Raw genomic sequence first — 41340 nt, forward strand, 5'->3', positions numbered from 1 at the left:
CCTTGCTGATGTAAGAGTTCTATATTAGTTCCTTTCTCTTCGAACTGAAGAAAATCATATTTTAATTCTGATTTAAAAATACCAACCGCATTTGTTTTTTCATTATCGATTGAAAGATTGTCTAAAAAGACCACATATACTTCACCACTTTTAATATGAGGGTGTTGTGATTGCTCATATAAAAGAGAGGCGATTCGTTTAGACTTCTCATGTACCGAAGACGGATTATTAAATATCTCCGTAACAATTTTATACAGCGGATTGAACTCTACATCAACTTCATTGGTAAATTGAAAGTAGTTTTCTTCTTTTTCTCTAAATGGCTTGAAAAAATACTCCTTTAATAAAGCTGTTAACTCGTCGTTAAGAGCATAAGGAGTATCGGAAAGAAAAATATTTTCATTTCTACTTTTGTTCCCAATTTTGTGAATCGATAGTGATTCAATTTGAGTGCTATATAAATTGATCATTTTTTTGTTTTAAAGTGACAAAGTTACTAAGAAGTACAGTGCCAAAGATTAAAAAGTCTTAAAGAGCAAGTTCCAAAATTATTTATGAATCTTTAATTTTTCTAATATAACTTGAAAGCATACGCTCTATTTCTCTAGTGTTTTCTTACAATAAATTAAAATCATTTTCTTTTAAGAAAGAAAGATTTTTTCCAATTTCTAATTGTGTCTGGACTTCAAATAATGAACTAATTGCAATGTTTAGAAATCGAATATATTCTTTTTTACTCTCTCTACCATAACCTTCGGCAATATTACTGGGTATTGAGATGGATGCTCTTCTTACTTGAGAAGTCAATCCATATAACTCTTCTATTGGAAATGATTTGGTTTTCTCATAAATATTAGTTACTAAAACTATTGATTTTTGCCAAATTTTTAGGTCTCTAAAAGTGCTCATTAAATGTTATAGTTAAATATTGGAGCTTTATAACTTTGTACCTTAGGATCTTTGAAACTTTAATACTTAAGATTTAATTCCAGTGCTCATCAAATCCTAATTCATCGTAATCATCAAGATCTAGAAAACTGTCGCCTTCATTTCCTTGGTCTAAATCGTCAGCTTTAAATTCTTTATCAGGAGCATTATCCGGGATCTGTCCGTGCACAAACATTACATTAGGATATTCTCTACCATTTTCATATTCCGCGATTTCAGCAAGTTCTACTAGAAATGTCCACATGCTTAAGAAATCATAGATGTAAATTAATCGAGGAGAAGCTTCATGAACAACATCGATTAATGTTGTTTCATTCATTAATCGTACAGGCTGATTACCATCACTCATATCAAAAAGAGAGATCTCTTCTCCTTGATTCCATTGCTCATCACTAACATAGAAAGATGCCATTTCCATACCATCAAAACCAAAAGATTGGTTGATTACATTATGAAATTGCTCTAAGGTAGCGTCTTGTTCGATTTCTATATCTCTAAATACATCTTCTTCGGTATCTAAGATAATTCTGAAACGGTAAACCATTCTTGCTTAATTTGGATTGGCAAAGATACAAACTTGTTTGCGACTATTTTAAATTTTCAGTGTTCAATCCCTTTTTTTTGAATACCTCTAATAGTATATAAAATTGAACACCAAATAGTAAAGACGATATTACTAAATGCAATGGTTGAGAAAGGAAAGGAAAATCAAAATAATACATCAAAATTCCAGTTAGAGCCTCTAAACCGATGAGCGCAATTACCCAATTTAATTTAGATATACCTAATTGCATTTTACGATTGTACCATAACAACCATAAATTAATTACTACAATTATTATAGAAAATGATCTATGGATATAAAAATTCACCGTTGGAGGGTTTAACCATTCGGATTTAGCCAGTTCACCAACAATTTTTACTTGCTCATCAACATACTGTCTTACTTGAGTTCCCAATGCAACTTGAACTAACGTGAGTATTGCTGAAAATAATAATATGTTTTTAAAAGCAGGACTAATTTTGAATACTTGATTTCGATCTTTAGTTAGGAATAATATATACAGTAATATGGCAAGAATTATAAAGGCAACAAGCATATGAACCGTAATTCTGAGTGGAAGAAGGTTAGAGTCTACTACTATTTTACCTAACCAAGCCTGAAATGCCATTGCTATAATGGTGAGCCCTGCATAGAGTGGTATTTTTCTTTTTTCTTTCCAAAACCAAAGAGATACAATAAACATTAGAAGAATGGGGATTCCTGAAACTACTGTGACCAATCTATTGATATACTCAATCCATGTGTGCCATACGTTAAATTTCGCATAATCATGTTTTGTATATGGTTTCCAATTAGTCGTTTCATAGTTAGTTGAGGAAGTGAAATCTTTTGTCGCTATTCTTAGTTCATCATTTATAATGACGATAAATCCTTTTTCATACTCATGATTTGGTTTCCATTGTATTTGACTTTCTTCGGTAGGAGGAATGTAATACCCAAAACACTTAGGCCAATCAGGACATCCCATTCCAGAACCAGTCATTCGTACTACTGCACCAGCAATAATTATTAAATATATAAGTATAACCGATGTAATAACAAGTGATCTAAAATATTTTTTCATATTAATATTGAGAATCTAAGTTTTAAAGGTTTTAAGTATCTAAGAACTTTTTAACCCTAATTCTTCTCCTTTTTTTATCATGAATTGATATGCTGCTTCATGTTCATTCGGAATATCTCCTTCTAAAATTGCTTCTTTGATTGCTTCTTTTATGATACCAATCTCTCGTGAAGGTTTGATATTAAAAGTTTCCATAATTTCTTCTCCACTTACTGGCGGCTGAAAGTTTCGAATATGATCTCTCTCTTCAACTTCTACCATTTTTTTGCGAACGATCTTAAAGTTATTATGATATTTTTTAAAGCGTTTTGGATTTTTAGTGGTAATGTCCGCTTCGCAAAGTGTCATTAATTCATCAATATAATCGCCAGCATCAAAAACCAACCTTCGTACTGCTGAATCTGTTACATCCGACGCTATCACAATCGGTCGAGAACTCATCAATACCATTTTCTGCACAAATTTCATTTTGTCATTCAATGGCATTTTTAGACGTTTAAATAATTTAAATACCATTTTAGAACCTACAAACTCATGACCGTGAAAAGTCCATCCTACTTTTTTGCTAAATCTTTTCGTGGGAGCTTTACCAATATCGTGTAATAAGGCTGCCCATCGCAACCATAGATCATCTGTGTTTTCTGCTATATTATCAACTACTTCCAGCGTATGATAAAAATTGTCCTTATGGCGTTGCCCTTCAACTTCATCAATACCTTTTAACGCCAATAATTCGGGAAGTATATAAGGTAATAATCCTGTTTTTTCTAAAAGTAAAAAACCGACAGATGGTTTTTCGCTAAGAAGAATTTTATGCAGTTCATCTACGATACGTTCCTTAGTAATTATCGTGATACGATCTTTGTTTTTGGTGATTGCTTTTAAAGAACGTTCTTCTATTTTAAAATTCAGTTGGGTAGCAAAACGAATAGCTCGCATCATCCTCAATGGATCATCAGAGTAAGTAATATCGGGATCTAGAGGTGTTCGTATTATCTTAGCTCTTAGATCTTCCAATCCATTAAAAGGATCCAGAATATTACCAAAATTATCTTTAGAAAGACTTAAAGCCAAAGCATTGATGGTAAAATCTCGCCTGTTTTGATCATCCTGCAAAGTTCCGTTTTCTACAATTGGATTTCGGCTATTTTCTTGATAAGATTCTTTTCTGGCTCCAACAAACTCAACCTCAATATCACCGGCTTTAAGCATAGCCGTTCCATAGGTTTTAAAAACTTGAATTTTTGGTTGATTAGGAAGTAGTTTTGAAACTTCTTTAGCTAGATTGATACCACTACCAACAGCAACAATATCAATATCTTTTGCAGAACCTCTTTGTAAAATATAATCTCTAACAAACCCTCCAATTACATAACTATCCAATTCAAGATTTGATGCAGCTTGGGTTATGGTATTAAAAACAGCATGTTGTAATGCTTCTTTATAATTATTCTCTTCCGACATGAATCAATGTACTCGATAATCGAGATTTTAAAGTTTCGAGGGTGATCTCGAAATCAAAAATTATTTTATAATCAATGCCTCATGCGCTTATGCTGAGGTAATTTATTTTCGTATAATCTTAACGGTGCTATTTCCTCCAATCTTAATTATTGATGAAGGTTTTGCATCTTTATTTTGCAAGGGCAAATTTACAACATAGTCAACGCCTTCCAAAATCTCTTTGCTCATTTCTTGTAAGTTTCGTGGAGTTGGTTTTCCACTAATATTTGCAGAAGTAGAAACAATAGGGCGTTTAAACTTTCGTATTAATTTTCCACAGAAGGGGTCTCTAGCAACTCTAATCCCCAAAGTATTATCTTCTGCTATTAAATTCTCAGCAACTCGTAATGGTCTGTCATAAATAATAGTAGTAGCTTTGGTAGCATATTTTAATATATCATAAGCTACCTCAGGAACTTCTTCAACATATTGTTGCAACATCTTAAAATCACTAACCAGGCATAACAATGCTTTACTATCAGCTCTTTTTTTGAGTGCGTAGATTTTATCTACAGCATCAGCATTTGTAGCATCACAACCAATTCCCCAAACAGTATCTGTAGGATATAAAATAAGCCCTCCTTTTTTGAGGATGTCTATGGTTTTTTCTATTTCTATTTTTTGATTTTCCATTAACTAAATTTTGGAATTATATTTTCCGATTCAATATACTTAGGAATTTCATCATTTATAGTTTCTCCTGCAATCACCTTTTCATATAGTTTTACATAAGAAGCTGTCATCACTTTAGAATTGAAGTGCTTTACTGCATATTCATGGCACTTTTTTGGATTATACTCAAATTCTTTAATCCCTTTAGCAATTTCTTGAGCGTTATTTCCCGTATACCCAACTTCTGGAGTTATTAATTCTGGTAAAGAACCATTTTTAGTTCCAAAGACTGCACAACCTGCATACATACTCTCTACAATGGCTAATCCAAATGGTTCATGCCATATTACAGGAAAAACTAATCCTTTTGAATATTGAATAATATCCATTTTAGTCTGATTGTTCACCATTCCTCTAAAGATTATTTTAGGGTTTAGTGTGTACTTTAAGCCTCTTTTAAAATTTCTAAAAGTCCATTTTTCTCCACCTAAAATATGTAAGCTATTCCCTGAATCTAGTGCTATTTTTGCTGCACCAAATACGTTTTTAATTTTCCATGCTGCTTTTCCTAAAAAATGTAAGTAGGTTCTTTTCTTATCTAAATCAGGATTTGGATAATCATCCCAATCCAAACCATTATACACATAGGTTGAAGATCCGAAACGTTTTGCATGATTTTTTGAAATAAAAACCGTGTTGATATCTAATACTTCGTCTGTTGGAGGATTTGTATGGATGGTAACAATAAAAGGTTTATTAACCGGATAGAGTGGAGTATGGCTGAAATGCGCAATGTCAATGTCATCTGGTATTTGAGAAATTAAATCTCTATTTGGATCTAGTGGTAATACTTTCGCAAAATCAGATGTAGATCCTGGTTTAACTAAATAAACAACTTCATGACCTAATTTAGATAATTCTTTGCCAAGTCCCCAAATAACTCGCTCAATACCACCATAGTTAGTTGCCGGAATAATTCCAGAATTGTCAACAATTAATACTTTCATACTATTGGTCTAATTTTTTGTTGATGTTTTAGGGATTTTGTTAACGGAGCTTGCAGCAATAATGTATAAAATAGCTTCCAGTATTTTGGTTTGATAATACTGCTAAAAAAATATCTAATCTGTAAATACGTTAATAAAACATAAAAAGGGATGATTCCATAATGTTTCTTAATTATATACAACAGAGAAATTTTTAATTCTGTTTTTATAGCTACAGATTTTTCAGTACTTGCGCCATGGTAATGCACAAAAGAAGCATCTGGGACTAAATAAGCTGACTTATTAATTTTGGAAAGCCTTTTACAAATATCCGTTTCTTCATAATACAAAAAGATATTCGTGTCAAAACCTCCAACAGTATTAAAATCTTCAGTTCTAAAGAACATAAAACTTCCCGCTACGAATTGTCCTTGTTGAGGTTCGTTGTACAATCTTTTTCGCTTAGGATATTTTTTTGGATTTATGGTTTCTAACATTTTTCTTCCAAAAATTTCTCTTCCCAAAGAAGCAAAATGATCTATCGTGGGTAGGATTTTTTTATCCTGCGTAAAAGCTTGTGGACCACATACACCTACATCAGGTCTTTTATCCATAAAGTTTTTTAATGATAAAAGACAGTCATTTTCTAGAATCGTGTCATTATTTACAAAAGCTAAATATTTTCCTTTAGCTTTTTGTACACCTATCATGTTCCCACTCCCAAAGCCTGTATTAATGTTACTTCTGATTAATTCAATTGTAATTTCGTTACTGATGGTTTCGATATAACTTTGAACTTTTTTATAACTCTCTTTTTCTGATCCATTATCTACTACAATATATTGACAGGTTAACTCTTTAGAAGTATGATTTAAAATTGATTGTAAACAATTGATGGTATAATCCTCAGAATTATAGTTGATCATAATGATCGAGATATCAAACATAATTAGCTTTTTAGGTATTGATCTACTCCTTTTTCAATATAGGTTATATTTTTTTCAGTAGTTTCTTTCTCGATTATTTCATTTAAGTGGATATGACTTTTATCTTGTTCATGATGATAGATATGATAGACAATTCCTTTGAATTTTAATCTTTTTCCTTTTATGCCAATATTAATCAACCGCTGAATCATTTCGCTATCATCAATACCCCAACCAGTAAGAGATTCATTGAATCCATTGACTTTTATAAAATCTTCTCTCCAAAAAGACATATTGCAACCTCTTAGTTTTGAGGAGCGTCTGTCTTCTTTTTTGTACCTGTTTGCTAGAAAAGGAATTCGTAAAGTACGTCCTCTTTTTTTGATTCCTTTTGAGAAAAAATTAAAATGAGTTTGTTTTTTAGTAAATAAAGTTTCTAAATAATCTTCTTGTATGTTTACACGGCTACCATATAAAAACACTCCTTTTTCGGCTAGTGATAAGTGATCTTTTACAAAATCTTTATGCATGATAATATCGCCATCAATTTCAATAATATAATCAAACTTAGCACTGGCAATTGCCTTGTTCATTATTGCTGGTTTTTGATTTTTATTGTCTTCATGCCAAATATGATGCAGTGGAACTGGAAAATCTTTTTGAATCTTCTCTATGAGTTCGGTGGTCTCTTTTCTGGATCCATCATCAGCAACAATTACTTCGTTGGGTAAGTAGGTCTGTTTTTTTATACTTAAGAGTAATAGTTCTAATGCTTCAGGCCAGTTATATGTGGGTGTAACTAAAGAACAAGTTGGATAGGTAATCATTTAAATTTTGTTTACGCTACAAAGTAACGGATTTTAATGTGAAATATTTATAATACAAAATGAATAAAGTGATAATCTTAGTATAAGGTCTTTCTTATTATAAATATCATTATTGATATATTTGTCTCCAGCTAATACTATATTTATGGATTACGATAATAAACCTGAAGGGTACTACGATAATGTTAGGCAAGAAATGATTGCATACCTTCCTGATAATGTAAATAAAATTATTGATATCGGTTGCGGAAATGGAGCTTTTGCGGAGATATTGAAACAAAAGACTGGAGGAGAAGTTTGGGGTATTGAATATATGGAAGAAGAAGCAAAAATTGCTGAAACGAAATTGGATAAGGTATTTGCAGGTAAATGTGAGGATTATCTTGATGAATTACCAGATAAGTATTTTGATGTTATCTATTTTAATGATGTGCTAGAACATTTAACGGATCCATATATGGTTTTAGGAAAGGTGAAACATAAATTAAATCCAAATGGAGTTGTGATTAGTTCTATCCCTAATGTTAGATACTATGATACTTTTTTGAAAGTTTTGTTTCAAAAAGATTGGAAATATGAAGGTCATGGAGTTATGGATAAAACACATTTTAGATTTTTTACTGGTAAGAGTATTCAAAGAATGTACGAGGAAGAAGGATATACTGTATTGAAGCATGAAGGAATTAATAAAAGTAGATCCATAAGACCGTTTTTATATAATATTCCGGTTTTATTTAGGCATATGGATATTAGGTATCCTCAATATGCAACGGTTGCCAAATTTATGTAGCGTATTATATGTCGAAAACATTGGTAGTACATCCTTCTAAAGCAAGTCTAAAATCAGTAGTAAAAGAAGCTATTGATAATTTTGACCAATACACGGAAATATTAGGCGATGCAGAACGTAATGTTATTAAGATTATAGATCTTAATAATGAAAAACAAACGATCAAATCTTTTAAAATACCAAATATTGTTAATCAGATCGCTTATCGGTTTTTTCGAAAATCCAAAGCTGAAAGATCATATATGTATGCTAATAAGTTATTGGAATTAGGAATAAAAACACCATTTCCTGTCGCTTATGAAATTAGAACTACTCCACTATTGTTCAAAAAGAGTTTTTATGTGAGTGAGCTTGTAAATTGCGATCTTACCTATCGAGAATTGACTACAGATTTTGAYATTTCTGATCATGAGAGTATTCTAAGAGCTTTTACTAGATTTACTCACAAGTTGCATATTAATGGTGTTAACTTTTTAGACCATTCACCGGGAAATACCTTAATTAAAAGAACATCGGAAGGATATGAATTTTATCTTGTAGATTTAAATAGAATGGAGTTTGGTGAAATGGATTTTGAAACCAGAATCAAGAATTTTGCACGTTTAACAATACACGAGTCGATGATACGAGTTATGAGTAATGAATATGCAAAATGCACAGGAGAAGCTGAATCGGATATATTCAGGTTAATGTGGCAGTATACTCAGGAATTTCAAAATCGATATCATGGAAAACGTAGGTTAAAACGAAAAATTTTCTTTTGGAAAAAGAAGTATAGAGATGAATAATCTTTTATCTCTACAATGAAAGCCATTTTTTAAATTTTCCTATTTTCTCTATCGCTACAAAAATATTAGCTTCAACTGCTTTTGGTTCTAACGAAACCTTTATTCTTGATTTAGATGTATAATACATGTCAATAATGGATTTGAGGTGCACAATATATTTACGATTGATTCTAAAATAGTCTGAAGGATTAAGTTCTTCTTCTAATTTTTTCAATGAAAAATCTACTGGTACTTTTTTTCCATTCCAGAGTGTTATAAATGTTACTTTTTCTTCGGTATAGAAATAAGCTATTTCATCAATTTCTATGGTTTTGAGACTATTATTAAGTTTTACTAAAAATCGTTTTTTATATTCTTGTCTATTATGAAGAAATAAGTTTTTGTATTCTGGTAATTGAGCTTTATTGAGGTCAAAAAATTTATCGATACTTCGTGTTAAAGCTTCTTCTGAAACTGGTTTTAATAAATAATCGATACTGTTTTGTTCAAAAGCTTTGATTGCAAATTCAGAATAAGCAGTTGTAAAGATAATCGGTGTTTTTATTTCTAAGATTTTAAATATTTCAAAGGAATATCCATCAGATAGATTAATATCCAAAAAAATTAAATCAGGACTTGTATTGGATAAATAATYAATAGATTCATTGATAGATGTAAGTACTTTGATGATTACAATTTGATCGCTTACTTCCTGAATTAGATTTTGCAGTCTAATTGCGGCAATGCTTTCATCTTCTATGATAATTGCTTTGATCATATTTCTGGTTCGATTAAAGGAATGGAAGCTATATAGTAGTTGTTGATTATCTTAAAAGTTGGAATAGAAGAATGTAATATACTATACTGATTAATAAGATTTTTCTGTMCAATACCGAATGATTTTTCATACTCATTATTTTTTGGTTGAAAATTGTTAATCACTTCTATTGCATTTTCTGCACTTTTAATACATATTTTCAAAGGTTTACTATTCTCAATAACATTGTGTTTGATAGCATTTTCAAATAATAGTTCTAATGTCATTGGAGGGATCAGCAGGTGAAGCTGAGATTCTTCAATGTTATTTTCGAAGATGATATTATCTCCAAATCGTATTTTTTGAAGTGCTATGTATGATTTGATCAATCCCAGTTCTTTACTCAATGAGACTACAACTTCTTCACTTTGTGTTAAGTTATATCGATATACTTTAGATAATTCTTGTAAGAAATACTCTGCTTTTTCTGTATCCGTTCTTATTAGACCAGATAAGCTATTAAAACTATTAAATAAAAAATGAGGGTTTAATTGCTTTTTTAAGGCAAGGTATTGGGCAACTGATTTTTCATTTTGATATTGGGTAAGCTTAATTTGAATATCTTGTTTTTCCTTCTGAGATTCAAGAAAGATCTCTACAAAATACACAAATACAATAACGGCAAAATTGATTAATAAAATTGACCAAAAACCTAAATCGAAAAAGGATTCATTGATGTCATCATCGTCATTAAATAAAGCCGAAGAAATTCCTTTTAACATAAATGTTAGAAAAACAGTTTTTATACAAATCACAGTAGTCCAAACAATTAGAAATTGAGATCGGTTCTCTATATCTATGAATTTAGGAATTACTTTTTCCTTTAAATACAGTCTAAACCAAAAAATTATTAAAGTAAAAATGAAACTAATGGGTAATAATATGATTGTTTCTTTTAAACCTTCTTTAATGTTTGCAGTATAAACTTCAGCAATAAGATGAAATGCATTGAATAAGAGTACAATGAATAAATAAAAATATATTCGGTTAGTGTTCAATGTTTTGGTTTTAGTTTTCGGTAATCGTTATGGTGTCTTCTTCAATATCTACAGCATAAAAATATCCAAGTGCTCTATTATTAGGATTGTTTAAATTTATTAAATTTCCTCGTATTGAAGCTGGAGGAGGGTTTCCGATAATAGGATTTCCAAGATTTCCAGTTTGTACAAATAGCTCGTTTAAGAAATCGAAGTAGTTTTCGGATATTGCTAATTGTTGTGCGGTAGCAATATCTCCAATTTGAAATGGGACTTCATCATTTGGATTTACCCCAATTCTTTGTCTTCCGTCAAAGAATTCATCAGAAACGATCAAAACTTGACTATTTCCTGGATCTGGAACAATAATAAAATCATTGTTCCTAAAAAGACGATAATGATAAAAGTTTTGGACACCAGCAGGATCTGTTGTGTCAAACTTTACAAAGTATCCTTCATCTGTAGCAATGGTTTCTTCTTCAAATTCGAAATAAAAATCATCAAATCTAGGCACTTCTGAAATAGTATCAGAACCTTCATAAGTTTCACCATTCCATACTATCGTAATAGTGTAGGTATTTCCAATTTCTGGTGTTATTTCATCATTTTCATAGAATCCATTTCCGTTGTACGAAAATATCCAGGAATTCGTTCCATCAGCAACTGTAACCGATGCATCTTCAACAACAGGAAGATCATCTGTAGATAAAAAAGAACCTGTTGTTGTTAATTGAATTCGTTGTGTGAGTAAAGGAGTTACAATATTTCGTTCTAATCCTCCATTGATTACCAGTTTGGGAGCAGCATCGTTTAGTGTAATGTCATTAGTTACATCAGTTTCACAGGAAGCTAGAAATATCGTTAGTATGATCATTGATAGTTTGCATATATTTTTCATAAGACTTAGATTTTAAAATTTGAATTGATAAGAGATACTAGGTACAATACCGAAGAAAGAAAGTTTAGTTGCTTGTGTCATTCCAGTTGCAATATCAGTTTCACCGATTTCTCCAACCTCATTGAAGTAAATGGAAGCAGCATTTTGTCTGTTGTAAACATTGATAAGACTGAAAGTCCAAGTACCATTTTTTTCTTTTTTAGGGTTTAAAGTAGCGGATAGATCAAGCCTATGATATGCTGGTAATCGATTTCCATTTCGATTATCGTAATCGGCAACTACCAATCCGTTTTGTTCATATCTACCTGTAGGATAGGTGACAGGCCGACCAGATCCAAAGACAAAGTTTGCTCCAAAATCCCATCTTTTATTGAGTTTGTAGAATCCTACTAAGTTTAGTTCGTGCAATTGATCACTATTGGAAGGATAATATTCATTGTTGTTAATTCCCAAAACTTTGGTTTCAGATCTTGCAAGTGTATAACTCAACCAACCTGTTAGTTTTCCTTCGTTTTTACTTAATTGCATTTCTAATCCATATGCTCTTCCTTCTCCTTGTGCAATCTGTGTTTCAATATCTTCTGTGAATAATAAATCTGCTCCATCAATAAAGTCCGTTACATCATTCAATTTTTTGTAATAGGTTTCAAGACTTAGATCGTATTTTCCATCTTTAAAAGATTTAAAATATCCCGCAGCAAATTGATCTGCGTATTGCGGTTCTATATAAGGACCGCTAGGAGACCAAACATCCAATGGAGTAGGAGAAGTGGTATTAGATATAAGATGCAAGTATTGGTACATCCTATTATAACTCAGTTTAAGGGAACTATTGTTATTTAGTAAATACCTTGCAGATATTCTAGGTTCAAAACCATTAAAAGATGCGATAGATTTTCCAGAACCAAATTGAGTAGTTCCTACGACTTCATTTTCTTCATATATATTTTGCTCAGCATTATATGTTAATGGAGTTCCGGTTTCATATTGAACTATTTCTTCACTTCCCAGTCTATTAAAATTGGACCATCGCAATCCGTATTGTAGACTCAGCTTATCAGATAATTTTTGCTTTAGATCTACATACACTCCATTTTCTAAACCGAACTTATCACTGAATTCTTCTTCGTTAATGCTGGAACCTCTTAAAGAAGAAATTTTTCCTGGTTTAAATTGGTAGTAAGTAATATCAATACCCGTATTTAGTGTGTTGTTATTATTAATATACCAGGATAGTTTTGGCTTTAAATTATAGTTAGTAATATTTGATTTCCATCTAAATTCAGACCCTGTTCTTAAATTATCCAAATTATATTCATAACTACTATAAATTGCCGAGGTTTGTAGAAACAATTTTTCATTTAAAACACTTGTCCATCTCAGAGTAGCTGATGAGTTTCCCCAAATAGTTCCTACTAATCCATCAAGTTCGAAGCTATCTCTACCAAAATATCCAGAAAGGAAAAGTCGATTGTTTTTGTTTACATCATAATTTGCTTTTAGGTTGAAATCATAGAAAAATAAAGAACTATCTTTAAAGTCTTCAAGCAGAAATGAGAATAGGTCAATGTATGATCTCCTTCCTGCAAGCATATAACTTCCCGAAGCTTCTTCTTTATCTTTTTTCAGAATAGGACCTTCTATTAAAGCTTTTGCCGAAAGCAATCCGATTCCAATATTACCTCCAAATTCTTTTGTATTTCCTTCTTTCTGTTTAATATCTAAAACAGAAGATAATCTTCCTCCGTAAACAGCAGGAATTCCACCTTTATATAATTTTGCATTCTTAATGGCATCAGAATTAAATACAGAGAAAAACCCAAATAAATGAGAGGCATTGTAAATGGTGGCTTCATCAAGTAGAATTAAATTTTGATCTACAGATCCTCCTCTAACATTAAAACCAGATGATGCTTCATTAACACTAGATACTCCTGGTAATAGTTGAAGTGATTTTAAAACATCTGGTTCGCCAAGAATGGCAGGCATTTTTTTGATAGTCTCTCCTTTTAATGAGATTACACTCATTTCTGTGGAAGCTATTTTTTTTCTTGTATTGTTAGAAGAAATTATAATTTCATCAAGCTCAGCTAATTCTTCTGATAAATTAAAATCTATTTTTTGACTTTGGGTAATGGTAATCTCTTGACGAATAGTTTTATATCCTAAATAACTAATTTCTATTTGATGAGCTCCTTTTTCGACAGCAATAGAAYAATAGCCGTAGTCATTTGTGGTTGTGCCAATGGCATTATCAATAATTATGTTTACACCTAACAATTTTTCTCCTGAACTATTGTCTTTTATATATCCACTAATCGTAAATTTTTCTTGTCCAAAAACACTTAGTGTGCAAAAAGAAAATAGGAATACCAATCTTTTGATCATACGAACTTTGTTTTAAAATTGTACTTAAAACTATGCGGTTCGTATGGTTGGATATTTTAAAAAATGATAAACCTTGAAAAAATCTGATAAACGGCTATCTATTCAAATAAATAGAATTGGAATTTAGGCGTTTTAGTAAATGAATGAATTGTTGATGTACTTTCCCAAAGAGTAGTTTAACTACTTTTTTTCTTTATTAACTCTCTTAATTTAGAGTACTTAAGAAATGTGATATTGGCAGTTTGAATTGAAATAACAAAACCATTAAATCCATCCAAAAAACCTAAGCGTAAGAAATAGGCTTTAAAGAACGCCCAACTTGGATTGATAATAATTTTCCACATAGGAGCTTTTTTTCCTAAGTCATAATAGGATTGTGCAGATATGGTAGAGAATTTATCTGTGCTAAGATTAAAATCCTGATATGTAGTATAATTCCAATGTAAGATATCTCCTTTCAATTTTGATGCTTTTTTAGGATCGTATAATTTAAAAGAATCATGTGGATTGATACCTTGCCATTCTCCTTTTCCTTTGACAAAAGCTCTTAATTTTCGATCAGGATACCAATCAGAAAACTTTATCCATTGTCCGCAAAAGTTATTATAGCGATTCGTGTAATAACCATCATGTACCCAATTAGATTTTAGTTGTATCAAGGAGTTCTGAAGTTCTGCAGATAAAGCTTCATCTCCATCTAAAGAAATGATATGATCATGGGAAGCTTTTGTTATAGCGAAGTTTTTTTGTTCGATATATCCTAAAAATTGTTGCTTAACGAACTTAACATTGAATTGTTGACAAATTTCTTCTGTTCTATCCGTTGAAAAAGAATCTACAACAACTATTTCATCAACTACTCCTACTAAAGAAGATAAACATCGTTCTATTTTTTTTTCTTCATTATAGGTGATTATAACAGCAGATAGTTTGATCATTAGGGTGTTTTAAAATTGATGAAGCTAAGTATAGCGTATCGTGCAAAAATAGTTATTTTTACGGCAATGCAATTACCAGAAATAACAGTCATCATAAGTACGTATAATCAACCTAAATGGTTGCAAAAAGTTTTATTAGGATATGAACATCAAAGTGTAAACAACTTTGAAGTCATTATTGCAGATGATGGTTCTACAGAAGAAACAGGAAAGCTGATTTCTGAATTTTCCAAAACATCTAAGTTTCCCATAGAGCATATTTGGCATGAGGATCTGGGATTTCGCAAAACCATGATTTTAAATAAAGCAATTCCTGTTGCAAAATCGGATTACCTATTGTTTACAGATGGAGATTGCATACCAAGAAATGATTTTTTGGAAACACATTTGAAGCTTAGAAAAGCAGGTTGGTTTTTATCAGGAGGATATTTTAAATTACCGAAGGGCACTTCTGAAGAAATTACTAAAGATGATATTAATAGTCAAAGATGCTTTGATGTTGGTTGGTTGAAATCGAAAGGAGTTCCATCTTCTTTTAAATTGAATAAACTTACTTCCAGAGGCTTTAAAGAACATTTTCTGAATTTTATAACACCAACGAAAGCTACTTGGGATGGAATGAATGTTTCTGGTTGGAAAAAAGATGTTTTGCTTGTAAATGGTTTTGATGAGCGTATGCAATATGGAGGAGAAGATAGGGAAATTGGTGAGCGTTTATTTAATTTAGGTATCAAGGCAAAACAAATACGATACAGTGCAATCTGTCTGCATTTATATCATGAAAGAGGATATGTAGCACCGGAAATGATTACTAGGAATAACGCAATACGGAAAGTTACAAAACGAGAAAAAGTCATCAGAACTCCATTCGGAATCGAAAAAGATTAGTTTTTTAGGTTCTCGAGATATGATCTCAATTTAGGAATGATTAATTCCGAAGAAAAATTTTGGTATAATTCCAGAGCTTTGTCTTTCATTTCTTTGGGAGATTTATTTCCATATAAATCTGGTTTAAAATCATAAAGATGTACAGAATCATGTTGATGTCCGTCTTCAAACATATTCCAGTCTTTTTTGATAATCCAAGGAGAAAAAATAGTAAAAGTAGGCTTATCTAACGCCTTTGCCATATTCACTGCGCCACCTTCATTACCAATCAAAGCATCACAGTGTGATAGTATTGCGATAAACTCTCGTAAGCTTTTTCCAAAAACATCGAAATGAATATGTTTTTTGGTAGTTCCATTAGTTACATCATAAATAGCTTTTGCATCTGCTTCTTGGCTAGGAATATAATTGAACAAAATATTAGCTTTTGTAACTGAGACGATTTCATCAATAACCTTTGCCATATATTCAAAAGGTAATGTTTTTCTCATTTCACTTCCTAATACGCTGATCATAATCAACTTTTTTTCAGAAGAGATTTTATTAGTTTCAAGATAAGATTTGGATGCTTTCTTTTCTTTTTCGGTAAGAAAGATTTTAGGCCGTATGATATTATTTGTCAATTCGTCTTCAATATAAACTAATCGTAAGCGGTTTTCTATCGCGATTGATGCATTTGTAATAGGTGCAGGCTTTCTATAAATTACTTTTGAATATACAAACCGTGTATACCATTTGTAAAAAGATATTTTCTCTGGTGCTTTTGAAAAATACGAAATTAGATTACTTTCTAATTTACCATATGCATCAATGACTACATCGTATTTAGATTTTTTGATGTCTTTTAAAAATGAATAAAATGCTTTTTTACTGTTCCGATACTCATTTTTGAATTCGATGATATTATGAAAATATGGATTCTCAAGAATTACTGGTTTCGTATTAGAGTTTACTAAATAGTCAATCGTAGCATCCGGATATTTTTTGGTAAGCGCTTCACAAATAATGGTGCTAGTAAGCACATCTCCGATCATTTTTTGCTGAATGACTAATATTTTCATCTATTCTTTTTTATTTTTTAATTGTCATATGTAATTCGTCACGAATTATTTAGATAAGCATCAACAGAGTTTTATGACTCATTTCATGTTTACGATTTAAAAAAAGAGCTTGCCCTAACAAAAGACAAGCTCACAAGTATACTGATTTATTTCTAATTATACCGCGACATCATGCTCTCTTAAAGCATCATTAAGTGAAGTTTTTTTATTGGTACTTTCTTTTCTCTTACCAATAATTAATGCACATGGTACATTATACTCTCCTGCTGCAAACTTCTTCGTGTAGCTTCCAGGAATAACGACGGATCTTGCAGGAACAACACCTTTCATTTCTACTGGAGTATCTCCAGTAACATCAATAATTTTAGTAGATGCAGTTAAAACTACATTAGCTCCMAATACAGCTTCAGTTTCAACACGGACTCCTTCTACTACAATACATCTTGATCCGATAAAAGCATTATCTTCAATAATTACCGGAGCTGCTTGTAATGGTTCTAATACACCACCGATTCCTACACCACCGCTTAAGTGTACGTTTTTTCCAATTTGTGCACAGCTACCTACAGTAGCCCAAGTATCTACCATGGTTCCTTCATCTACATAAGCCCCAATATTTACATAGCTTGGCATAAGAATAGTTCCAGCAGAAATATAAGCTCCATGACGAGCTACAGCATTTGGTACTACTCGAATTCCTTTAGCTTCGTATCCTCTTTTTAATGGAATTTTGTCGTGATATTCAAAAATACCTGCTTCCAGTGTTTCCATTTTTTGGATTGGGAAATAAAGTACTACTCCTTTTTTTACCCATTCATTTACTTGCCATCCACCTTCTACAGGCTCTGCAACACGAAGCTCACCAGCATCTAGTAAGTCTACAACTTGTCTTATCGCCTCTTGTGTTTCTGACTCTTTTAAAAGCTCTCTATTATCCCACGCTTTTTCTATGGTTTCTTTTAGTTGGTTCATGTATTAAAAAATTTTGGTAAAGATAATAGCTTCATTCGAAAATCATACGCTGATTAAATATTTTAGGATACTCTTAATAATTCGTACTATTTTATAATAATATTATACTTTTGCACAAAATAGTGTATGGCAAGAATTTTAGCAATAGATTATGGAGCAAAACGATGTGGTATTGCGGTAACGGATGAGTCTAAAATTATCGCTTCTGGATTAACAACAGTAGATACTAAGGATTTACTAAAGTGGTTACAGCAATATGTTGCTAATGAAGAAGTGGAATTATTTGTGGTAGGAGAACCTAAAAGATTACACGGAGAAGCTTCAGAAAGTGAGAAGTTAATTCAGCCTTTCTTGGAAAAGTTAGCAAAAGTATTACCCGATATTCCAGTGAAGAGAATAGATGAACGGTTTACTTCTAAAATTGCTTTTGATACCATGATTGCTAGTGGGATATCTAAAAAGAAAAGAAGGGATAAAAAGTTAGTAGATCAAATTAGTGCAACCATTATATTACAAGATTATCTTTATAATTTATAATGAATATTTTTTAATGAATATTGTGTTTTTACTATGGATTTGAAGATTAGATCGAAGAATTTTGCCCATCAATATGTTAAATTAGCGCTTGATCTTCCAACCAATAAATTAGGTAAACATGTAGAAGGTCAATTAATAAGATGTTCAACATCTGTAGCTGCAAATTATCGAGCAGCTTGTTTAGCACAAACTAAAAAAGGATTCGTTTCTAAATTAAGTATTGTAATAGAAGAATCAGATGAGTGTATATTTTGGATTGAATTTCTTAAAGATGAAGAATTAGTACGAGGTAGTGAATTAGATAAAGTATTAAATGAGGCTAGAGAGTTAACAGCTATTTTTATATCAAGCAGAATAACAGCTTCGAAAAACCTTTAAATTAATAAGTTTGGATTATTTATTATCCAATAAAAATTATAAATTCTAAATGATTTTACCAATTGTAGCATACGGTGATCCGGTTTTAAAGAAAAAGGCAAAGGAAATTAGTAAAGACTATCCTAAGTTGTCTGAATTATTGGAAAATATGTTCGAGACCATGTATAACGCTCATGGAGTTGGTCTGGCGGCTCCTCAAATCGGTCTTCCAATCCGTTTGTTTTTAGTGGATGCCGAACCTTTTGCAGACGATGATGAACTTTCCGATGAAGAAAAAGAAGTTTTAACTGGATTCAAAAAAGTTTTTATTAATGCTACGATTCTTGAGGAAAGTGGTGAAGAATGGGCTTTTACGGAAGGGTGTCTAAGTATCCCAGAAGTTCGTGAAGATGTTTTCAGAAAAGAAACAATCAAAGTGAATTATTTCGATGAGAATTTTGTAGAACACACAGAAACTTTTAGTGGACTGGCAGCAAGAGTTATACAACATGAATATGATCATATAGAAGGAATCTTGTTTACTGATAAACTATCCAGTTTAAAAAAGCGTTTAATAAAAGGAAAGCTAACGAATATCTCCAAAGGAAAGATCAATGCTGATTATAGAATGAAATTTCCGTTAGCCAAAAAAGGACGTTAAAAGTTGATTGTCATTTAACAAAGTATAAAGAATTACCATAATAATTTATGTTGGCTAAAGTTTGATTTTTAAAATTGAACTGTTGATATTTGCCAACTTCGAAAAAGAAATTTATGAGCTTAGACAAAATTTTATCAATTTCTGGAAAACCAGGTTTATATGAATTAAAAGCACAAACTCGTAGTGGGTTTGTAGCAGAGTCATTAGCAGATGGAAAAAAACTATCTGTGAGCATTCAGAACAATGTTAGCATTCTTAGTGAAATTGCCATTTATACATTTGCAGAAGAGGTTCCTTTAAGAGAGATTTTTAAAAGAATTCAAGAAAAAGAAAATGGAGAAAAAGCAATAAGTCATAAAGAGTCCAAGAATAAGTTAGAATCCTATTTTAGCGAAATATTACCTGATTATGATGAGGATAGAGTATATGTTAGTGATATGAAGAAAGTAATACAATGGTATAATATTTTGCAAGCTAAAGGGATTACAGATTTTGAAGACCCTGAAGCATCTAAATCTGATGAAGAAGAATAAATTGTTTTTCTAGTATAAATGAAAAATCCCATCTTAGGTAGATGGGATTTTTTGTTTTTTAACTTTAAATATTCATTTTCAGTTTTTTATGCTGTTGAAGAATTATGAAACGAACATTAAGAATTTTAAAAATTATTTCACAAAAAGAAGTATTTAAAATTTTTAATGAGAGAACGAAGTGGTAACACACATTCTCAATTTTATAATTAATTTATTATTAGATAATTACTAAAATTTAAGTGTGTGAATAAGTAATAGAAATATTGCCCGATTTTCAATGTCTTGTTTGGGTTCTTCTTTGTATTTTTGCGCAAAATTTAAACACAACCGTACATAATAAATAGTAAAGTTTACATGGCTAATACCAAATATGTTTTTGTAACCGGAGGCGTATCCTCTTCATTAGGAAAAGGAATTATAGCTGCGTCATTAGCAAAATTGCTTCAGGCTAGAGGATATAGAGTTACAATTCAAAAACTAGATCCATATATAAATGTTGATCCGGGAACATTGAACCCTTATGAGCACGGAGAATGTTATGTAACCGATGATGGTGCGGAAACTGATTTAGATTTAGGACATTATGAGCGTTTTCTTAATACTCCTACTTCTCAAGCTAATAATGTTACTACCGGAAGAATTTACCAAAGTGTTATAGAAAAAGAACGTAGAGGAGAATTCTTAGGTAAAACTGTACAAGTTGTTCCGCATATTACCAACGAGATAAAGGAAAGAATACAAATTCTTGGAAAAAGCGGCAACTATGATATCGTAATTACTGAGATAGGAGGAACTGTAGGAGATATAGAATCCTTGCCTTATATAGAAGCTGTTAGACAACTCAAATGGGAATTAGGAGATACTAATGCTCTTGTAATCCATTTAACGCTTATACCATATTTATCTGCAGCAGGAGAGTTGAAAACAAAACCTACCCAGCATAGTGTAAAAACTTTAATGGAAAGTGGTATTAAGGCAGATATTTTGGTTTGTAGAACAGAACATGAATTATCCGAGGATCTAAGGAGAAAATTAGCATTGTTCTGTAATGTAAAGAAGGAAGCAGTAATCCAATCAATCGATGCTTCAACTATCTATGATGTTCCTAATTTGATGTTAGAAGAAGGATTAGATGCGGTAGTTTTAAAACAACTTGTATTACGAGATGATAATGTTCCAAATTTAGATAAGTGGAATGATTTTTTAACAAGACATAAAAATCCGAAATGTGAAGTTACTATTGGTCTTATAGGAAAATATGTAGAATTACAAGATTCTTATAAATCAATTTTAGAAGCATTTATTCATGCTGGAGCTGAAAATGAAGTAAAAGTTAATGTAGAGAGTATCCACTCTGAATATATAGATGAAAAAACTATTGAAACTAAAATAGCGCATCTAGATGGTGTTTTAGTAGCACCAGGTTTTGGAGAAAGAGGAATTGAAGGCAAAATTAAAGCTGTTCAGTATGCCAGAGAAAAAGGATTGCCATTTTTTGGTATCTGTTTAGGAATGCAAATGGCAGTAATCGAATATTCGCGTAATGTTTTAGGATTAAAAGATGCATGTTCTGTAGAAGTTGATGAGAGTACCGATAATCCGGTTATTAGTTTAATGGAAGAACAAAAGAACATTACTGATATGGGAGGAACGATGCGATTAGGAGCTTGGGATTGTGAACTTGTAGAAAATAGTAAAGTTGCCGAAGCATACGGAACATCTCTAATTGCTGAGAGACACAGACATCGCTATGAATATAACGATCAATACAAAGAACAATTAGAAAAAGCTGGCCTTAGAACCACTGGAATTAATCCCAAAACTGGACTAGTAGAAATTATCGAAATACCAGAACATCCTTGGTTTGTTGGAGTACAATATCATCCAGAATATAAAAGTACGGTTGCAAATCCTCATCCTCTGTTTGTAGCATTTGTAAAAGCAGCAGTTGCTTATTCTAATTGCTCCGAAGATGTCAAAGTGGCACAAAAWTCTTAAGTGGCGAGATAATTGACAATAAAAAGTAACATAAATTTAGAAAACGTGTCTGATAAATTAATCATACACTAGTTTTTTTATATACAAATCAATGGAAGAAAAGAAATTTGACCTTAATACAGTAATTGGATTTATACTGATTTTTGGAATTTTTGCGTGGATGTTTTACGCAAATAAACCAACTCAAGAAGAAATAGAGGCCAAAAAAGCAGAACAAGAACAAGTTGAAGCACAACAAAAAACAGAAGATAATGCAAAGACTGATTTTGTTCCAGAAAGTAAAGCCGTGGCGGTAAACCCAAAGGATTCTTTAGCTATGGTCGCAGCAAAATCAGAATTAGGAGTTGTTGCATATTCGGCAAGCTTACCATCAGCAGTTGATAAACTTACTACCATAGAAAATGAGGTACTTAGTTTAAAAATTAATAATAAAGGAGGATATATTGAAGAGGCATTGCTTAAAAACTTCAAAACGTATGATTCTGTTCCTCTATATTTAATAAAAGATGGAAAGAATGCATCTTTTAATCTGAATTTTGGTACTACAGATAATAGAATTTTAAACACTAGAGACTTATTTTTCGAACCATCATTGACTAAAAATGGAGAGAATACTGTTTTGTCAATGAAATGGAAAGTTTCTGATTCTCAGTTTTTAGAGTATCGATATGAGATGAAACCTAATGACTATATGTTGGATTTCACGATTCGATCTCAGGGATTACAGCAAGTTTTTAATAGCAGTCAACCAGTAAACCTTGACTGGAAATTACAAGCGATAAGACAGGCGAAAAGTGCATCTTATGAAAATCGTTATACAGAAATTCTTTTTGAATATGATGGAGGAAAAGATGATTATACCGGACAAGGAGATTTTGCAGAAGAAAAAGAAGAAAATGTTACGTGGATAGGGTTTAAGCAACACTTTTTTACATCTGTTTTATTGACAGATACTCCGTTTAAAACTGGTACGTTTGCTTCGAAGAATATTGCAAATACCAGCGAACTTGATGATAAAGATATAAAGGTTACTAAGGAGTTTGCAGCTTCTGTGCCTTTAGAATTGAATGGAGGAGAATTAAGTTATAATATGGACTGGTATTATGGTCCTACAGATTATAAAATTTTAAGTTCTTATGATCGTAATCTAGATGAAATTGTACCTCTTGGATGGGGGATATTCGGAGTGATTAATAGATATTTGTTTATCCCATTTTTTAGTCTGCTAAGTGGTTTCTTGCCTTATGGAATTGCAATTATAGTAATGACTATTGTGGTTAGAATTGTACTATCTCCAGTAACTTACAAATCATATGTTTCTCAGGCTAAAATGAAAATTTTGCGCCCTGAAATTACGGAGATCAATGAGAAGTACAAGGATAATGCCATGAAAAAGCAACAGGAAACAATGGCGCTTTATAGCAAAGCAGGAGCAAGTCCGATGAGTGGTTGTTTACCAGCTTTGATGCAGATTCCTGTGTTTTATGCTTTATTTAACTTCTTCCCAAGTGCATTTGATTTAAGACAGAAAAGCTTTTTGTGGGCTGATGACTTATCTAGTTATGATACGATTGCGAAACTTCCATTTGAAATTCCGTTTTATGGAGATCATATCAGTTTATTCCCGATTTTGGCTTCCATTGCGATATTCATTTATATGATGATGACTACTGGTCAAACCATGCAACAACAGCAACCTGGAATGCCTAATATGAAGTTTATTATGTATTTATCACCTTTGATGATGTTAATATTCTTTAATAACTATGCAAGTGGATTATCACTGTATTATTTTATTTCTAACCTAATTACTATTGGTATCATGTTAGTAATTAAGAATGTAATCATTGATGAAGATAAGATTCATGCAAAAATTCAGGAAAATAAGAAAAAGCCTAAGAAACAAGGTAAGTTCCAGAAAAAGATGAAAGAATTGATGGAACAAGCAGAACAACAACAAAAAATGAAAAAGAAATAGGATTCGTATGTCATCCAAATAAAAAATCCCAGTTTTTGAAAACTGGGATTTTTTTATAGAAGATTTTTTTTTATTTAATTTCCACTTCTTGACATTAAGATTGGCATTAATAGAACCTTATCAATCAAATGGATCACACCATTTGTAGTCTGAATGTCAGTTGAAGTAATAGTACTCACATTTGCAGGATCCGCACCATCAGAAACTGTTTTTGCAGTAGCGTCAATACTAATTTGTCCTGCTATTGTAGCGACTTCCCCATCTGTAAGATCAGCTTCTCTAACATTAGCATTTGGAATTACATGCAAGTTTAAAGCAGTTTCAAGTGTAGTTTCATCAATATCCGCAGGCGCGTTCCAATCGGGATTTGTTGCTAATAGATCCTCAAAAGCTGCATTAGTTGGAGCGAAAACAGTAAACGGACCGTCACCTTGCAGCGTAGTAACATAGTCAAAACTGTAGGCAGTTAATCCTTCTAATAATCTCGATAAATTTGGATCCGCAGTAGCAAAGGTAGTAAGATCAGGAAATCCAATAACTGTATCTATTTTATGAATGATACCATTTGAAGCCGAAATATCAGCAGAACTTACGGTTGATGTACCATTAAAAACAACACCATTGGTTGCATTAAAATAGATGCTTAAGGACGTTCCGTCTGGTCCCATAGTTGAAGAAGTTTGCTCATATCCTGAACCATTGCTTATTAATGAAGCTGAGGTGATCTGACCTGGAATTACATGATTTAGTAATATCTGTTGTAATTCATCAGTAGGAATCTCATTGATATCTGCATAATTGTTAGCAGTTAGAAAAGCTTCCATTGCTGCATTTGTTGGTGCTAATACAGTAAATGGTCCAGTTCCGTTTAATACAGATACTAAGTCGCCATCAGCAGCTGCAAGAGCCGTTACCAAAAGTGATAAATCGGTATCTCCTGAAGCTATGGTTACAATGTTCTCAGTAGGAATAATAATATTTCCATCATCGTCACTACCACAAGAAAAAGTTGAAGAAATGAGCACTGTACAAATCAAAGCGCACATAATTTTTGAAATAATTTTCATGTTTTTGAGTTTTAAAAGTTAATTTGTTCATAGAATTCAACGAGGTATTAATTTTTTATATTTTTAATAATTAGTTAAACATAAGTTAACAAAGGTTGTTTTTAATATTTGAAGGTTGTTTTTTTGGAAATTTTAATGTTTTTTTTGTAAGTCATTTAGGATTGGAAAATATAATACCTAATCTTTAGACATGATTTTATATGATATTTGGTACACTTTTTGGATAAAAAGGTTTGTTAAAATTAGATAATACTATGCGAAATATATATATGTTGTTTCTGTGCTGTATTTACTTTATGAATACAGGATATGCTCAAGAATTTAATGCTTTTGATTCGGATGGTAAAAGACATGGGAAGTGGCAAAAAAAGTATGAAAATAGTAATCAAATTAGATATGAAGGTACTTTTGATCATGGTAAAGAAATAGGAGAATTTAAGTTTTACAAACCTAATAGTGGGAAAGTTCCTACTGCAATCAAAATATTTTCTAAAGAGAATGATAGTGTTCAAGTAAAGTACTTTACAGCAAGGGGAAAAGTGATTAGTGAAGGTAAGATGATAGGAAAAGATCGTGTAGGAATATGGAAATATTATCATAGAGGATCTACTAAAATTATGATGACCGAAGAATATGAACTTGGAAAACTTCATGGAGAACAGAAAACATATTTTGAAAATGGTCAACTTACTGAAAAGACTATTTATAATAATGGGGAAAGGCAAGGGAAGCGTATTGTATATTCAGAAAAAGGTATTTTGCTAAAGGAGTTTACTTATGTAAATGATCAATTACATGGAATTACAAAGTATTATGACCCTAATGGAAAAGTGAAAATTGAAGGGAATTATAAAAGAGATCGTAAAGATGGAATTTGGAAATATTATGAAGATGGAAAACTAATGGAACAGAAACAATTTCCAATAGGTAAAAATGGATCGTAGTATAAAGTTTTGAAATCGATACATAGAGAAAACCTTGAAGTAATGCATCTGCATTACTTTTTTTATTTGTTATTTTTGCAAACAATTTAAATGTAAACGAATTTCTAATATTTTATCAAAGAAGAATAAAAAAAAGAACTAATGAAAAGGGTTGTAGTTGGCTTGTCGGGAGGAGTAGATTCTAGTGTAGCAGCATATCTTTTAAAACAACAAGGATATGAGGTGATTGGCCTTTTTATGAAAAATTGGCATGACGATTCTGTAACTATCTCTGATGAGTGTCCATGGTTAGACGATAGTAACGATGCGTTACTAGTAGCCGAGAAATTAGGAATACCTTTCCAGACAGTAGATTTAAGCGAAGAGTATAAAGAACGTATTGTAGATTATATGTTCAATGAATATGAAAGAGGAAGAACACCTAACCCTGATGTTCTTTGTAATCGAGAAATTAAGTTTGATGTTTTTTTAAAAATCGCATTGTCATTAGGAGCTGATTATGTAGCTACAGGTCATTATTGTAGAAAAGATACTATTGTAAAAGATGATAAGGAAGTTCATCGTCTGCTTGCAGGAAAAGACCTTAATAAAGATCAATCTTACTTTTTATGTCAGTTATCTCAGGAGCAACTAGCAAAAACATTGTTTCCAGTTGGGGAATTATTAAAGCCAGAAGTAAGAGAAATTGCAAAAGAACAAAACTTAATTACTGCTGATAAAAAAGATTCTCAAGGGCTTTGCTTTATTGGAAAAGTAAGATTACCAGAATTTCTTCAACAAAAATTACAACCTAAACAAGGTGATATTGTCGAAATACCTTCTACTGAAGAAATGTATCATCAAGTGGAACCGGATTTCAACACTAAACAAGAAAAGTTAGAATTTTTGTCTTCAAAGTATACATATGATGTTAACGATGGAAAAGTAGTAGGTAAACATCAAGGGGCACATTATTATACCAAAGGTCAACGTAAAGGGTTGGCAGTAGGAGGTACTCCAGAGCCATTATTCGTTATTGAAACAGATGTGGAAACGAATATAATTTATACTGGGCAAGGAAAAGCTCATCCAGGATTATATAGGAGAGCACTTTTTATTAGTAATGAAGAGTTGCATTGGGTACGACCAGACCTTTCTTTATCAGTTGACCAAGAATTAGATGTCATGGCTAGAATACGCTATCGCCAACCTTTGGATAAAGCTACATTACATCAAGTGGATACTGGTATGTATATTGTTTTCGATAATCCTCAAAGTGCTATTACCGAAGGACAATTTGTTGCTTGGTACATAGAAGATGAATTAGTAGGATCGGGAGTAATTTCGTAACTTGAGGAGCTTTTAAAGTTACTCAACAAATGAAAAACATAATTACTCTAATCACCTTTTTGTGTGTTCAGGTATGTATTGCACAAACTGAAGATGCATGGATCTATTTTGCAGATAAAGAAAATGTGGCAAGTTCCATTGCAAATCCTATTTCTATATTAACTCAAAAATCAATCGATCGTAAAGCGCGTCATAATGTTGCTATTGACGAAAAGGACGTTCCAGTAAATGAAAATTATATTACGCAACTTAAAAATACGGCTGGAATAACAGTGTTAGCGAAGTCAAAATGGTTTAATTGTGTATATGTAAGAGGAAATAAGACAAATATTGATAATTTATTGAGCTTAAGTTTTGTTAGTAGCATAGACTTTGCAGATAATTCGTTGGATAACACTAAAATTAAACCTCGAAGAAAAGGTAGTTATACTTCGGTAAATAATAAATTTGAAGCGAAAACATCATTTGATTATGGAAGTGCAGCTCAACAAATCGAGCAGTTAAATGCTGAATACCTTCATGAGATTGATTATACAGGAACCGGAATGACGATCGCAGTAATGGATTCTGGTTTTCCTGGTGTGAATACTATAGATGGATTTAAACGTGCTAGAGATGATGGAAGAATATTAGATGGTTACGATTTTGTAAGACGAGATGATAATGAATTTGCCTTTTCAGGGAGTTCTCATGGAACACAAACCTTTAGTGATATTGCAGGCTTTATTGATGGACAATTTGTAGGAACAGCACCAGATGCAAACTATTATCTGTTTATAACAGAAGATGTAGCTACAGAAGGGCCAAAAGAAGAGTCTTTGTGGGTTGAAGCAGCAGAAAGAGCTGATAGCTTAGGTGTAGATGTTATTAATACATCACTTGGATATTCTAATGGTTTTGATAATGCGGCCTATGAGTATACTACTTCTGATATGGATGGACAAACCACTTTTATTTCTCGAGGAGCTAATATAGCTTTCGAAAAAGGAATGCTTTTAGTATCATCTGCAGGAAACTCTGGAAATAATAGTTGGGGTATTATTACATCTCCGGGAGATGCACCTGGAGTGCTAACAGTTGGAGCAGTTAATTCTTCTGGAAATTATGCTTCCTTTAGCTCTAGAGGACCTACAGCTGATAACCGAATCAAACCGGATGTAGTGGCTAGAGGGCAAAGTGCTGCAGTAATTAGACCTAATAATACGGTTTCAGTGAGTAATGGTACTTCCTTTAGTTCCCCAATCATGGCAGGAGCTGTAGCATGTTTATGGCAAGCATTTCCTTCTATGACGAATGCAGAAATTATGCAATTAATAAGAGAATCTTCATCCCTATACACTAATCCAACAGATCAACTAGGCTATGGAATACCAAATTTTAAAAACATAGTTCAAAGTTTATCTGTAAATGAAAATGAGTTGGAAGGTATAAGAGTCTATCCAAATCCAGTTAATGATAAATTATTTTTTGATGTTACAGCTACTAAATCACTTAAAATTCGGATTTTTACAGCTGAAGGAAAAATAGTGAAGTCTGAAACATTAAAAGACATAAATGCAATTTCGTTAGATAACCTATCAACTGGTTTATATGTAGTAGAAATGATTTCAGATACTTCACGTCATATATTGAAGATATCAAAAAACTAATGAATAGAGTTAAAGACCTTTTCAAAATTCAATATCCAATCATTCAAGGAGGAATGATTTGGGCAAGTGGCTGGAAACTTGCAAGTGCAGTTAGTAATTCAGGTGGTTTGGGACTTATAGGAGCAGGTTCAATGTATCCGAACGTTTTACGTGAACATATTCAAAAATGCAGGAAAGCGACTGATAAACCATTTGGAGTCAACGTTCCCATGTTGTACCCAAATCTTCAGGAAATTATTGAAATTATTATTGAAGAAGGAGTAAAAATTGTGTTTACTTCAGCAGGAAACCCTAAAACATATACTTCTTTTTTGAAGTCAAAAGGAATAACGGTAGTCCACGTAGTAAGTAGTTTGAAGTTTGCTTTAAAAGCTCAGGATGCAGGAGTTGATGCAGTAGTTGCCGAAGGTTTTGAAGCAGGAGGGCATAATGGAAGAGATGAAACAACTACTTTGGCTTTAATACCTATGGTTAAAGAGAAAATCAATATTCCATTGATTGCAGCAGGAGGAATTGCTACTGGAGCATCTATGTACGCTGTTATGGCGTTGGGAGCAGATGGAGTCCAGATTGGTAGTCGATTTGTAGCAAGTGAGGAAGCATCTTCTCATGAGGATTTTAAACAAATGATCGTAGATGCTAAGGAAGGAGATACACAACTTACTTTAAAGGAACTAGCACCTGTAAGATTATTAAAGAATAAATTTTATCAGGATGTTATGGAGCTATATGCTAAAGGACCATCCATAGAAGAATTAAAAGGTTTATTAGGACGAGCTAGAGCAAAAAGAGGAATGTTTGAGGGAGATCTGATAGAAGGAGAATTAGAAATAGGACAAGTATCTGGTTTGATTCATGAAATAAAGCCAGTAGCTAATATTATAAAGGATATAATTGCAGATTTTGACAGAGTAAAGCAGGATATGTCAGAAATTGTACTTTAGGTTTACTCAATTATCTCCAGTTTTGAAATACATAGAAAGTGATATTTAATAAGAAAGTGATTATAGTTTTGCCAGCATATAATGCTGAAAAAACACTACTTAAGACTTATAACGAAATACCATTAGATATCGTTGATGAAATTGTTTTGGTAGATGATAATAGTACCGATAAGACATACCAAATAGCTCAGGAAATTGGAATAAAACATATCATCAAACACGAAGAAAATCTTGGATATGGAGGAAATCAAAAAAGTTGCTATAACAAAGCACTTGAACTTGGAGCAGACATTGTGGTAATGTTACATCCGGATTATCAGTATACTCCAAAACTACTGCATTCCATGTGTTATTTAATCGCTAATGATGTATATCCCGTTGTTTTGGGGTCTAGAATATTAGGAAAAGGAGCATTGAATGGGGGAATGCCATTTTATAAATATGTTTCGAATCGAGTTTTAACTTTGACTCAGAATATTTTAATGAATCAAAAGTTATCAGAATATCATACGGGTTATCGTGCGTTCTCTTCATCTGTATTAATGGATATCGCTTTTCAAAAAAACTCTGATGATTTTGTTTTTGACAATCAAATGCTTGCACAGATTTTTTATGAAGGATATGAAATTGCAGAAATAACCTGTCCAACAAAATATTTTGAAGAAGCTTCTTCTATAAATTTTAAGCGCAGTGTCACTTATGGTCTTGGAGTTTTACGAACTTCCATTCAATATTTTTTAGCTAAAAATATTGGGGTAAAAAATGAAATATTTAAAAAATAATGTGAACCACATCTTTTCTTTTGAATAAGAACATAAAAACATATTGGCCAGTATTCTTAAGCAGTGTTATTTTTTTTGTTTCAGTAATATTCAATGCCAATAACGCCTTTTTTTGGGATACAGTCCAATTAGGTTCTAAGCATGCAAATCATTATTTCACAACAAATTTTTCGGTTCTATTACTTCCCGATTACATAGATAGTGGACATATTCCAGCTTTTGGAGCTTATATCGCAATGTTTTGGAAACTCTTTGGTAGGAGCCTGTGGGTAAGTCACATTGCAATGTTACCATTTGGCTTTGGTGTTATTTATCAATTATTCAAGTTACTCCATAAATTTATTTCTAGTAAATATATAGCAATTGCTTTTATTTTAGTGTTGATAGATCCTTCTATCATGAGCCAAATGTTATTGATATCGCCAGATATTGTGTTGTTGTTTTTCTTTTTATTAGCTGTAAACTCTGTTTTAGACAACAAGAAAATTATATTATCAATAGCTATAATTTTTCTCTTTTTAACAAGCATGAGAGGAATGATGTTATCCGTGTGTGTTTTGATTTTTGATTTATATAACAATATGCTATTTAGAAAATCATTTAAATCACTTTTTTACAATCTGCTAAGAAGAAGTGTGATCTATATACCAGCATTTTTAATTTTTATAACCTACAGTTGGATTCATTTTCGAGAGAAAGGATGGATTGGGTTTCATGAAGATTCTCCGTGGAGTGGTAGTTTTGCTAGTGTTGGATTACGAGGAGTACTTTTTAATATTGCTGTTTTAGGTTGGAGAATATTGGATTTTGGTCGAATAGGAATATGGCTAGTGTTTTTCATTCTATTTTTAAAATATAGAAAACAGATGTTTACATCTGACTATATCAAAAGGGTAGCATTCTTCTTTGGTTGTCTTGTTATAATTTTACCATTAAATATGTTGTGGGCTAAAGGACTTTTAGCAAATAGGTATTTAATTCCAATATATTTGATTTTTTCGATAATGTGTGCTACCATATTGTTTTCGGATTTTGTAAATCATAAATTGAGAATAATATTAATTACAATTTGGACAACTCTTATTATCTCTGGAAACTTTTGGATCTATCCGCCAAAAATTTCGCAAGGATGGGACGCTACATTAGCACATTTACCATATTATGACTTGAGGTTGAAGGGAAAAGAATTTTTAGATACCCAAGGAATACTAATTGAAGATGTAGCATCATTTTTTCCAAATGTTGCTAGTTTCGATGATGTAGATTTGAATGGCCAAAAGGAATCATTTGCTATTTTTGATGGAAGAAATAAATATGTTTTTTATTCTAATATTTATAATGTTAGTGATAAGGAATATGATGATATAATGGCAAATTATAAGGAAATCAAAAAGTTCGGTAAGAATGGGGTTTTTATATGGATTGGAAAAAGAAGAATGTCGGATAGAACCGATGATTTTTAAAAACTTGAGTTGTCAGTTATCAAATTATATATAATAACTAATCTAATCCAGGAGTTTTCAATACAATTTTTAGTGAGAATTACCTTTGTTTTGAAAAATCATAGAACCTCATATTATCATTACATTTAAAATAAAACAAAATAGATGAATTCCAGAGCAGATCAGTTAAAAGCTTTTGATAGATTACTAACCATAATGGATGAACTAAGAGATCAATGTCCATGGGATAGAAAACAAACTTTACAGTCTTTAAGGCACTTAACTATTGAAGAAACCTATGAGTTGGGAGATGCAATTTTAGACAATGATTTAGATGAGGTTAAAAAGGAATTAGGTGATTTGCTACTACATATTGTTTTTTATGCAAAAATTGGAAGTGAAACAAAAGACTTTGATATAGCAGATGTGGCAAATGAAATATGTGAGAAATTAATTAATCGGCATCCTCATATTTATGGTGATGTAGAGGTCACAGATGAAGATGATGTGAAAAGAAATTGGGAGAATCTTAAATTAAAGGAAGGAAAAAAAAGCGTTTTAGAAGGAGTTCCAAAATCGCTTCCAGCTTTAGTAAAGGCAAGTAGAATACAAGACAAAGTTGCAGGAGTTGGATTTGACTGGGAAAAACCAGAACAGGTTTTTGAAAAGTTGGAGGAAGAACTGGGAGAACTGCAGTATGAAGTGGAAAAACAGGATATGGATAAAATCGAATCAGAGTTTGGTGATGTAATGTTTTCTATGATCAATTATGCCAGATTTTTAAAGATAAACCCTGAAGATGCATTGGAAAGAACCAATAAGAAATTTATAAAACGATTTCAATTTTTGGAAAAAAAGGCAATGGAAAAAAATAAAAGCCTGAGGGATATGACTCTTGCCGAAATGAATGTGTTTTGGGAAGAGGCTAAAAAAATATAATGGTCTCTATTTATTAATAAAATTGTTCTTCAATTTGCCTTAATAGTTCAAAATTCCCCATAAAAAGACAATAGTTTTCTTTTCTTGTGTATAGTTATTGTTGTGAATGTGTCGTCATATTACGGTAATTCCATATTTGTTTTTAATTTTTTGTAACACCAAACCCCTTGATTTTACTGGTTTTTTGAGTAAGATATTATCGGGATATCCATTGTTATGAAAAAATTATGAAAAAGTTGTTGTAAATTAGGATGTATAATTATGTAAAAATAATTGTGTGGCTAACTCAAACCAAAATACCGTAATATCCCTATTTGGGATTCTAATATTCATGCTTACAACATGCACTGCATATTGTTGGAACGGGAATGCTACAGTTAGTTTTAATGAAAATAAAAAAACGTCATTTTTGTCTACTCAGGAAAAAAATGATGTTCATTATTATAGATCAGTAATTGATAAATATCTCCAGAGTCTTGAAGATAAAAAAGCAGATTCTTTATTAGTTTTCCAAAAATTGGCATTTACATATGCTGAAATGAATGAACCTGAACTTGCAGTAGGATATATAGACAGGTATATTAAATCGAGTTTGGATATTGGTTTTGTAGGGCATAGTTTTTTTGATAACATAAGCTACTCCGATTCTTATCAGAAATTGGCTGATAGGTATTTAAAGAAAATAAACTTATGGGCTATTTTCTGTTTGTACACTGGATTGATAGGATTCTTTGTTTCTATTGTTTTAAATCTTAGAAAAAAGTCTGATAAAGTAGCTAATCTATTAATGAGCTCTTTTGTGCTACTACATTCCTTTTTTATATTGCACGTATGTTCGTTACTAACGAATTATCATTATTACTATCCTCATATTTTATATATTTCTACACCATTCTCCTTTGTGTATGGTCCTTTAATTTATTTTTATTTTAAAAGAGTAATTCAGAAATATAGTTTTAAGATTTATGATCTCCTACATCTCGTTCCGACGATGTTGTTGATTCTATTTATTCTCTTGCCAGTTTATCTTCAATCTTCAGAGGAGAAACTAAGTATGTTACTCTATGGAGTGATTCCAAATGAAACCTTAATTATAGTAACGAAATTAGTTTCCTTAATTGTTTACGGTATATTGGTATTGAAGATATATCTAAATTCGATAACTAAAGATCATAAGGTATCTAGAACAAAGTTTGTATGGCAACGTAATATGGTAGTTTTTTGTTCTGCTTATATTTTGATTTATAGTGTTTATGGATTTTTGATTATATACGACATTAGATTTGGTTTTCTTTACAATATGCAAGTAGGTCTGATGGCATCACTCATATTATACGTTAGTTATACTGCTTTTGTACAACCTAGCATTTTTGGAAGTCTTAAAGTAATCAAATCACAGCCTCAAAGTAAAGTGCCAACGACTAAATATGTGAAATCAGGACTTACGGAAAGTTTATCAATAGAATTGAAGCAAAAGTTATTGTATCTGTTGAATGAAGAAAAGGTATACAAAAAAAATGATATTACCTTACAAGGACTTTCGGAATTGATGGATACCACAAGACATAATACTTCTCAAATTATTAATGAACAGTTTAATCTAAACTTTTTTGAGTTGATTAATAAGTATAGAATAGAGGAAGCTAAAGAGTTGTTGAAAGAAGAAAGACACAAAAACTTCAATATTATTGATATAGCTTATGAAGTAGGTTTTAATAATAAAGTTACCTTCAATAAATCTTTCAAAAAGTATAATCAAATCACTCCTTCTGAGTATATTAAATCATTAGTAGCTTAATTTTAATTGATTTACGGTAAATTTTCTTCGGAAAAAGTAAAATTAAATCGGTAAAGGTAAATTTTGATAAGGTTTATCCAGTGTTCTATTTATGATTACTTCTTTTACAATGTAATTGTAAATGTGAGGGTAATCACCATATAGACTTTGTTTAAGCTTTATTTTATGTAATATCTGAGTTAGCCACTAAGATATTATTACGCTCCATTTATAATTTCAATATCTAAGTAAATGTACTCTTAATTGTACAAACTGAAAGGTCATTGTGGATGATAAGTCTGCTTTGGCCTTTCTTATTTTACTGACTCTAGAAGATATTAGAATATGTTAACATACTATTAGCCATACATAAAATAAAATTAATGATTGAAGATATCTTTGAATTTATTGGGGAAATAGACTCTAGAATTTCATACTACGGGATATTCTATATTAAAATCAAAATCAACTTTTTAGGACATCTCTTCAAATTCTTTTTTAATGATTTAAAACTTTGTTGTTCAGTTAGTTATTTCTGATTTTGCTTATATTTTTTTATAGGTAAACAGGGAAAAATTTATCGGGTAAGTAAATGTTTATAGGCTTTACCCATCTTTTTACACTCTATAACTTCCTTTACATCGTAACCATATAGAAAAGGCAAGAGAATTATCAATAATGATCGTGTAGTTTCTTCTTATTGATAATATATTATTGAGTTAGCCTTCAATATACTCTTGCCTCCTTTTATATGTACACACTAACAATTGGAGTATAAATCTTGAAAAAATTTATGTATGAAAGTAAATCATTACAAACTGATGGTACTTGTTTTTTTCATATCAAGTATTGCATTAGCACAACAAAGATCAATTTCTGGATCTATTATGGACAGTAAAGGGATTCCTTTACCAGGTGTAAATATTCTTATTAAAGACACTAATAGAGGAACGCAGAGCGACTTTGATGGTCTATATACTATTGAGGCTGCTAGTGGCGAAACACTTATGTTTTCTTATTTAGGATATCTAACAAAGGAGATAGTAGTAACGAATCAAGACAAAATAGATGTTGTTTTAGAAGAAGATGTTAGCGCTTTAGAAGAAGTCGTAGTTGTTGGATTTGGAACACAATCTAAAAGAAAAATTACAGCAAATATTGCTTCTATCGCTTCTGACGAAATTAACGAAATTCCGACACCAAGTTTGCAAAGTACATTAACAGGTAAGGCAGCAGGTGTACAGGTAACACAGTTAAATGGAAAAGTAGAAGGAGGAGTAAAAGTAAGAGTTCGTGGAGTATCTACAATCTCTTCTTCTCAGGAGCCATTGTATGTAGTAGATGGAATTCCTATTACTAATGCCGACGAATCCATTAATAATTCACCTATTAACCCTCTTATTGCATTGAACCCTAATGATATTGAATCTATCGATATACTTAAGGATGCTTCTTCTGCCGCTATTTACGGAGCTAGAGGAACAAATGGTGTTATTATTATTACTACAAAACAAGGTAAAAAAGGGAAAACTAAAGTTTCTATTAACTCCTCTTATGGTTTAAGTACAGCAACCAATACAAGAGATTGGCTGAACGCAGAACAATATGTAGAATTAGTAACAGAATCTGCATTAAATGCTGGGTTTAGTCAAGCAGGAATAGAAGGACAATTTGATTTTTATGCCAATGGATTGGATTGGAGAAATGGAGAGGTAGATACAGACTGGCAAGAACTAGCTTTGGTAGATGGATCAGTTCAGGATTTTGGAGTTTCCGTATCGGGAGGTAGTGAAAAAACAAGGTTCTTTATGTCTACTGCATATAATAATACAGATGGTATAGTACGAGGAAATCAATTAGAAAGATATTCCTTCAGAACTAATATAGATCATAATCTTTCCGAAAGATTTAAAGTAGGGACAAATGCTAGTATTTCAAAGTCTATTATTGATAGGATTTCTAATGATAACGCATTTGCTACTCCTCTTCAAGCGATTGCGCAAACTCCCTTGTCTCCTGCATATCTGGCAGATGGTGTAACGCCTAATAATGATACTACTGAATATTATAATTTCTTAACAGAAGAATTTAATGGAAGTTTTAAGACCAATATTTGGAGAGTTCTGGCGAATGTATATGCAGAGTATAAAATATTACCAGATTTGAGTTTTAGATCTGAAATAGGATATGATTTTTTATCACAAGTTGCTGAACGTTTCTCTGGAAGTCTTACCCAATCTGCGTCAGTAGGTGGTTTTGGTACTGTAAATTCGGTACAGACAGAGAAGTATAATCTAAATAACTACTTTACATATACTAAAAGCTTTAATGATATATTTGATCTGGAAGGTACATTAGGAATGAGTTATGAAGATAGTCAAAGAAGAGTTCAATTTGCACAAGGACAAGGTTTCCCATCTGATGATTTACAAACACTAAATAGCGCCGCAGAGATTACAGCTGGAGGATCAAGTCGCACGAGGTTCAACTTTCTTTCTTACTTTGGTAGAGTAAATCTTTCTATAGCGAATAAATATTTAGTGAACGCAAGTTTGCGATATGATGGTTCTTCACGTTTTGGAGATGAAAATAGATTTGGTTGGTTCCCAGCTGCATCAGTTGGATGGATAGTTTCAGAAGAATCATTTCTTAATAGCTCAGAAATACTTTCATTATTGAAACTAAGAGGAAGTTGGGGGATTACAGGTAACGCAGGTATTGGAAACTTTGCTAGTTTAAGTTTATTCCAAGGTACTCCATATAATCAAAGAGCAGGGTTAGCACCTACTCAATTAGGAAACCCAGCCTTAAAATGGGAAAGAACAACACAGGTTGATTTTGGATTAGACTTTGGTTTTCTAAATAACAGAATATCAGGAGAAATAGATTATTATGAAAAAGCTACAGATGATTTATTATTAAATGAACCTGTGCCTGGTACTTCTGGATTTCCAAACATTACTAGGAATGTTGGGGAAATGAAAAATACAGGTTTCGAATTTATTATTAATACCAAAAATATAGTTTCTCCTAATGGAAGTTGGAGTACTTCCTTAAATCTATCAACAATAGATAATGAAGTAACCAAACTACCTGGAGGAGATATCATAGCGGGAAGAAACATTGTAAGAGAAGGAGAAACAGTATCATCATTTTATTTAGTAGAATTTGCAGGAGCAGATCCTGACAATGGTGATGCATTATTTATAAGAAATACTGTTAATGCTGATGGCAGTATCGACAGAAGTACAACTAACAATTTCAATGAGGCTGAAAGAGTAATTGCGGGTAGTCCGTATCCGGATTTTATTGCTGGTTTAACAAACAATATTACTTATAAGGGAATCGACTTTTCTTTTACCTTTCAAGGCGAATGGGGAGCTTCTATTTACAATAATGCAGGACGATTCCAATCAGGTAATGCTAGATTTTTTGATAATCAAACAACAGATCAATTAAGAAGATGGCAACAACCAGGTGATATCACAGATGTACCGCAAGCCAGGTTATTTAGTACTAATGGTCAGCAAGCATCTACTCGATATTTGCAGGAATCGGACTTTATTAGGTTAAGAAATTTAACCTTAGGATATACTATTCCTCAAGATGTTACTAGGAAATTTTATATGGATCGTGTGAGGGTTTATTTTACTGGATTTAATCTGTTAACATTTACCGATTATGATGGATATGATCCAGAATCGACTGCGGATTTTAACGGGAATAATAATATTCAAGTTGGAGAAACTTTTTATTCAGCACCTCCAGCTAAAACGTACACTTTAGGTATAAATATTGATTTTTAAAATAAAAAATTATGAAGATATTAAAATATAAAATATTAGTATTGCTTGCAGTGACAGTTTCCATTGTTGGATGTGAAGACAATCTAGAATTAGAACCAGAACAAAGTTTGTTGCCTGAAATTGTAATTTCTAACCCAGCAAATTTGCAAAATGTATTGACGGGAATTTATGACGAAGCAGGACAGGCTGTTTCTTATGGAGGACAAATAAACTTAGCTTCAGAATTATTGGGAAATGATACGGATCTTTCATGGAATGGGACTTTTGAACAACCAGCCCAATTAATAGAAAAACAATTAGTGCCAGATAATACATTCGTTAGAGATTATTGGTTAAATGCTTATGAAGTTAATAATCAAGCTAACATTGTTTTGGCAAATTTGAGTGTTTTTGAAGATGAATCAGAAAGAAATAGGGTAGAAGGAGAAGCAAGATTTTTACGAGCATTGGCATATTTTGATCTTGCAAGATTGTACGGGCAATCTTATGATGCAGGTGGTGGAAATACACAACTAGCAGCTCCTATATTGCTAGATGCCATTTTGAATCCTGCAGATATTACTTCTCCATCAAGAAATACGGTAGAAGAAGTTTATGATAGAGTAATTCAAGATTTACAAAGTGCCTATACTTTGTTACCAGATTCAAATGGAGTATTTGCAGATAGATATGCCGCTCAAGCGCTTTTAGCAAGAGTATATTTGCAGCAAGGTAATTATGAAGGAGCTAGAGATGCTGCGAATGATGTTTTACAGAATAGCGGACATTCTTTAACTACTAGTTATAGTGCTGCATTTAATAACGATGGGGATTCTAGCGAAGATATTTTTGCTTGGCAGGTTACCAGTCAGGACGGTGTTAACCAGATGAATACCTTTTGGGCAGGGCAAGCTTTTGGTGGAAGATCTGGGAATCCAGATGTATCCATTAATGCGTCATTTTTTGACATTTTTGACGATCCTAATGATGTAAGATCCCAGTTTTTTTACACTACATCAGGAGGAACAGCTACCACCAAATGGCAATCCCAATTTGCAAATATTCCATTTTTACGAATCGCAGAGATGCATTTAATACGTGCAGAATCTAATTTTAGATTAACCACTGCAATAGGGTTAGATCCTTTAGCTGAAATTAATGCATTGAGAGGAAGATCAAATGCAGTAGCACTTGGCGCCATTACATTACAAGATATTATAGATGAGCGTAAAAGAGAATTGGCTTTTGAAGGTTTTACACTGCATGACATTAAACGATTAGAGGGTAACGTTGGAACATTAAATTATGATGATAACTTTTTGGTAATGCCAATTCCACAAAGAGAAAGAGATGCTAATCCTAATTTGATGCAAAATCCCGGATATGGAAGTTAATTGTTGAGTTTTTTATACTTTTTTAAAACTGCCTAGGAATAGACATTGAAATTAATTTCGCTAGTAGAGTGGTACGAATTCATAAATTTCAAAATAATTTTCTAGGTAGTTTTTAATAAATGGTCAACAAGCTTAAATAAATAAAAACGCTCACTTTAGAAATGAAACTAAAGTGAGCGTTTATTATATGGAAAGCTTTCCAATTTTTATCTTTTTATTACTTTCTTAGTTAAAGATTTACCATCCACGGTAATCTTACAAAAATAAATTCCACTTGCTAAAGATCTCTTGCCAAGTTCATATACATGGATTCCTTCGCTTATTGTATTATTAATAATCGTTTGAGAGGCACCGTATACATTCACAAGCTCTATTTTTACATGACTTGTTGAATTTTTTACTTGTAACTGCAATATGGAGTTCTCTTTAAGAGGATTTGGGAATAGTTTAATGTTTTCACTAGATAATTTATCATCCTCTGAATTATTGTTTAATCTAGACGTATTAGGTTGTTCATCGTACCAAGTTCCATTATAGTACCATCCATTCTGACATCTATTTAGATCTGCCGTTTGTGAAGAACCATTATTACTGAAAATTAGATTTGTACAAGATGTATTTGATAATGTATAACTATACCAACCATCCGAGTTTACCGTCATAGATTCTCCTGGCCAACTCGTTGTAAGACCAGATGGTGTAGCATTCCAGAAATAAATAGTTGGTGATGTAAAAGAATCTGATTTGAAATATACAGTTAAATCCTGACTTTCTTCTGGATTACTATCGTACCAAGTTCCATTATAATACCATCCATCTCCACATCTTTGTAAATCAGGTGTCTGGGAAACACCATTGTTGCTAAATATAATATTAGCACAACTTACCCCATCAAAAGTAATTGAATACCAGTCATTCCCTATAGGATTCATAGCAACTCCAGGCCAAGATACAGAAATTGGAGTAGGAGTAGTGTTCCAATAATATATGAGTGGATTGCCCAAATTTCCTTTATAATAGATTGTCATAGAGTCGGATGATCCATCTGTAAAGGTAAATGAGTTACTTACTATTTGAGATGATAGCCCTTCCGAATCATAAGCTATTGCTTTTATCGTAGTATCAGCGGTAACAGCAATAGGATTAGTATATCTAATTGAAGAAGAAGAAGGCTCATCTCCATTTATAGTATAATAAATTTCAATTCCGTTTGAGGAGTTATCAGTGGCACTTAATACCACATCTACAGTTTCTCCAATAGTAAATGATCCTCCATTTGGAGACATGGATACAGATGG

37 protein-coding genes (1 of these 37 running past the window's edge) are annotated in these 41340 nt (G+C 32.0%); 19 read left to right on the top strand and 18 right to left on the bottom strand.

Annotated features, from left to right (window positions below):
• From GBO31_RS05105 to GBO31_RS05145, 9 genes are all read right to left on the bottom strand, one after another.
• Positions 1 to 470, bottom strand: the start of a protein-coding gene (locus GBO31_RS05105) for a nucleoid-associated protein (protein ID WP_219007244.1). The gene continues 589 nt to the left of window position 1, outside the view; 470 of the gene's 1059 nt are visible here — the first part of the coding sequence; its start codon is at positions 468 to 470; its stop codon lies beyond the left edge, outside the window.
• Between the two features lie 145 nt (positions 471 to 615).
• Positions 616 to 909 (bottom strand): four helix bundle protein, encoded by a 294-nt coding sequence (locus GBO31_RS05110; RefSeq protein WP_219007245.1) that lies wholly within the window; start codon positions 907 to 909, stop codon positions 616 to 618.
• A 73-nt stretch (positions 910 to 982) separates the two neighbouring features.
• Positions 983 to 1492, bottom strand: coding sequence for a plasmid pRiA4b ORF-3 family protein (locus GBO31_RS05115; RefSeq protein ID WP_219007246.1), 510 nt, complete (start codon positions 1490 to 1492; stop codon positions 983 to 985).
• Between the two features lie 43 nt (positions 1493 to 1535).
• Positions 1536 to 2576 carry a COX15/CtaA family protein gene (locus GBO31_RS05120; RefSeq protein WP_219007247.1) on the bottom strand — a complete coding sequence of 347 codons (1041 nt, stop codon included), beginning with the start codon at positions 2574 to 2576 and terminating at the stop codon, positions 1536 to 1538.
• A gap of 39 nt (positions 2577 to 2615) precedes the next feature.
• Positions 2616 to 4040 carry a CCA tRNA nucleotidyltransferase gene (locus GBO31_RS05125; protein WP_219007248.1) on the bottom strand — a complete coding sequence of 475 codons (1425 nt, stop codon included), beginning with the start codon at positions 4038 to 4040 and terminating at the stop codon, positions 2616 to 2618.
• A 102-nt stretch (positions 4041 to 4142) separates the two neighbouring features.
• Complete coding sequence (locus GBO31_RS05130; protein ID WP_219007249.1) at positions 4143 to 4712, bottom strand: L-threonylcarbamoyladenylate synthase; 570 nt, start codon at positions 4710 to 4712, stop codon at positions 4143 to 4145.
• Complete coding sequence (locus GBO31_RS05135; protein ID WP_219007250.1) at positions 4712 to 5698, bottom strand: glycosyltransferase; 987 nt, start codon at positions 5696 to 5698, stop codon at positions 4712 to 4714. The genes GBO31_RS05130 and GBO31_RS05135 overlap by 1 nt, the downstream gene beginning before the upstream one ends.
• Positions 5695 to 6624: a glycosyltransferase family 2 protein gene (locus tag GBO31_RS05140; protein WP_219007251.1), complete on the bottom strand. Its 930-nt coding sequence runs from the start codon at positions 6622 to 6624 to the stop codon at positions 5695 to 5697. Before GBO31_RS05140 ends, GBO31_RS05135 begins: the two co-directional genes overlap by 4 nt.
• 2 nt (positions 6625 to 6626) lie before the next feature.
• Positions 6627 to 7430 carry a glycosyltransferase family 2 protein gene (locus GBO31_RS05145; RefSeq protein WP_219007252.1) on the bottom strand — a complete coding sequence of 268 codons (804 nt, stop codon included), beginning with the start codon at positions 7428 to 7430 and terminating at the stop codon, positions 6627 to 6629.
• A 145-nt stretch (positions 7431 to 7575) separates the two neighbouring features.
• Between GBO31_RS05145 and GBO31_RS05150 the strand changes: the two genes are divergently transcribed.
• Both GBO31_RS05150 and GBO31_RS05155 read left to right on the top strand, forming a co-directional pair.
• Entirely contained in the window at positions 7576 to 8220 is a 645-nt protein-coding gene (locus GBO31_RS05150) for a class I SAM-dependent methyltransferase (protein ID WP_246615769.1), read from the top strand.
• A gap of 8 nt (positions 8221 to 8228) precedes the next feature.
• The gene (locus tag GBO31_RS05155; protein WP_219007253.1) at positions 8229 to 9008 is read left to right on the top strand and encodes a lipopolysaccharide kinase InaA family protein; all 780 of its coding nucleotides are present in this window, start codon (positions 8229 to 8231) and stop codon (positions 9006 to 9008) included.
• Between the two features lie 10 nt (positions 9009 to 9018).
• Here the strand turns inward: GBO31_RS05155 and GBO31_RS05160 are convergent, their stop codons facing one another.
• The 5 genes from GBO31_RS05160 to GBO31_RS05180 form a co-directional block, all read right to left on the bottom strand.
• Positions 9019 to 9765 (bottom strand): LytR/AlgR family response regulator transcription factor, encoded by a 747-nt coding sequence (locus tag GBO31_RS05160; protein ID WP_219007254.1) that lies wholly within the window; start codon positions 9763 to 9765, stop codon positions 9019 to 9021.
• Entirely contained in the window at positions 9762 to 10802 is a 1041-nt protein-coding gene (locus tag GBO31_RS05165) for a sensor histidine kinase (RefSeq protein ID WP_219007255.1), read from the bottom strand. The genes GBO31_RS05160 and GBO31_RS05165 overlap by 4 nt, the downstream gene beginning before the upstream one ends.
• Before the next feature lie 10 nt (positions 10803 to 10812).
• Positions 10813 to 11679: a DUF4249 domain-containing protein gene (locus tag GBO31_RS05170; protein WP_219007256.1), complete on the bottom strand. Its 867-nt coding sequence runs from the start codon at positions 11677 to 11679 to the stop codon at positions 10813 to 10815.
• 12 nt (positions 11680 to 11691) lie between these two features.
• Positions 11692 to 14067: a TonB-dependent receptor gene (locus GBO31_RS05175; protein WP_219007257.1), complete on the bottom strand. Its 2376-nt coding sequence runs from the start codon at positions 14065 to 14067 to the stop codon at positions 11692 to 11694.
• 176 nt (positions 14068 to 14243) lie between these two features.
• Positions 14244 to 15005, bottom strand: coding sequence for a glycosyltransferase family 2 protein (locus GBO31_RS05180; protein WP_219007258.1), 762 nt, complete (start codon positions 15003 to 15005; stop codon positions 14244 to 14246).
• Positions 15006 to 15023: 18 nt separating this feature from the next.
• Between GBO31_RS05180 and GBO31_RS05185 the strand changes: the two genes are divergently transcribed.
• On the top strand, positions 15024 to 15893 hold the full coding sequence (locus tag GBO31_RS05185) for a glycosyltransferase family 2 protein (RefSeq protein ID WP_246615770.1): 870 nt from the start codon (positions 15024 to 15026) through the stop codon (positions 15891 to 15893).
• Here the strand turns inward: GBO31_RS05185 and GBO31_RS05190 are convergent.
• Both GBO31_RS05190 and GBO31_RS05195 read right to left on the bottom strand, forming a co-directional pair.
• Entirely contained in the window at positions 15890 to 16954 is a 1065-nt protein-coding gene (locus GBO31_RS05190; RefSeq protein WP_219007259.1) for a glycosyltransferase family 9 protein, read from the bottom strand. The genes GBO31_RS05185 and GBO31_RS05190 overlap by 4 nt on opposite strands.
• Before the next feature lie 156 nt (positions 16955 to 17110).
• Entirely contained in the window at positions 17111 to 17926 is an 816-nt protein-coding gene (locus GBO31_RS05195) for a 2,3,4,5-tetrahydropyridine-2,6-dicarboxylate N-succinyltransferase (protein WP_219007260.1), read from the bottom strand.
• 126 nt (positions 17927 to 18052) lie between these two features.
• Between GBO31_RS05195 and ruvX the strand changes: the two genes are divergently transcribed.
• The 6 genes from ruvX to yidC all read left to right on the top strand — a co-directional run bounded on the left by ruvX (position 18053) and on the right by yidC (position 23990).
• Positions 18053 to 18463 carry a Holliday junction resolvase RuvX gene (ruvX, locus tag GBO31_RS05200; protein WP_219007261.1) on the top strand — a complete coding sequence of 137 codons (411 nt, stop codon included), beginning with the start codon at positions 18053 to 18055 and terminating at the stop codon, positions 18461 to 18463.
• Positions 18464 to 18496: 33 nt separating this feature from the next.
• Complete coding sequence (locus tag GBO31_RS05205; RefSeq protein ID WP_219007262.1) at positions 18497 to 18841, top strand: four helix bundle protein; 345 nt, start codon at positions 18497 to 18499, stop codon at positions 18839 to 18841.
• A gap of 49 nt (positions 18842 to 18890) precedes the next feature.
• On the top strand, positions 18891 to 19481 hold the full coding sequence (gene def / locus GBO31_RS05210; RefSeq protein WP_219007263.1) for a peptide deformylase: 591 nt from the start codon (positions 18891 to 18893) through the stop codon (positions 19479 to 19481).
• Between the two features lie 113 nt (positions 19482 to 19594).
• Positions 19595 to 20014 (top strand): DUF5606 family protein, encoded by a 420-nt coding sequence (locus GBO31_RS05215; protein WP_219007264.1) that lies wholly within the window; start codon positions 19595 to 19597, stop codon positions 20012 to 20014.
• A gap of 354 nt (positions 20015 to 20368) precedes the next feature.
• The gene (locus tag GBO31_RS05220) at positions 20369 to 22012 is read left to right on the top strand and encodes a CTP synthase (protein WP_219007265.1); all 1644 of its coding nucleotides are present in this window, start codon (positions 20369 to 20371) and stop codon (positions 22010 to 22012) included.
• A gap of 91 nt (positions 22013 to 22103) precedes the next feature.
• Entirely contained in the window at positions 22104 to 23990 is a 1887-nt protein-coding gene (yidC, locus tag GBO31_RS05225; protein ID WP_219007266.1) for a membrane protein insertase YidC, read from the top strand.
• Positions 23991 to 24064: 74 nt separating this feature from the next.
• On the opposite strand, the gene GBO31_RS05230 is transcribed toward yidC, so the two are convergent.
• On the bottom strand, positions 24065 to 25057 hold the full coding sequence (locus tag GBO31_RS05230; protein ID WP_219007267.1) for a fasciclin domain-containing protein: 993 nt from the start codon (positions 25055 to 25057) through the stop codon (positions 24065 to 24067).
• Between the two features lie 254 nt (positions 25058 to 25311).
• Here GBO31_RS05230 and GBO31_RS05235 point away from each other — a divergent pair, with 254 nt between their 5' ends.
• The 10 genes from GBO31_RS05235 (at position 25312) to GBO31_RS05280 (ending at position 40042) form a co-directional block, all read left to right on the top strand.
• Complete coding sequence (locus GBO31_RS05235; RefSeq protein WP_219007268.1) at positions 25312 to 26001, top strand: toxin-antitoxin system YwqK family antitoxin; 690 nt, start codon at positions 25312 to 25314, stop codon at positions 25999 to 26001.
• 141 nt (positions 26002 to 26142) lie between these two features.
• Entirely contained in the window at positions 26143 to 27330 is a 1188-nt protein-coding gene (gene mnmA / locus GBO31_RS05240; RefSeq protein WP_219007269.1) for a tRNA 2-thiouridine(34) synthase MnmA, read from the top strand.
• Between the two features lie 29 nt (positions 27331 to 27359).
• Entirely contained in the window at positions 27360 to 28979 is a 1620-nt protein-coding gene (locus tag GBO31_RS05245; protein ID WP_219007270.1) for a S8 family serine peptidase, read from the top strand.
• On the top strand, positions 28979 to 29923 hold the full coding sequence (locus GBO31_RS05250; protein WP_219007271.1) for an NAD(P)H-dependent flavin oxidoreductase: 945 nt from the start codon (positions 28979 to 28981) through the stop codon (positions 29921 to 29923). Before GBO31_RS05245 ends, GBO31_RS05250 begins: the two co-directional genes overlap by 1 nt.
• 38 nt (positions 29924 to 29961) lie before the next feature.
• Positions 29962 to 30705, top strand: coding sequence for a glycosyltransferase family 2 protein (locus GBO31_RS05255; protein WP_219007272.1), 744 nt, complete (start codon positions 29962 to 29964; stop codon positions 30703 to 30705).
• Positions 30706 to 30725: 20 nt separating this feature from the next.
• Positions 30726 to 32168, top strand: a complete 1443-nt coding sequence (locus tag GBO31_RS05260) for a hypothetical protein (RefSeq protein ID WP_219007273.1) — start codon at positions 30726 to 30728, stop codon at positions 32166 to 32168.
• Between the two features lie 144 nt (positions 32169 to 32312).
• Positions 32313 to 33086 carry a nucleoside triphosphate pyrophosphohydrolase gene (gene mazG / locus GBO31_RS05265; RefSeq protein WP_219007274.1) on the top strand — a complete coding sequence of 258 codons (774 nt, stop codon included), beginning with the start codon at positions 32313 to 32315 and terminating at the stop codon, positions 33084 to 33086.
• A gap of 331 nt (positions 33087 to 33417) precedes the next feature.
• Entirely contained in the window at positions 33418 to 34884 is a 1467-nt protein-coding gene (locus GBO31_RS05270; RefSeq protein WP_219007275.1) for a helix-turn-helix domain-containing protein, read from the top strand.
• A gap of 776 nt (positions 34885 to 35660) precedes the next feature.
• A complete protein-coding gene (locus tag GBO31_RS05275; RefSeq protein ID WP_219007276.1) occupies positions 35661 to 38669 on the top strand; it encodes a SusC/RagA family TonB-linked outer membrane protein in 3009 nt (1002 codons plus the stop codon).
• 11 nt (positions 38670 to 38680) lie between these two features.
• The gene (locus GBO31_RS05280) at positions 38681 to 40042 is read left to right on the top strand and encodes a RagB/SusD family nutrient uptake outer membrane protein (protein WP_219007277.1); all 1362 of its coding nucleotides are present in this window, start codon (positions 38681 to 38683) and stop codon (positions 40040 to 40042) included.
• Between the two features lie 206 nt (positions 40043 to 40248).
• On the opposite strand, the gene GBO31_RS05285 is transcribed toward GBO31_RS05280, so the two are convergent.
• Positions 40249 to 41340 (bottom strand): starch-binding protein (locus GBO31_RS05285; protein WP_219007278.1); only part of this gene is annotated, 1092 nt, incomplete at its 5' end.

Origin of the sequence: Aquimarina litoralis (assembly GCF_019295435.1) — a bacterium.
GTDB classification, from domain to species: domain Bacteria; phylum Bacteroidota; class Bacteroidia; order Flavobacteriales; family Flavobacteriaceae; genus Aquimarina; species Aquimarina litoralis_A.

Coding starts and splice junctions, on each gene's coding strand:
- GBO31_RS05275 (WP_219007276.1), top strand. CDS start 35,661: ATGAAAGTAAATCATTACAAACTGATGGTACTTGTTTTTTTCATATCA.
- ruvX (WP_219007261.1), top strand. CDS start 18,053: ATGGCAAGAATTTTAGCAATAGATTATGGAGCAAAACGATGTGGTATT.
- GBO31_RS05280 (WP_219007277.1), top strand. CDS start 38,681: ATGAAGATATTAAAATATAAAATATTAGTATTGCTTGCAGTGACAGTT.
- GBO31_RS05125 (WP_219007248.1), bottom strand. CDS start 4,040: ATGTCGGAAGAGAATAATTATAAAGAAGCATTACAACATGCTGTTTTT.
- mnmA (WP_219007269.1), top strand. CDS start 26,143: ATGAAAAGGGTTGTAGTTGGCTTGTCGGGAGGAGTAGATTCTAGTGTA.
- GBO31_RS05120 (WP_219007247.1), bottom strand. CDS start 2,576: ATGAAAAAATATTTTAGATCACTTGTTATTACATCGGTTATACTTATA.
- GBO31_RS05140 (WP_219007251.1), bottom strand. CDS start 6,624: ATGTTTGATATCTCGATCATTATGATCAACTATAATTCTGAGGATTAT.
- yidC (WP_219007266.1), top strand. CDS start 22,104: ATGGAAGAAAAGAAATTTGACCTTAATACAGTAATTGGATTTATACTG.
- GBO31_RS05145 (WP_219007252.1), bottom strand. CDS start 7,430: ATGATTACCTATCCAACTTGTTCTTTAGTTACACCCACATATAACTGG.
- GBO31_RS05245 (WP_219007270.1), top strand. CDS start 27,360: ATGAAAAACATAATTACTCTAATCACCTTTTTGTGTGTTCAGGTATGT.
- GBO31_RS05235 (WP_219007268.1), top strand. CDS start 25,312: ATGCGAAATATATATATGTTGTTTCTGTGCTGTATTTACTTTATGAAT.
- GBO31_RS05135 (WP_219007250.1), bottom strand. CDS start 5,698: ATGAAAGTATTAATTGTTGACAATTCTGGAATTATTCCGGCAACTAAC.
- GBO31_RS05270 (WP_219007275.1), top strand. CDS start 33,418: ATGCTTACAACATGCACTGCATATTGTTGGAACGGGAATGCTACAGTT.
- GBO31_RS05215 (WP_219007264.1), top strand. CDS start 19,595: ATGAGCTTAGACAAAATTTTATCAATTTCTGGAAAACCAGGTTTATAT.
- GBO31_RS05130 (WP_219007249.1), bottom strand. CDS start 4,712: ATGGAAAATCAAAAAATAGAAATAGAAAAAACCATAGACATCCTCAAA.
- GBO31_RS05230 (WP_219007267.1), bottom strand. CDS start 25,057: ATGAAAATTATTTCAAAAATTATGTGCGCTTTGATTTGTACAGTGCTC.
- GBO31_RS05150 (WP_246615769.1), top strand. CDS start 7,576: ATGGATTACGATAATAAACCTGAAGGGTACTACGATAATGTTAGGCAA.
- GBO31_RS05250 (WP_219007271.1), top strand. CDS start 28,979: ATGAATAGAGTTAAAGACCTTTTCAAAATTCAATATCCAATCATTCAA.
- mazG (WP_219007274.1), top strand. CDS start 32,313: ATGAATTCCAGAGCAGATCAGTTAAAAGCTTTTGATAGATTACTAACC.
- GBO31_RS05115 (WP_219007246.1), bottom strand. CDS start 1,492: ATGGTTTACCGTTTCAGAATTATCTTAGATACCGAAGAAGATGTATTT.
- GBO31_RS05180 (WP_219007258.1), bottom strand. CDS start 15,005: ATGATCAAACTATCTGCTGTTATAATCACCTATAATGAAGAAAAAAAA.
- GBO31_RS05110 (WP_219007245.1), bottom strand. CDS start 909: ATGAGCACTTTTAGAGACCTAAAAATTTGGCAAAAATCAATAGTTTTA.
- GBO31_RS05190 (WP_219007259.1), bottom strand. CDS start 16,954: ATGAAAATATTAGTCATTCAGCAAAAAATGATCGGAGATGTGCTTACT.
- GBO31_RS05205 (WP_219007262.1), top strand. CDS start 18,497: ATGGATTTGAAGATTAGATCGAAGAATTTTGCCCATCAATATGTTAAA.
- GBO31_RS05170 (WP_219007256.1), bottom strand. CDS start 11,679: ATGAAAAATATATGCAAACTATCAATGATCATACTAACGATATTTCTA.
- def (WP_219007263.1), top strand. CDS start 18,891: ATGATTTTACCAATTGTAGCATACGGTGATCCGGTTTTAAAGAAAAAG.
- GBO31_RS05185 (WP_246615770.1), top strand. CDS start 15,024: ATGAAGCTAAGTATAGCGTATCGTGCAAAAATAGTTATTTTTACGGCA.